This is a genomic window from Streptomyces sp. KL109B, assembly GCF_030766935.1.
Classification (GTDB): domain Bacteria; phylum Actinomycetota; class Actinomycetes; order Streptomycetales; family Streptomycetaceae; genus Streptomyces.
The window spans coordinates 1-54,323 of sequence record NZ_JASERL010000019.1 but is presented as its reverse complement, the minus strand read 5'-3'; the positions used below and the strand labels follow the sequence as shown (position 1 = coordinate 54,323).

The following is a 54,323-nucleotide window of genomic DNA, read 5'->3' as shown; positions in this document are numbered from 1 at the left end:
GCCGCTCGTATGGCTTCGTGCACCGGATGCTGAGCGAATCCGGGGTCACGCTGCGCGGTCGCGGCGGGGCCACGCGAGGCAAGAAGGCCGCGTCGGCCTGACCCTCGTAGGGCTCGCTGGGCTCACTGGCTCCAACTGACCACCCGGTCGGTCCGCTGTCCGGCCGGGTGGTTACTGTGCAGTCACTTACGCATGTGCGTTGCTTACGACTGCGCAGACCCGGAGGTCCAGATGAACCTGCCCGCACCGCTGCTCGACAAGGACGGCGTCCGGCTCACCGTCGACGAGGCGATCGCCACGGTGACCCTGACCAACCCCGACAAGCGCAACGCCCAGAGCCCCGCTCTGTGGCGGGCGCTGGCCGAGGCCGGGCGTGCCCTGCCGGGGTCCGTGCGGGTCGTCGTGGTGCGCGCGGAGGGTAAGTCCTTCTCCGCGGGCCTCGACCGGCAGGCGTTCACGCCCGAGGGCTTCGACGGCGAGCCGTCCTTCATCGACCTGGCGCGCGGCGACGACGCGACCCTGGACGCGACGATCGCCGAATACCAGGACGCGTTCACGTGGCTGCGCCGCAGCGACATCCTGACCGTCGCCGCTGTCCAGGGCCACGCGATCGGCGCCGGTTTCCAGCTCGCCCTCTCCTGCGACCTGCGCGTCGTCGCCGACGACGTGCAGTTCTCCATGCGCGAGACCAGCCTCGGCCTGGTGCCCGACCTGACGGGCACCCACCCCCTCGTCTCCCTCGTCGGCTACGCCCGCGCCCTCGAAATCTGCGTCACGGGTCGCTACGTCCACGCCGACGAGGCCGTCCGGGGCGGCCTCGCCAATGTCTCCGTCCCGGAAGCCGAGCTCGCGGACGCCACCCGCGACCTCGTCGCGGCCCTGGTCGCCGCCCCCCGCGACGCCGTCATCGAAACGAAGACCCTGCTCCAGGGCGCCGCCGGCCGCACCCTCGACGACCAGCGCACCGCCGAACGCGCCGCCCAGGCCCGCCGCCTCCGCGACCTGGCGGGCCTCGGCGACTGATCCCACGAAAGCCCGTCCGGCGAGCCCATGAAAGCCCGTCCGGCGATCCCATGAAAGCCCGTCCGGCGATTGAGGACCGGGGGTCCGGGGGCGGAGCCCCCGGGGATGGGACGGGTAGGGGCGGCGGGGGCGAGCTACGTCGTGAGGTCGGTGACCAGGACCGCGACGGTCGGATTGTTCGGCAGCGCCTTCGCCACGGCCGCCCGAACGGCCCCGGTCACCTCGATCGTCCGGGCGTCCGCCGACACCGCCACCTCGACCCGCACGTGACGCCGGGGAAGAGACGCACCGCCCGGCTGGTCCTCGATGTGGACCGCGCGGCCCAGGCCACCGAGCGCCCCGGTCAGCCGACTCACCCCCGGCACCCCGAGCACGGCCTCGGCGACCCGCTCCGCGTCATCGGAGGAGGCGGCGGAGGACGGAGAAGGAGAGGGCGGCTCGGCGACGGAGCCGGACTCCGCCTCTCCTTTCTCCTCCGCCACCTGATCGGCCTGATCGGCCTCGTCGAGCAGCCCGGTGACCCGGAGGTCCACCTCCGCCACCACAAGCCCCACCCGCTCCGCCGCCTCCACGAGCCCCGCCCTCAGCCGATCGGCGGCAACCGGCAACGGCTCCTCCGCCGTCGCCGCACAGTCCCCCGTGATCCGCAGCGCCCCCGGCGGCAGCGCACTCGGCGGCGCCGGAACCACCGCCTCCGCCGCCTCGTCGGCATCGGCGAGACCGAGCCGCAGCGCACCGAGCCGCACTCCGCGCGCCCCCTGGACCGCACGGCGCAACGCCCCCGCGACCGCCGGTTCCGCGATCCACGCTCCGTCACCGGGCCCACCGAGCGGCAGCAGTCTGCCGAGGCCCAGCTGCGTACGCACTGCCTGTGTCCATCGATCAGCGGTCATTGCCCCAGGCTGCCCCATAGCGGGCGCGCCTTCCTGTTGCTGGACTTAATGTGGGCAAAACAGAGCAGCACCCCACCGAGATCGCACCTCACCGAGGGGACGGCCCCATGAGTGACACCGCGCAGAAGCCGGGCGAGACGCCCGCGTCGGCCGCAGCCAAGACCAACGTGACCAAGCGGGGCGGCGGCGACCCCGCAGGCCGGGGGCGGACCACCATCGCCGACGGCGTCGTAGAGAAGATCGCGGGCCTCGCGGCGCGCGACGTCGAGGGCGTCCACGCCATGGGCAGCGGCATCTCCCGCACGTTCGGCGCGGTGCGCGACCGGGTGCCGGGCGGCACCAAGTCCGTGTCGCGCGGTGTGAAGGCCGAGGTCGGGGAGGTGCAGACGGCGCTCGATCTGGAGATCGTCGTCGAGTACGGAGTGTCGATCGCGGACACCGCGCGCGCCGTACGGGAGAACGTGATCGTCGCCGTCGAGCGCATGACCGGGCTCGAGGTCGTCGAGGTCAACATCGCCGTCAGCGACGTGAAGCTGCCGGACGAGGAGGACGAAGAGCCGGAGTCACGGCTCCAATGACAGCCGTGGGCGTACCTACGGGCTTCCCTAGGAGGAGCACACGATGAATCTGGCCGTGGTCGGCATGATCGCCGGCATGGCCCTCGGGTTCGCCGGATACTTCGGCGGTTTCGGGGCCTTCCTGCTGGTGGCGGCGCTCGGCGCCATCGGTTTCGTCGCGGGCCGGTTCCTGGAAGGGGACCTGGAAGTCGGCGAGTTCTTCCGTTCGCGCGGCGATCGGCGGGGGTGACCGATGGCGGCACAGGTCGCCCCCGCCGAGCGCGGCGCCACCCGGATCGCCGACCGGGTCGTCGCGAAGATCGCAGCGTACGCGGCACGAGAGGCGCTCGACCGGGTCCCCGATGAGGGGACGGCGCCGGACGCCACGGTCACCGTACGGAGCGAAAGCGCGCGGGTCCGGATCAGCCTTGAGCTGGAGTATCCGGCGGACATCGGCGCGCAGTGCGGTGCCGTGCGTCGCCAAGTCTCCCAGCGGGTAAGGGATTTGGCGGGTATGGAGGTGCCCGAGGTGATCGTTCAGGTCGAGCGGCTGCACTCGGTGCACACGGACCGGGGGAGGATCCGATGAGCGAACCCACCCGGCCGATCCCGGTGGTCGAGCGCGACGAGGGTGCCGAGGGCGCCGACGGCGGGCTCGACCAGTCGGCGTCCGCCGCCTCGTACGAACCGCACCCCACGCTGGAGAGCGAGCCGAAGGCGACCCGCTTCTGGTCGGGCCGCCGGGTGCCCGCGGCGCTCGTCGCGCTGGTGATCCTGGCCGCCGCCGGCCTGCTGCTCTACGACGTCTCCGCCGTACGCGCGGGGCGCGATGCCATGTCGTGGCGGCAGACGCTCGCCGACGAACTCGCGACGCGCACCCTCGACGACACCGCCGTCCTCGTCGGCGCGGGCGTCGCGGCGGCGCTCGGCCTGTGGCTGATCGTGCTCGCGGCGACGCCGGGCCTGCGCGCGCTCCTTCCGATGCGGCGCACGCACCCGGACGTCCGCGCGGTGCTGCACCGGGACGCCGCGGCGATGGTGCTGCGCGACCGGGCCATGGAGGTGTCGGGCGTGCAGTCCGTACGGGTCCGTATGAAGCGCTCCAAGGTGGACGTGCGGGCGCTCTCGCACTTCCGTGAACTCGACGACGTACGGGCCGACTTGGACACCACACTCGGCGACGGCATCAAGGAGCTGGGGCTCGGCAGGGCGCCAGGACTCTCGGTGCGCGTGGCGCGGCCGGGGAAGAAGGGGTGAGCGGCGTGCTCAGGACCGTCAACCGGATCGTGCTCGGGCTGCTCGGGCTCGTCCTCGTCATCGGCGGCGGCTCGGTGCTCGCCGTCGGACTCGGCGTGAACCCGCCGTCGTGGTGGATCCACGACGGGCCGAACGACGTGCTGCTCAGCGATGCCGACCGGGCGCGCTGGCACGACGAGGGCTGGTTCTGGCCGACGGTGATCGCCGCGCTCGGCGTCGTCGTGCTGCTCGCCCTGTGGTGGCTCGTGGCCCAGCTGCGGCGCCGCAGGCTGGCGGAGGTGCTGGTCGACACCGGCGACGGCGAGGGGGCGCTGCTGCGGGGCCGGGCCCTGGAGGGCGTGCTCGCCGGCGGCGCCGAGTCCCTGGAGGGAGTCGACCGGGCGGGCGTACGCCTGACCGGCCGCCGCTCCACCCCGCAGGCCCGCGCGACCCTCACCCTCGAACCCCACGCGGTCCCCGACGAGGCGTTGCGGCTGCTGAGCCGCGACTCCCTGAAGAATGCCCGCGACTCGGCGGGCCTGTCGGAACTCCCCACGGAAGTCCGCCTACGAGCCGTCAAACACCGCGCGGAACGCGTGAGTTGAGCCACTCAAGCCCGTCCGGTGATTGAGGACAACGGGGCGAAGCCCCGTGCCCACAGCAGCGACGGAACACACCCACCCGGTCAGAACCCCCGCCGAAACCCCCCGTCGACCGGCAGCATCACACCGGTGAGGTAGGACGCGGCGGGTGAAAGGAAGAACGCCGCGGCCCGCCCGAACTCCTCCGGAGCCCCGTACCGGCGAAGCGGGATACGGGACTCCTGCGCCGCCCGCGCCGCCTCCGGGTCCGCCGCCAACCCGTCCAGTTCGCGCACGCGATCCGTGTCGATGCGGGCCGGGAGCAGCCCGACCACGCGGATGCCGCGCGGCCCCAGCTCGTCCGCGAGGGACTTCGCGAACCCGGCGAGCCCGGGCCGCAGCCCGTTCGAGATGGTCAGCCCGGGGATCGGCTCGTGCACGGAGCCGGACAGCACGAACCCGATGACGCCGCCCTCCTCCAACTGCGCCGCGGCGGCCCGCGCGAGCCGCACCGCCCCGAGGAACACCGACTCGAACGCGGACTCCCACTGCTCGTCCGTGTTGTCGGCGACGAAGCCGGGCGCGGGGCCGCCCACGCTGACCAGAATCCCGTCGAAGCCGCCGAAGTGCTCGCGGGCCGCCGCGATGAGGCGCTCGGCGACGTCCGGATCGGAGTTGTCGGCGGCGACGCCGTACGCGTTCGGGCCGAGCGCGGCCGCCGCCTCCTTGGCCCGCTGCTCGTCGCGCCCGCTGATGACGACCTTCGCGCCGTCGGCGACCAGCTCACGCGCGGCGGCGTTGCCGAGGCCCCGCGTCGCACCGGTGACTACGTAGACACGGTTCTTCAGTCCAAGATCCATGCGCCTATCCTCCTCCTCCCTCGCCCGGCGCGCCGAACAGGGTCTGCGCCGTGCCGACGAGCCCGATGTGGCTGAACGCCTGTGGGAAGTTGCCGAGCTGCCGGCCCGCCACGGGGTCGTACTCCTCGGCGAGCAGCCCCACGTCGTTGCGGAGCGCCACCAGGCGCTCGAACAGCTCGCGTGCCTCCTTCGTACGCCCCGTCATGTGCAGCGCGTCCGCGAGCCAGAACGAGCAGACCAGGAACGCGCCCTCCTGGCCGGGCAGGCCGTCCACCCCGGCCCCGTCGGTGCTGTAGCGGCGCAGGAAACCTTCGTACGACAGCTCGTCGCGGACCGCGTCGACCGTGCCGAGCACGCGCGGGTCGTCCGGCGGCAGAAAGCCGACGCGGGGCAGGAGCAGGAGGGAGGCGTCGAGTTCGGCGGAGCCGTAGGACTGGGTGAATGTGCCGCGCTCGGTGTCGTAGCCGCGCTCGCACACATCGCGGTGCACGGCGTCGCGCAGCTTGCGCAGCCGGTCGATGTCGCCGGGCAGGCGCGGGTCGTCCTCCATGGCGCGTACGGTGCGGTCGGCGGCGACCCACACCATCACCTTCGAGTGCACGAAGTGCCGGCGTGGGCCGCGTACCTCCCACAGCCCCTCGTCGGGCTCGCGCCACGCCTCGTGCAGGAAGTCGAGCAGCGCCAACTGCAGCCGCCAGGCGTGCGGTTGGGGCTTCAGGCCCTCGCGGCGGGCGAGTGCGAGCGAGTCGACGACCTCGCCGTACACATCGAGCTGGAGCTGGTTCACGGCGTTGTTGCCGGTGCGTACGGGGCGGGAGTCGCGGTAGCCGGGCAGCCAGTCGAGCTCCTGCTCGGGAAGGCGGCGTTCGCCCGCGAGGCCGTACATGATCCGCAGCTCGGCGGGGTCGCCCGCGGCGGCCCGCAGCAGCCAGTCGCGCCAGGCCTCGGCCTCGTCGAGATAGCCGGCCGAGAGCAGCGCGCCGAGCGTCAGGGTCGAGTCGCGCAGCCAGCAATACCGGTAGTCCCAGTTCCGTACGCTGCCGATCTCCTCGGGGAGCGAGGTGGTGGGGGCGGCGACGATGCCGCCGGTCGGGGCGAAGGTGAGGGCCTTGAGGGTGAGGAGGGAGCGCAGTACGGCTTCCTTGTGCGGGCCTTCGTAGGTGCAGCGGTCCGCCCACGCCCGCCAGTCCTCCAGGCTGTGGTCGAGGGATTCGTACGGGTCGACGAGTGGTGGGCGTTTCTCGTGGGAGGGGTGCCAGGTCAGGACGAAGGCGACGCTGTCGCCCTCCTCGACCGTGAACTCCGAGTGCGTACCGAAGTCCTCGCCCCATGTGCGGACGTGCGGTCCGCTGCTCTCGTCGCGCAGCCACACCGAGTCGGGGCCCGCGACGGCCACCCGGTGCCCGTCGGCGCGGCGCATCCACGGCACGACGGAGCCGTAGTCGAAGCGGAGGCGGAGCGTGCCGCGCAGGGTGACGCGTCCGCTGAGCCCCTCGACGATGCGGACGACGTCCGGGGCCTTGTCGCGCTGCGGCATGAAGTCGGTGACGCGGACGCGGCCGTCGCCGGTCTCCCACTCGGTGTCGAGGACGAGGGAGCCGGGGCGGTACGCGCGCGTGGCGCGGCTTTCCGTACCCGTAGGGTCTTCGGCGGCTTTGGGGGCGAGTCGCCAGTGGCCGTTCTCCTCGCCGCCGAGCAGCGCGGCGAAACAGGCGGGGGAGTCGAAGCGGGGCAGGCACAGCCAGTCGACCGACCCGTCCCTGCCGACGAGGGCGGCGGTCTGGTGGTCACCGATGAGGGCGTAGTCCTCGATATGTGGGCGCACACGCCATGGGTTCCCCGTCACCGGCCCGAGGCTGCATGGAGATTTCGGACGCCCCCCCGTGGCGGGGGTCCGGTCAGCCGTGGTGGACCCGGTCAGGCGACGGCGGCCGGCGTCTCGGTCTCGGACGCCGCGTCCTCTTCCTTGCGCCGCCGCTCGCGCAGCTCGCGCCGCACCAGCACCACCCAGCCCACGGGCACCGCGGCGGCGAACAGCCACCACTGGATGGCGTACGCGTAGTTCAGCGCGGAGTCCTCCTTGCCGGGGGCGCCGACCAGTTCGGGGGTGGAGCCCTTCGGCTCGGGCGCGGTCTGGGCGACGTAGCCGCCGAGGACCGTCTTTCCGAGCCGCTCGGCCTGTTCCTTGCTGTTGATCAGCATGATCTGCCGGGCGGGCAGGTCCTTGATGTCCTTGATGCCGCTGGCCTCGGTCGTCTCGTTCGGCATCAGGCGGCCGGTGACGGTGGTCTCGCCGCGCGGCGGGGCGGGGACCTTCGGGTACGAGGTCTGGGCTCCGGGCGCCGGGATCCAGCCGCGGTTGACCAGCAGGACCTTGCCGTCCTTCAGGACGAACGGGGTCAGGACGTGGTAGCCGACCTCTTCGTTCGAGTTGACGCGGCGCCGCACGACGACCTCGTCGTCGGTGTCGAAGCGGCCCTTCGCGGTCACCGAGCGGTACCGCTCGTCGCTGGTGACGGTGTGGTCGGGGGACGCCAGGTCCTCCACCGGCACGGGCTTCGCGTTGAGCGCGTCCGTGACCAGCTGGTTCCTCGCGTCACGCTCGTGGTAGCGGTCCATCTGCCAGATGCCGAGGCGGATCATCGTGGGGATGAGGACGAGGGCGACCAGGGTGAGGATGATCCACTGCCGGGTCAGGAGGAAGCGGTACACACCATGACGGTACCCGTCGAGGCTCTGCCCCCGACGGGTGGGTCCCGGCGAGGGCAGAGAACCCCGCGGAGGCGGGGAGCACATGGGCGACTTGTAGCGCCAAGGGGTGTACCGCGGATCAACCCCACAGCGGTGGGGACCAGTACGTGGAATGCCGCGGCCGTGTTCTCAGCGAGGGCGGTGCGGCAGACGTCACGCCGGGTGCTCAGACGTTGTCGACGATGCCCACCTTTCCCTCCGCGCGGGAGCAGTGCGCCCCGCAGAACCAGTGCCCGTCGACCTCGACGCCCTGACCGATGATGCGGCACCGGCAGTGCTCGCAGATCGGCGCCATGCGGTGGATGGCGCAGGAGAAGCAGTCGAAGACGTGCACCGCGCCCTGCGCGTGCACCTCGAAGGACATGCCGTAGTCGTTTCCGCAGACTTCGCAACGTGCCATGCGCCACAGGGTGGGTGCCCGAAGCGGCGGCGGGCGAGGGGGCGCGGGGCGAGTCGCGGCGCGTTCACTCGTCTGCCCCGGGTTCCTTAAGGCTTGCCCGGGTTCCCTAAGGCTTGCCCGGGTTCCCTAAGGCTTGTCGGCCGGGGCCACGTCCTGCAGCAGCTGGCCGAACGCCGCCTCGTCCACGACCGGCGTCCCGAACTGCTTCGCCTTCACGGCCTTCGACGTGTACGAGTCCGGGTCATTGGTCACCAGGAGGCTGGTGAGCCGGGACAGGCTCGTCGCGACATGGAGGCCCGCCTCGACGGCCCGGTCCTCCAGGAGCTCCCGGTCGACCGACGTGTCCCCGGAGAACGCCACCCGCATGCCCTGCTTGAGCGGCGCGCCCGGCTCGTAGCGCCCCGGGTTCGGGTACGGGCAGGCGGGGCGCTTGCGCGAGGGGCGCCAGGTGCCACCGCCGCCTCCCCGATAGGGGGACGAGCTCGGCTGGCGCGGCACCGACTGCTCCGACCACTCGGTGAGCGGGCGGCATTCGAGCAGCGGAAGCCGCACGTTCTCCGCGGCCGCCGTGCGCAGGCTCGGGCGGAACGCCTCCGCGAGCACGCGCGCGTCGTCCAGCGCGTTGTGCGCGTGCTCCTGTACGACGCCGAAGTGCGCCGCGAGGGTCTCCAGCTTGTGGTTGGGCAGCGGCAGGCCCAGCTCCTTGGAGAGCGCGATGGTGCACAGGCGCTGGCGGACGGGGGCGGTGCGCTGTGCGCGCGCGTACTCGCGGGCGATCATCGACCAGTCGAAGACCGCGTTGTGCGCGACCAGGACGCGGTCGTCGAGGCGCGCGGCGAACTCCTCGGCGATGTCCGAGAACAGCGGCGCCGCTCTGAGCACGTCCGTCGTCAGACCGTGGATCCATACGGGGCCGGGGTCGCGCTGCGGGTTGACCAGCGTGTACCAGTGGTCCTCGACATCGCCGCGCGCGTCCAGGCGGTAGACGGCGGCGGAGATGATCCGGTCGTCCCGGGACAGGCCGGTGGTCTCCACGTCGACGACCGCATATCCCTTGGGATACGCGGTCGGCCAGGAGGCTTCGGACGCTGCGGTCGGATGGTCTTCGAGCATGGTCCAAGAGGATACGGGCCGGGACTGACACTCCGGTCGCCGCCTTCCCCGCGTGCCGTGTCGTGGATCACGCGCGGCTCAAGTGGGCGGGCCCAGGAGCGACTTCACCAGGGCACGTACGGAAGTTGTGAAGATGCGCTCCGGATCGGCGGGCGCGGCGAGCGCGCGGGCGAGGGCCGGGTCGTCCTCGGCCGTGTTCGCGGCCCACAGGTCCTCCTCGCGGGGGCGCTGGGCGGGGGCCCGCTCCCGGTTCCGCTCGACGAGGACGTGCCCGACGACCTGGAAGAGGACCACGCGCACGGCCTCCGCGGCGCGCGCCCCGCGCAGGCCGGACGCGTGCACCTCGTGCACGAGCGCCTGTTGCGCGGGCAGGAACATCCGCTCGGTGAGGCCGCGTTCGTGGACCATCGCGATCAGGTGCGGGTGGGCGCGCAGGCGGCGGCGCAGCGTGCGGGCGACGGAGACGGCGCGGTCCTGGGGTGTGGCGCCGCGCGGCCGGAACGCGCCGAGGTCGGCGACGGTGCGCTCCACGAGGGCGTCGAGCAGGGACTCGCGGTTGCCGACGTGCCAGTAGATCGACGTGACGGCCGTGCCGAGTTCGGCCGCGAGCTTGCGCATGGTGAGGGCCTGCGGGCCGTGCTGCTTGACGAGGTCGGCGGCGACGGCGACGACCTCCTCGCGGGTGAGCGGTGCGCGTGCGGTCATTTTCCGCCTCCCCGTCCTTGTCCCGTGCGCATGTCTTTACCCTTCATCGCCGCCGGTGTAACTGTGTTACAGGCGCCTCGCGAACGAACCAACCAACCAACCATCGAACGACCCCCAACACGTCTCGTACGAAGGGTGGTACGACATGGCACGCGTACGGTACGGAGCGCGCAGTGAGGCGGAGATCGCCGCTTCGCGCTCGGCGAGCAGCAAGCTTCCCGACATCTGGTCGACCGGTGTGGTCGCGGTGTGGGAGTCCGATCCGGACGCGGTGGCCGCGGTCCTGCCGCCGCCGCTGAAGCCCACCGGGCGGCCCCTGGTGCGGGCCAACATCAGCAAGGTCGACCTGCCGGGCTACCCCCTGGGCGCGGGTTCGGTGGCGGTCGCCGCCGAGCACGGGGGAGTGGAGGGCTGGTATCCGCTGGTCATGCCGATGACGCACGAGCGGGCGCTGATCGGCGGCCGTGAGGTCTTCGGCGAACCGAAGAAGCTCGGCGAGGTCACGGTGGAGCGCGAAGGGCTCGTCGTGCACGCGGCGCTCGCGCGGCACGGCATCGCGTTCGTGGAGGTGCGCGGCGCCGTCAGCGGCAGTCTGCCGCTCCCCGAGCCTTCGCAGAAGACCGACTTCTACTTCAAGTTCCTTCCAGGAGTGGACGGTTCGGGCTTCGACGCGGATCCGGTCCTCGTGCACTGCCTGCGCAACGAGAAGGTCAGGAAGCTGGAGGAGATCACCGGGGACATCGTCCTGCGGGAGTCCATGTACGACCCGATCGCCGACCTCCCGGTGCGCGAACTGGTGGAGATCACCATCGGCGAGAAGACCACCGACCAGAAGGGCAAGGTCGTCGAGCGGGTCAGCGCCCAGGCCCTGCTCCCGTACATCCACCAGCGCTACGACGATCCGCAGCAGATCCACGACGGACCGCCCGAGGGGAGCGCCTGACATGGAGTTGCGTGCGGGACAGGTCGCCGTCGTCACGGGCGCGGCGAGCGGGATCGGGCTCGCCATGGCGCGGCGGTTCGCGGCGGACGGCCTGAAGGTGGTCCTCGCCGACGTCGAGAAGGCGGCCCTGGAGAGCGCCGCCGAGGAACTGCGCCGGGACGGCGCCACCGTGCACGCGCGCGTGGTCGACGTCGGCGAGCGCGAGCAGGTCATGGACCTGGCCGAGGACACGTACGCGACGTTCGGCGCCTGCCATGTGCTGTGCAACAACGCGGGCGTCGGCTCGGGCGCCGAGGGCCGGATGTGGCAGCACGAGCCGAACGACTGGAAGTGGGCGTTCAACGTCAACGTGTGGGGCGTCTTCCACGGCATCCAGGCCTTCGTGCCGCGCATGATCGAGGGCGGTGAGGCGGGCCACATCGTCAACACGTCCTCCGGGGACGGCGGGATCGCGCCGCTGCCGACGGCGTCCGTGTACGCGGTGACGAAGGCGGCGGTCGTGACGATGACCGAGTCGCTGTACGCGCATCTGAAGGCGGAGCACGCGCGCGTGGGGGCGTCCGTGCTGTTCCCCGGCCCCCACATGTTGCGTACCGGGCTGTGGGAGTCGCACCGCAACCGGCCCGAGCGGTTCGCGAAGGAGCGGCCCCGTAAGACGCCGTACCGCAGCCTCGACCAGTGGGAGGCCGCCATGAAGGAGGCCGGGAAGGAGGTCGAGTTCACGCCTGTGGAGGAGGTGGCCGACTTCGTCGCCGACGGCATCGCGGCCGACCGGTTCTGGATCCTGCCGCCGAGCGAGCACAGCGACAAGCAGATCCGGGCGCGGTCGCGGTCGATGCTGGACCGGGCGAACCCGGCCTACTTGGAGAGCTTCATCCTCGACTAGGGACCGGACACGTGTTCTTGGTGATGACAGCCCCGGCCGCTCTGGGCGACCTGCTTTTCCGGCCGGGGGTCCGGGGGTTGTCCCCCGGGAAATACAGCATTCTCGACTGAGGAGGGATGCACCATGAGCAACCAGGACCCCTACCTGATCATCTCCTCCGACTGCCACGCCGGACTCCCCACCGAGGAGTACCGGCCCTACCTGGACAGCCGGTTCCACCGCGACTTCGACGCGTTCCTCGGCGAGCGCGACAAACGCCGCGAGGAGGCGACCCGGCTCGGCATCCGCAACGACGCGTTCGCCGCCAAGTGGTTCGAGGACAACGAAGAGGGCCTGCGCGGCGGCTGGGACTCCGCGCAGCGCCTCAAGGAGCTCGACGGCGACGGGGTGGCAGCGGAAGTTGTCTTCCCCGACGCGGACGCCGTGGACAGCCAGACGGCGGCGCCCTTCGGCGTCGGCCTCGGCCTCTCCGGCGACCAGGACCCCGAACTCGGCATGGCGGGCGCGCAGGCCCACAACCGCTGGCTCGCCGAGTTCGTGGGCCAGAACCCCGAACGGCACTGCGGCGTCGCCCTGTTGCCGGTCACCGCGGACCCGGACAAGGTCGTCGCCGAGATCCACCGCGCCAAGGAGTCGGGGCTCGGCGCCCTGATGATCCCGTCCATGTGGGTCGACCAGGACCCGTACCACGCGCGCCGCTACGACCCCGTGTGGGCGGCGGCGGCCGAGTGCGAGATGCCCGTGGTGACGCACTCGGGGGCGGCGCCGCGCCACGAGTACGGCGACCATCTGGGCATCTACGTAAGCGAAGTGACGTGGTGGCCGGCCCGGCCCCTGTGGTTCCTGCTGTGGTCGGGCGCCTTCGAGCGGCACCCGGGGCTGAAGTTCGGCGTCGCCGAATCGGGCTGCTGGTGGCTGCCGAACCTGCTGTGGTTCATGGACCGCCTCTACTTGGGCGCGCACGGCGGCAAGAAGCTGTCCCCGTTCGCCGAGCTGAAGCGCTCCCCGGCGGAGTACCTGGACCGGCAGGTCTTCGTGTGCGCCACCAACACCAAGCGCCGCGAGCTCGCCCAGCGCTATGAGATCGGCGTCGACAACATCCTGTGGGGCAGCGACTTCCCGCACCCGGAGGGCACGTGGCCCGACACGCGCGCGTGGTTGCGTAAAACCTTCCACGACATCCCCGTCTCCGAGACCCGGCGGATGCTCGGCCTGTCCGCCGCCGAGGTCTTCGGCTTCGACACCGCCAAGCTGGCGCCCCTCGCGGCCCGCATCGGCCCGACCCCGGCCGACCTCGGCCAGGACGCCGACCAGAGCGCCGTGGAGGCGTCCTGGGCGCGCTCGCGCGAGGTGGGGCGGCACTGGCTGACCGAGAACGACTTCCCGAACATCGGGGTGACGCCATGACCGCACAGGACGAGCGCTACACCGTCATCTCGGCGGACTGCCACGCGGGCGCCGATCTCCTCGACTACAAGCCCTACTTGGCGGCGCGCCACCACGACGCGTTCGACGCGTGGGCGGCCACCTACGTGAACCCCTACGAGGACCTGCTCGCCGACACCGCCGACCGGAACTGGAACTCCGACCGGCGCGTCGAGGAGCTGGAGAAGGACGGCATCGTCGCCGAGGTCGTCTTCCCGAACACCATCCCGCCGTTCTTCCCGTCCGCCTCGCTGATGGCGCCCGCGCCCACCCAGGAGGAGTTCGAGCAGCGCTGGGCGGGCCTGCGCGCCCACAACCGGTGGCTCGCGGACTTCTGCGCCGCCGCCCCGGGGCGCAGGGCGGGCGTCTTCCAGGTCCTCCTCAACGACGTCGACGAGGCCGTCAAGGAGATCCGCTGGGCCGCCGAAGCGGGCCTCAAGGGCGGCCTGCTGCTGCCCGGTACGCCGCCGGGCTCCGGCCTCCCGGAGCTGTACTCGCAGGCGTACGACCCGATCTGGCGGACCTGCGCCGAACTCGGCGTCCCGGTCAACCACCACGCCGGTTCGGCGTCCCCGCCGCTCGGCGAGGAACCGGCCGCCCGCGCGGTCTTCATGGTCGAGACGACGTGGTTCTCGCACCGCGCCCTGTGGCACCTCGTCTTCGGCGGCGCCTTCCGCAAGTACCCGGACCTGAGGCTCGTCCTCACGGAGCAGGGTTCCGGCTGGATCCCCGGCGTCCTGGACATGCTGGACTACTACCACGCGCGTCTCGTACGGGCCGCCACGAAGGCGAACACGGCGGAGGCCAAGTTCGGTGCGGGGCTTGCCGATTCGATGGGCAAGGGGCCCTCCACGGTGTGGCAGGAGAACTGCTACGTAGGCGCGAGTTTCATGCGCCCCCACGAAGTGCCCCTACGGGACCGCATCGGCCTCGACAAGATCATGTGGGGCAGCGACTACCCGCACGACGAGGGCACGTACCCGTACACGCGCGAAGGTCTTCGCATCGCCTACGCGGGCCTTCCGAAGGACGAGGTCGCGGCCATGGTCGGCGGCAACACGGCCCGCGTCTACGGGTTCGACCTCGGCCTCCTCGACCCGATCGCGGCCCGCGTGGGCCCCACGGTCGCGGAGATCGACGAGCCGCTGAAGGAGCCGCCCGCGGACGCGACCAGCCCGGTGTTCGCGCCGGGGGCGTCGGTACGGGTGTGGTGACCCGCCCGGCGGGTGTCTTGTGCGCCGCGTCGACACGGCCGGTGTCATGCTCGCCGCGTGACAGAACCCGGAGCGCAACCACCCACCCATGACGAGTCTCACGGCGGCGCGCTCGGCTCGCGGCTCAACTGGCTGCGCGCCGCCGTCCTCGGCGCCAACGACGGCGTGGTCTCCACCGCGGGCCTCGTCGTCGGCGTCGCGGGCGCCACCGACGACCGCTCCACGCTGCTCACGGCCGGGCTCGCCGGACTGCTCGCCGGATCGATGTCCATGGCGGCGGGCGAGTACGTCTCCGTGTCCACGCAGCGCGACTCCGAGAAGGCCGCCATCGCCATGGAGAAGCGCGAACTGAAGGAGCAGCCGGACGCCGAACTGGAGGAACTCACCGACCTGTTGGAGGATCGCGGGCTCAGCCGCGAGGTGGCCCGCGAAGCCGCCGAGCAGCTCACCGAACGCGACGCCCTGCGCGCCCACGCGCGCGTGGAGCTCGGCATCGACCCCGATGAACTCACCAACCCGTGGCACGCCGCCTGGGCGAGCTTCCTCGCCTTCACGGCGGGCGCCCTGCTGCCGCTGCTCGCCATCGTCCTGCCGCCCTCCGGGTGGCGGCTGCCGGTCACGGTCGGCTCGGTGCTGCTCGCGCTCGCGTTCACCGGATACGGCAGCGCGCGCATGGGCAGCGCGGCGGTGCGGCCCGCGGTGTGGCGCAACGTGGGCGGGGGAGCGCTCGCGATGGCCGTCACGTACGCGGCGGGATCTTTGTTGGGTGCCGCCGGAGTTTGACCTCGTACCGGCGGTAATACTTGTCGGTAACTACCTATAGGCGGGGACCGGTTCGGGCGCTTACGGTGCACGTATGCCGTCCCCGAACCTGCCCGACGCCGTGCTGTGGTCGATCCCGGCCTTCGTGCTGCTGACGATCGTGGAGATCGTCAGTGTGCGCATCCACCCCGATGAGGACGCCGCCGGCTACGAGACCAAGGACGCGGCGACGAGCGTCACCATGGGGCTCGGAAGCCTGGTCTTCGACTTCCTGTGGAAGATTCCGATCGTCGCGATCTACACGGCGGTCTACGAACTGACGCCGCTGCGCGTGCCCGTCCTGTGGTGGACGATCCCGCTGATGCTGCTCGGGCAGGACTTCTTCTACTACTGGTCGCACCGTGGCCACCACGTCATCCGCATCCTGTGGGCCTGCCACGTGGTGCACCACTCCAGCCGCCGCTTCAACCTCACCACTGCGCTGCGCCAGCCCTGGACGAGCCTGACCGTATGGCCCTTCTACGTGCCGCTCATCGCGCTCGGCGTGCACCCGGCGGCGCTCGCGTTCTGCTCGTCGGTCAACCTCGTGTACCAGTTCTGGATCCACACCGAGCGCATCGACAAGTTGTGGCGGCCCTTCGAGTTCGTCTTCAACACGCCCTCCCACCACCGCGTCCACCACGCCTCCCAAGGCGGCTACCTGGACCGGAACTTCGGCGGGATCCTCATCGTCTGGGACCGGCTGTTCGGGTCGTGGGTGGCGGAGGTCGAGCGCCCCGAGTTCGGGCTCACCAAGAACATCAGCACGTACAACCCGCTGCGCGTCGCCACCCACGAGTACGCGGCCATCGCCAAGGATCTGAGGGCGGCGGCCAATTGGCGTGAGCGGGCCGGGAGGGTCTTCCGGGGGCCGGGGTGGCAGCCGGAGCCCGTCGCCGTGCCGAACGCCCCGCAGAAGGTCACGGAGGGGGCCGCGTGAGGCCCTCCGCGACGGTGTGGCGCGCGTTGTTCCTCGGAGCCTGTGCCGCCGACCTCCTCGCCCTGCTCGTGGGCGCGGACGCCGCCCACGTCGTCCTCAAGCCGCTGCTCATGCCGCTGCTCGCGGCCTACGTGTTCGCCCGCCGCGGCCCCCGACTGCTGTGCGCGGCCCTGCTGTTGGGGTGGTGCGGGGACGTGCTGCTGCTGTTCGACCAGGACGCCGCGTTCCTCGCCGGGATGGGCGCCTTCGCCGTCGGACACGTCTGCTACCTGGTGCTGTTCAAGCGGCACGGGGTCACGGAGCGGGGAGTCGAGCGGCACGGGACGGTACGCGCGCGTGGTGCGCTGCTCGGGGCCGCCTACGGCGTCGCGCTCGTCGCCACGGTGGCCGCCCTGTGGCCCGATCTGCCGGCCGACATGCGGGTGCCGGTCGCCGCGTACAGCGTGCTGCTGACCTGTATGGCGTTCGCGTCGTCCCGGCTCGGGCTGGTGGCGGGCGTGGGCGGCGCCCTGTTCCTGCTCTCGGACTCCCTCATCGCCATGGGCGTCGCCGACTGGCCCGCCCTGCCGCGCCCGGACTTCTGGGTGATGGGCACCTACGTAGCGGCGCAGTACCTGATCGCCCGCGGCGCCCTCGGAGTCCGTACCCCTGTCGGCGAGGTGCGGGCCGTCACCAGCGGATCGGCACCGGCAACGCCGTGAGCACCGCCGACACCGCCACCACGACCGCCAGGACCACGACCTCCGCGCGCGCGGGCACGTACGCGCTCGTACGGTCCGGGGCGCGGCGCAGCCGCAGCCGGGCTGCCAGGGCGAGGGCGGCGACGACCGCGACGAGGAGGACCTTCGCGAGCAGCGCGCGTCCGTAGGCCGTCGTCGTCAGTTGGTCGAGGACCGTGCTCGGCGGCATCCGGCGCAGCGTGCTGCACACGCCCGTCGTGGTGATCGCGGCGAGCAGCAGCGCGGCCACGCGCGCGTAGCGGCCCAGCAGCGCCGTGCCCGCTTCGGGAGCGGTCGTGCCCGACTCGGGAGCGGCCGTCCGCCAGGCGCGCGTCGTGCGCAGTACGGAGAGCAGCCCGCCGACCCACAGGGTGGCGCAGGCGACGTGGACCAGGGTGAGCCCCGAGCCGAGCAGGGCGCTGTCCTCGGTCGTCGGATGCGCCCGCAGCGCCTCCGCGACGACCACCGCGGCCAGCGGCAGCAGCGCCGTCCCCGGCCGCCGCGACCGGGCGCACAGCGCCGCGAACAGGAACCCGTTGACCTCCAGGAGCGCGAGCGTGCCGTCCCGCGTCCCGCCCAGGCCCCCGATGTCGAGGGCGGCGACGCTGTGCGGGATCAGGTTCCCCGACGCCACCACGGAAGCGAGCCCCAGCGCGGCCGCGAACCCGCCCCACGCCGCGTACCCCGACCAGGCGCGCGGCGGCTCCCGCAGCGGGTCGACCCTGCGCGCGAGGAACCCGGCGAACACCTCGCCGACCTGCACGCACAATGCCGCGAACACGACCGCGCGAAGGGCCGCGACGACCTCGACGCCGGGCGCCGCGGCCTCACCGGTGCCGTCGAGCGCGGCACGCGGCCCGAGCAGCGGGATCAGCGCGGCCACCGCGACGAGCACGAGCACGGCGGCGGCCCGCCCCGCACCCGGTCCGCGCACGGGGGCGTCGATCCCGACCGGCACGGGCGCCTCGGTGGGCGGCGGTATGGAGCTCACCTCTGGATCTTCACCAGGTGGCGCGGCACCCGGCAAGCGCACACCTACAAGTGGGGCATGAGGCTCCGGACCCCGTAGGGCCGGGTTCGGGTTCGGTGCGGCGCCGGGCTGGTTCACGACTACGTAGGACGCGATTTCGCGGCCTTCCGGTTCACCCCGCCGGCAGCCATTCGGCGACGTCCGTGCCCCAACACATCGGAGGGCGCGCCCAGTTCGCGGGCCCGCCGTCGAACGACAGCGGGGGCAGGGCGTGCCGCAGCCGGCCGATCGGGCTGTCCGCCTCCGTCAGCCAGGCGACCGGATCGCCCCCGTCGTACGGCTCCGTGCGCCCGCTGTGCCCCACCGGCTGCCCGCCCCGCACGAGCCAGGCCGCCGTCTGGGCGAGCGCGAGCCGCAGCACCCGCGAACCGCCGTCCGCCGTCTGCTCGGTGAGCGAGCGCAGCACCGCCGCCGCCAGCAGATAGCCCGTGCCGTGGTCAAGCGCCTGCGCGGGCAGCGTGCCGGGCCGCTCCGGGGAGCCCTCGGTCGCCGCGATGCCCGCCGCCACCTGCACGAGGCTGTCGAAGCCGCGCCGCCCGCCCCACGGCCCGTAGCCGCCCCAGGCCGACAGCGACGCCACCACGAGCCCCGGCCGCCGCTCGACGAGCGCCTCCGGAGCGAGCCCGAACCGGTCGAGCGCGCCGGGCCGGTACCCCGTGATCACCACGTCGGCGCCCGCGAGCAGCTCGTCGAACGTGCGCCGGTCCGCCGCGCCCGTCAGGTCGAGCCGGGTCGAGCGCTTCCCGAACCCGGTGTCGGCGTGCGCGTCAGGGGACTCGGGCAGCTGCGGCGCGTCCACCCGCAGCACGTCGGCGCCGAGCAGCGCCAGGGTGCGCGTCGCGACCGGACCCGCGATGACGCGCGTGAGGTCGAGGACCCGGACCCCCGCCGCGGGCGACAGCACCCCGCGCGACAGGGTGCGCGGCGGCGCCGCGTCGACCCGGTCGAGCGTCAGGAGCGGCCGGGCCGCCACCCGCGCGCCCTGGGGATGCGCCGCCCACTCCTCGGGCGTGCGCAGTGCTACGGCCAGGCCACCGGCCGCGTACACCGTCTCCTCCACCTCGAACGCGGAGCGCTCCGCGAGCAGCGCCGCCACCTCGTCCACGGTCGCCTCCGCGCCGAACCCGAGGGCCGCGCGCAGCCGCGCCTGGTGGTGCGGATAGTTCGCGTGCGTGCGCAGCCAGCCGTCCCGTACCCGCCAGAACCGGGACAGCGGCGCGAAGTTGACCGGTGCGCGCCCGTCGATGAGCAGATGCCGCTCACTGGTGAAAGCGGTGGCCACCGCGCCGTCGTCGACCCGCACCCGTATGTCGCCCACGGCGTGCCTCGCGCGCGTGGCGGCCAGTTCGGCGGCGGCGAGTGAGCAGGCGCCGACGCAGGATCTGGCCAGGTCGACGACGGGCAGCCGGGCGGGCAGCGCGCCCGCGCGCGTGAGGTACGAGATCCGGGCGGGCAGAGCGGGGTCACCGCCGAGCGCCGCCCACGCGGCCTGGGTGTCGACCGGTCCATGGGGCGCATGTGTCATGTCCGCACTATCGCGCAGGGGTTGGCTCCGGCACACGAGCGGCGCACGGAGAGGCCGGGTGGCCTGCGCCACCCGGCCTCTCCTCAACCCACCAGGTTCGTACGGTGTGGGCTAGTTGACGGCCCTCACGGGTTACTTGACGGCCTTCAGGGCGTCGACGATCCCGTACCCGTAGAAGCCGTTGCGCTGCTCGCCGCCCTCGCAGACCGCGTCGACCTTGCCGTCGCCGTCACCGTCGTACGAGGTCGGGCAGACCTCCTCGTCGGCCTGCGCCTTCATGAGGGCCTGCAGCTGCGCCGGAGTGGCCTTCGGATGCGTCGACTTGAGGAGCGCGGCGACGCCCGCGGCGTGCGGCGAGGCCATCGACGTGCCCTGCAGCCAGCCGTACTGGCCGCCCGGCATCGTCGACAGGATGCGCCCGTTCTTCGACGGAGTGTCGGCCGGGATCTGGTACTTGTCCCCGCCGGGCGCCGCGATGTCGATGACGCCGTTGCCGTACGTCGAGTAGTACGCCTTCGCCTTGTTCACGCCCGTCGCGCTGACCGTGACGACGCCCGGCAGCTGCGTCGGGACGTCGAAGCAGCTGTGCGGGTCGATGGTGCGGGTGACCGGCGTCGAGTCGTCGGGGCTGGAGTCGTCCACGATCGCGTCGGAGTCGAGGTCGTGGTTGGAGTTGCCCGCGGACGCCAGGTTCAGCGTGCCCTTCCCACGCGCGTAGAGCTGCGCGCGGTTCACCGCGTCGACGATGGCCCGCTGGTCGGGGTCGTCCATGCAGTTGTAGAGCCACGGGTCCACGTAGTAGCTGTTGTTGGTGACCTCGATGCCGTGGTCGGCCGCGAACACGAAGGCGCACACGACGCTCTCCGGGTAGAACAGCTCGCTGGCCGGGTCGGCCACCTTGATGCCCGCGACCTTCACGCCGGGCGCGACACCGGCGACGCCGACACCGTTGCGCGCGGCGGCGATCTCACCGGCGACGTGCGTGCCGTGGTAGTGGTCCGGGTTCGCGGGCCGCCAGGCGCCCGGCGAGGTGTCCGCCTTGCCGCCCACACAGTTCGCGGACTGCGAGGCGGAGAAGTTCGGGGCGAGGTCCGGGTGGGTGTCGTCGACGCCGGTGTCGATGACGCCGACCGTGACGTTCCGGCTGCCGGGGTTGATCTTCGCGGCCTTGTCGGCGCCCATCGCCCGCAGGTCCCACTGGTCCGCCTCGAGCGGCTCCTGGTCCGAAGTCGCCTTCGCGGCCACGGACTTGGCGTCCGCCGCGGACAGCTTCTGCGCGGCGCCCTCGTCCGTGGTGCCCGCGAGGCTGAGCGGCGCGGTGCGGGTCGCGCCGGCCGTGGCGACGCCCTTCGCGGCGCGTATCTGCTTGCCGAAGTCCGGGTTCGCGGAGTGCACGACGAAGACGCCGATCTTCGCGTACGTGGCGACGACGGAGCCGCCGGCCGCGGATATCGCCTTCGACACCGAGGAGATCGTGCGGGCGTCGGTGCCGCTCGTGTTCACCACGTAGGCGAGCGAGGAGTCCGCGGCGGCCGAACTGGCCGTGACCGCGGGGGAGTCGACCGCGGGGGCGGCGGCCGCGGACGGCAGGAAGCCGAAGGATGCCGTCAGTGCGACACCGATCGGCAGGGCGAGGGCCAGCCGGCGTCTGCCGGGCAGATGAGCCATGGGATCTCCACATCATCCGTCGTTGCTGGAAATGCCCGGGTCACGAGTGGCTGCCGGGCAGGTACATGACGCGTGGTGCGCAGTGAACGTATCCCTCACATCGCAGGTCATCAACGAGTTCCGAAAGAAACAGGGCGAGTTGAACCTCCATGCGGTCGCTCCCGTGCCGTTGTGCAGGAGATCGGGGCGCTCTACCATCGCGACCCGACCCACGTGATCCAGATCACGTCGACGTTCGAGAGACAGCACCCATTCGCGAGGAGAGTCCGTGGCCACCGACGCACCACCACCGCAGAAGGGCAGCCCGGACGACGGGCGCGCACTGCCCTCCACCGAGGAGTTCATCGAGGTGCAGGAGAGCGCGGAGTTCGGTGAACTGCGCCACGCGCACCGCTCGTTCGCGTTCCCGCTGACCATCGCGTTCATCGCCTGGTACCTCGTGTACGTGCTGCTGTCGAACTACGCGGGCGACTTCATGGGCACCAAGCTCTTCGGCAACATCAACGTCGCCCTCGTCCTCGGGCTCGCCCAGTTCCTGACCACGTTCCTCATCGCCTGGTGGTACTCGCGGCACGCCGCCGCGAAGCTCGACCCCAAGGCCGAGGCCATCAAGTCCCGTATGGAGGGCGGCGCATGAGCCCCGTGATGTCACAACTCCCCCTGGCCGCCGCCGGCGACGCCAGCGAGCACCGGCCGCTGATCATCAGCCTGTTCGCGGTGTTCGTCCTCGCGACCCTCGTCATCACCATCTGGGCGGGCCGCCAGACCAAGGACGCCGCCGACTTCTACGCGGGCGGCCGCCAGTTCACCGGCTTCCAGAACGGCCTCGCGGTGTCCGGCGACTACATGTCCGCCGCGTCGTTCCTCGGCATCGCGGGCGCCATCGCCCTCTTCGGCTACGACGGCTTCCTCTACTCGATCGGCTTCCTGGTCGCCTGGCTCGTCGCCCTGCTCCTGGTCGCCGAACCGCTGCGCAACTCCGGCCGCTACACGATGGGCGACGTGCTCGCCTACCGGATGCGCCAGCGCCCGGTGCGCACGGCGGCCGGCGCCTCGACGATCGTCGTCTCGATCTTCTACCTGCTCGCGCAGATGGCGGGCGCGGGCGTCCTCGTCTCGCTGCTGCTCGGCATCACCGACGACGCGGGCAAGATCGGCATCGTCGCCCTCGTCGGCGTCCTGATGATCGTGTACGTCACCATCGGCGGCATGAAGGGCACCACCTGGGTGCAGATGGTCAAGGCGGTCCTGCTGATCGCGGGCGCCATCCTCCTCACCTTCCTGGTGCTGCTGAAGTTCGACTTCAACGTCTCGGACCTGCTCGGCACGGCCGCCGAGAACAGCGGCAAGGGCTCGCCGTTCCTGGAGCCGGGTCTCAAGTACGGCCTCACGTCCACGTCGAAGATCGACTTCATCTCGCTCGGCATCGCGCTCGTCCTCGGCACGGCCGGACTGCCGCACATCCTGATCCGCTTCTACACGGTGCCGACCGCCAAGGCCGCCCGTAAGTCGGTCAACTGGGCCATCGGCATCATCGGCGCCTTCTACCTGATGACGATCGCCCTCGGCTTCGGCGCCGCCGCCCTCATCAAGCCGGACGAGATCATCGCCTCCAATCCGGCGGGCAACACGGCGGCGCCGCTACTGGCACTGCATCTCGGCGGCGTCGACTCCAACTGGGGCGCCATCCTGCTCGCCTCCATCTCGGCGGTCGCCTTCGCCACGATCCTCGCGGTCGTCGCGGGCCTCACCCTCGCCTCGTCCTCCTCGTTCGCGCACGACATCTACGCGAACGTCATCAAGAAGGGCCAGGCCTCCGAGAAGGACGAGATGAAGGCGGCCCGCTGGGCCACCGTCTTCATCGGCATCATCTCGATCGCCCTCGGCGCGCTCGCCCGCGACCTGAACGTGGCGGGCCTGGTGGCCCTCGCCTTCGCGGTCGCGGCCTCCGCGAACCTGCCGACGATCCTGTACTCGCTCTTCTGGAAGCGGTTCAACACCAACGGCGCGCTGTGGTCGATCTACGGCGGCCTGTTCACCGCGGTCTTCCTGGTGCTCTTCTCGCCCGTCGTCTCGGGCAACCCGAAGACCTCGATGTTCAAGGGCGTCGACTTCCACTGGTTCCCGCTGGAGAACCCCGGCATCATCTCGATCCCGGTCGGCTTCCTGCTCGGCATCATCGGCACGTACGTCGCCAAGGAGAAGGCCGACAAGGGCAAGTACGCGGAGCTGGAGGTGCGCTCCCTGACCGGCACAGGGGCCCACTGACCTCGTAGTACGCGCTGTGCCGTGCCCCGCGTCGTAGGGATCTACGACGCGGGGCACGGCACGCTCGTCGGTTCGCGCCCCTGCCGCTGTCAGACCCGTCACGTAGGCTCGGGATCAGTAGGTAAGAAATACGCCGAGGGAGGGGGCCCACGTGCTCATCGACACATACGGCCGAGTGGCAACCGACCTGCGGGTCTCGCTGACCGACCGGTGCAATCTGCGGTGTACGTACTGCATGCCCGAAGAGGGCCTGCAGTGGCTGGCCAAGCCGGACCTGCTGACGGACGACGAGATCGTCCGCCTCATCCGCATCGCCGTCACCGATCTCGGTGTCACGGACGTCCGCTTCACCGGCGGCGAGCCCCTGCTCCGCCCCGGCCTGGTCGGCATCGTCGAGCGGGTCGCCGCCCTGGAGCACCGCCCGAAGATGTCGCTCACGACGAACGGGATCGGGCTGAAGCGCACGGCGGCGGCGCTCAAGGAAGCGGGCCTGGACCGGGTGAACGTCTCGCTGGACACCCTCCGCCCCGACGTCTTCAAGACCCTCACCCGCCGCGACCGCCACAAGGACGTCATCGAGGGCCTCGAAGCCGCGCGCGACGCGGGCCTGACCCCGGTGAAGGTGAACTCGGTCCTGATGCCGGGTCTCAACGAGGACGAGGCCCCCGAGCTGCTCGCCTGGGCCGTCGAGCACGCCTACGAACTGCGCTTCATCGAGCAGATGCCGCTCGACGCCCAGCACGGCTGGAAGCGCGAGGGCATGATCACCGCGGGCGACATCCTGGCCTCGCTGCGTACGCGCTTCGAGCTGACGCCGGAGGGCGAGGGCGAGCGGGGCTCCGCGCCCGCCGAGCGCTGGGTCGTGGACGGGGGACCGCACCGCGTCGGCGTAATCGCCTCCGTGACCCGCCCGTTCTGCCGGGCCTGCGACCGTACGCGCCTCACGGCCGACGGCCAGGTGCGCACGTGCCTGTTCGCCCGCGAGGAGACGGACCTGCGGGCCGCCCTGCGCTCGGACGCGCCGGACGAGGAGGTGGCCCGCATATGGAAGGTCGCCATGTGGGGCAAGAAGGCGGGCTCCGGCCTCGACGACCCGTCGTTCCTGCAGCCGGACCGCCCGATGTCGGCGATCGGCGGCTGACCTACTGGCCGCCGCGGTCGCCCCGGTCGTCGTCGTGCGTCTCCCACTCCGCCAGCGACACGACGTCCTTCAAGAAGCCGCGTACGCCAAGGAACTTGGCCAGGTGCTCGCGGTGCTCGTCGCACGCCAGCCACGTCTTGCGGCGCTCCGGCGTGTGCAGCTTCGGGTTGTTCCACGCGAGTACCCACACCGCGTCGGCGCGACAGCCCTTGGCCGAGCACTGGGGAGTTTCGGGCGACGGTCCGGAGAGGTTCGCGAGGTTCACGCGTCAACCTTAAACGCACCGGAAAACGCCCTGGAAGCGACCGGGAAAAGCCCCGGAGAAAGCCCCGGGAAATGGCGACGCCGAGCAGCCACGGGGGGAGCTGCCCGGCGTCGGTCCGTCGCTCCGACGGGGGATGCGGAGCGCCTACGAAGTATGTCACGGGGTACCCGCTGCCCGGCACCGGAACTACATGATTGATCTGAGCTTTTCTTGAGCTTTGTCGACCGATTGTGTGCCGTGGACGGCCGTCGCTCAGCCCCGGTCCTCCGGCGCGGATTCCGCGGAATCGGCGGACGGGACCGGCGCGATCATGGGGCGTGAGGGCGCGGGCACGAAGGTCGACGGCAGCGAGGGCGCGTTCTCCCGGCCCGCGTTGGCGAAGACCACGGCGACGTAGGGGAGCAGGGCCCCGAGGACGAGCGTCACGATGGCGACGTGCCGCTCCACGTTCCACAGCACTGCCGTGAGGATCACCGAAATGGTGCGGATCGACATCGAGATGATGTACCGGCGCTGCCGGCCGCGAACATCGGCGGCGAGCCCCTGCCGGGCCCCCGTGATCCGGAAAACCTCTGCTCCACCGCTGTCCTTGCGCTTCCGCATCACATTCCACCACCCGCCAGCTCGCCGGACTCTCCCCGGACCGGACCCGACCCACGGTACGCCCGCCATGCGTCGGCTACGAGACCGGGGGCGGGCCTGACCTGGAGCGGTTCCTGCGCCATAGCACGTACGGAGCTGTCCGACATGCGCCGTATGGCGTACGCGGTGACACTGATCGCACGGGCGGCCGATGCGAGTCCCCGCACCGAGGAGAGGCGACGACATGAGCTGGTTGTGGGCGATCATCGTGGGCTTTGTGCTTGGCCTGATCGCTAAGGCGATCCTGCCGGGCAAGCAGCAGATCCCACTGTGGCTGACGACGGTCTTCGGCATCATCGGCAGCGTCCTGGGCAACTGGGCGGCCACCGGTCTCGGCGTCAACGACACCCGGGGCATCGACTGGACCCGGCACCTGTTGCAGCTGATCGGCGCGGTGGTGGTGGTCGCGGTGGGCGACATGGCGTGGGCAGCACTGCGCGGGAACAAGAAGCAGGCGTAGGAACGACGTAGGAGGGCCCCGGAACCGCGCGCGGTTCCGGGGCCCTCCTACGTCGTTCGGCGGGGCGGCAGCCCCTAGGCGGCCTTGACCTCCACCGCGGCGAGGTTCTTCTTGCCGCGCCGCAGCACCAGCCAGCGGCCGTGCAGCAGCTCGTCGGCGCCCGGCACGAAGTCCTCGGCGGCGACCTTCACGTTGTTCACGTAGGCGCCGCCCTCCTTCACCGTGCGGCGCGCGGCCGACTTGCTGGCGACGAGGCCGACCTCGGCGAACAGGTCGACGACCGGGCCGAGTTCGGTCACCTCCGCCTTCGGCAGCTCGGACAGGGCCGCCGCGAGCGTGGCCTCGTCCAGGTCCGCGAGGTTCCCGTCGCCCTGGCCGAACAGCGCCTTCGACGCGGAGATCACGGCGGCCGTCTGGTCGGCGCCGTGCACCAGCGTCGTCAGCTCCTCGGCCAGCGCGCGCTGCGCGGCACGGGCCTGCGGGCGCTCCTCCGTCTGCTTCTCCAGCTCTTCGAGCTCCTCACGGGGCTTGAAGGACAGGATCCGCATGTACGTCGAGATGTCCCGGTCGTCCGTGTTCAGCCAGAACTGGTAGAACGCGTACGGCGTCGTCATCTCGGCGTCGAGCCAGATGGCGCCGCCCTCGGACTTGCCGAACTTGGTGCCGTCCGCCTTCACCATCAGGGGCGTCGCGACGCAGTGCGCCACCGCGTCCGGCTCCAGGCGGTGGATCAGGTCGAGGCCGGCCGTCAGGTTGCCCCACTGGTCCGAGCCGCCCTGCTGGAGCGTGCAGCCGTAGCGCCGGTACAGCTCCAGGAAGTCCATGCCCTGGAGGAGCTGGTAGCTGAACTCCGTGTAGCTGATGCCTTCCTGGGACTCCAGGCGGCGGGCCACGGAGTCCTTGGTCAGCATCTTGTTGACCCGGAAGTGCTTGCCGATGTCCCGCAGGAATTCGATCGCGGACATCCCGGCGGTCCAGTCCAGGTTGTTCACCATCGTCGCCGCGTTCTCGCCCTCGAAGTCGAGGAACGGCTCGATCTGCGAGCGCAGCCGGGCGACCCACAGCTTGATCGTCTGCGGGTCGTTCAGCGTGCGCTCCGCCGTCGGGCGCGGGTCGCCGATCTGGCCCGTGGCCCCGCCGACCAGGGCGAGCGGGCGCAGGCCCGCCTGCTGGAGCCGGCGCATGGTGAGGACCTGCACCAGATGGCCGACGTGCAGGGAGGCGGCGGTCGGGTCGAAGCCGCAATAGAACGTGACCGGACCGTCCGCGAGCGCCTTGCGCAGTGCGTCCTCGTCAGTGGACTGGGCCCACAGGCCACGCCACTTCAGCTCGTCGACGATGTCGGTCACGGTTCTGGTTCTCCTTGAACAGGTGGAACAGGTCTGCTGTAGCCCTGCCAGTCTATGGGCGGCCACTGACAGCGCCGTACGGCGCCGGTGTCACACGCCCTGGCTGACCGAGCTCATGTTGAAGTCCGGCACCCGCAGCGCGGGCATCGCAGCCCTAGTGAACCAGTCGCCCCACTCGCGCGGCAGCGTCTTTTCCGTCCGCCCGGCCTCCGTGGCCCGCCCCAGCAGGCCGACCGGCGACTCGTTGAACCGGAAGTTGTTCACCTCGCCCACGACCTCGCCGTTCTCCACGAGGTACACGCCGTCCCGGGTGAGCCCGGTGAGCAGCAGCGTCGCCGGGTCGACCTCGCGGATGTACCAGAGGCAGGTCAGCAGAAGGCCGCGCTCCGTGCCCGCGACCATGTCGTCCAGGGACTTCTCGCCGCCCCCGTCGAGGATCAGGTTGTCGATGGCCGGGGCCACCGGCAGGCCGGTGAGCGCGGCGCTGTGCCGGGTCGTCGTCAGGTGCTTGAGCTCGCCGTCGCGGATCCAGTCCGTGGCGCCGACCGGCAGCCCGTTGTCGAAGACCGACGAGGCGTCGCTGGAGGCGTGCGCGAGGACGAAAGGGGCCGATCCGAGCCCCGGCTCGTGCGGATCGCTGCGCAGGGTGAGCGGCAGCCCGCTGAGCCGCTCGCCCACGCGCGTACCGCCGCCCGGCCTGGAGAACACGGTCCGGCCCTCGACGGCGTCCCGCGCCCCCGACGACCACATCTGGTAGATCAGCAGGTCCGCCACGGCCGTCGGCGGCAGCAGCGTCTCGTACCGCCCGGCGGGCAGGTCGAGGCGCCGCCGGGCCCACCCGAGCCGCGTCGCGAGCTCGGCGTCCATGGCCGCCGGGTCGACGTCCTTGAAGTCCCGCGTCGAGCGCCCCGCCCACGCGGAGCGCCTGCGCCCGTGCGACTTGGCGTTCAGCTCAAGGGTCCCGTTGGGCTGGTCGTGGCGCAGCCGCAGCCCCGCCGACGTACCGAGATAGCTGCTGGTCAGCTCGTGGTTGGCGAAGCCGTACAGCTCCCGGCCACCGGCACGCGCGCGTGCGAACGCCTCGCCAAGCGCAGGCGCGAAGTCCGCGAACACGGCGGACGAGGTCTCGGCGGGCGCGTCCGTGAAGTCGGGGGAGTGCGGTACGTCGCCGATCAGCGGCTGCGCGTCCTCGGCGGGCCCCGCCGCGGCGGCGGCCTCCTCGGCGGCGCGCACCAGCGGCTCCAGGTCGTCCGCCGTCACGGCCGCCCGGGACACGACGCCGCTCGCCGTGCCCTCCTTGCCGTCTACCGTCGCGACGACGGTGAGGGTGCGCCCGCGCGTCACGCCGTTCGTGGTGAGCGCGTTGCCCGCCCAGCGGAGGTTGGCGGTGGACGTCTCGTCGGCGATGACGACACAGCCGTCGGCCCGCGACAGTTCGAGGGCGCGCTCGACGATCTCGTACGGCTTGGTCCCGGACCTACGGGGGCTCATCGACCCGCCTCCTGCGTCGTGTTGAGGATGTTGACGCCCTTGAAGAGCGCGCTCGGGCAGCCGTGGGACACGGACGCGACCTGGCCCGGCTGCGCCTTTCCGCAGTTGAAGGCGCCGCCGAGGACATACGTCTGCGGGCCGCCGACCGCCGCCATGGAGCCCCAGAAGTCCGTTGTCGTCGCCTGATAGGCGAAGTCCCGCACCTGCCCGGCCAGCCGCCCGCCCCGGATCGCGTACGCGCGCTGCGCCGTGAACTGGAAGTTGTAGCGCTGCATGTCGATGGACCACGACCGGTCGCCCACCAGGTACAGCCCCCGGTCGACCCCCGCGATCAGGTCCTCCGTGCCGAGCCCGCCCGGATCCGGTTGCAGCGACACATTCGCCATCCGCTGTACGGGGACGTGCTCGGGGGAGTCCGCGTACGCGCAGCCGTTGGAGCGCTCGAACCCGGTCAACTTGGCGATCCGCCGGTCGAGTTGATACCCGGCGAGGGTGCCGTCCTTCACCAGGTCCCAGGACTGCGCGGCCACCCCCTCGTCGTCGTAGCCGATGGTGGCGAGCCCGTGCTCGGCGGTGCGGTCACCGGTCACGTTCATGATCTCGGAGCCGTACTTGAGCTTGCCGAGCTGGTCGAAGGTGGCGAAGGAGGTGCCCGCGTACGCGGCCTCGTAGCCGAGCGCGCGGTCGAGTTCGGTGGCGTGCCCGATCGACTCGTGGATGGTCAGCCACAGGTTGGACGGGTCCACCACCAGGTCGTACGCGCCCGCCTTCACGCTCGGCGCGCGCATCTTCTCGGCGAGCAGCTCGGGGATCTCGGCCAGCTCCCGGTCCCAGTCCCAGCCGGTCCCGGTCAGGTACTCCCAGCCGCGCCCCACCGGCGGCGCGATCGTGCGCATGGAGTCGAACTCGCCGCTGGAGTCATCCACGGCGACCGCCGTCAGCTCCGGGTGCAGCCGCACGCGTTGCTGCGTCGTGACGGTCCCGGCCGTGTCCGCGTAGAACTTGTTCTCGTGGACGCAGTACAGCGAGGCGTCCACGTGCGACACCCCCTGCGCCGAGAGCAGCCGCGCACTCCAGTCGGCGAGCAGCCCGGCCCGCTCCTCCTCGGGAACGGTGAACGGATCGATCTCGTACGAGGAGATCCAGGTCCTGTCCGCGTGCACCGGCTCGTCCGCCAGCTCCACTCGCTCGTCCGACCCGGCCGCCTTGATCACCCGCGCGCTCAGCTTGGCCATCGCCACGGCCTGCGCGGCCACCTTCGCCGCACCGTCCATCGTCAGATCGACACCGGAGGCGAACCCCCACGTCCCGCCGTGTACGACGCGCACGGCGTATCCCAGGTCAGTGCTGTCCGACGCCCCCGAAGGCTTGGCGTCCCGCAGCCGCACGGAGGCGCCGCGCACCCGCTCCAGACGGAAGTCCGCGTGCTCGGAGCCCAACGCGCGTGCGCGCGCGAGTGCGGCGTCGGCGAGTGCCCGTAGGGGCAGTGCGAGGAACGACTGATCGATCTCGTGGGCCATGGGCGGCTTCCCCTTCTGTCGCGGCACGGTGCGTGTGAGTGAACCACGACACGTGCCGTCTGTGGGAACCCCACAGAGAGCACCCCTTCGCCCTGTCGCCCCCGGATTCGGCACCCGGTGCCGGAGGCGGATAGGTTCGACGCATACCTCACCGCCGAACGAAAGGGTGATCCGTTGAGCCGCTCGGTTCTCGTCACCGGGGGAAACCGGGGCATCGGCCTCGCCATCGCCCACGCCTTCCTGGAGCAGGGCGACAAGGTGGCCTTCACCTACCGCTCCGGCGAGCCCCCCAAGGAGCTCGTCGACGCCGGCGCCCTCGCCGTCCGCTGCGACATCACGGACGCCCAGCAGGTGGACGACGCCTACAAGGAGATCGAGGAGAAGCACGGCAACGTCGAGGTCCTGGTCGCCAACGCCGGCGTCACCAAGGACCAGCTCCTCATGCGCATGTCCGAGGACGACTTCACGTCCGTCCTCGACACCAACCTCACCGGCACCTTCCGCGTCGTGAAGCGCGCCAACCGCGGCATGCTGCGCGCCAAGAAGGGCCGCGTCGTGCTGATCTCCTCCGTCGTCGGGCTGCTCGGTTCGGCGGGGCAGGCGAACTACGCCGCCTCGAAGGCGGGCCTGGTCGGCTTCGCGCGTTCGCTCGCCCGCGAGCTCGGATCGCGCAACATCACCTTCAACGTCGTCGCCCCCGGTTTCGTGGACACCGACATGACCCAGGCGCTCAGCGACGAGCAGCGCGCGGGCATCGTGTCGCAGGTGCCGCTCGGCCGGTACGCGAAGGTCGAGGAGATCGCCGGCGTGGTGGACTTCCTGGCCTCCGACGCCGCCTCGTACATCACTGGAGCCGTCATCCCGGTTGACGGCGGACTGGGAATGGGTCACTGAACCATGGCTGGAATCCTCGAGGGCAAGAAGATCCTCATCACCGGTGTGCTGATGGAGTCCTCCATCGCCTTCCACACCGCGAAGCTGGCCCAGGAGCAGGGCGCGGAGATCATCCTCACCGCCTGGCCGCGGCCGTCCCTGACGGAGCGCATCGCCAAGAAGCTGCCCGAGCCCGACAAGGTCAAGGTCCTGGAGCTCGACGTCTCGAACGACGAGCACCTCGCCCGCCTCGAGGGCCAGGTCCGCGAGCAGCTCGGTGACCGTCTCGACGGCATCGTGCACTCCATCGGCTTCGCCCCGCAGGACGCCCTCGGCGGCAACTTCCTGAACACGCCGTTCGAGTCCGTCTCCACGGCCATGCACGTCTCCGCCTTCTCCCTGAAGTCGCTGACGATGTCGCTGCTGCCGCTGATGACCGAGGGCGGCTCCGTCGTCGGCCTCACCTTCGACGCGCAGTTCGCCTGGCCGCAGTACGACTGGATGGGCCCGGCCAAGGCCGCCCTGGAGGCCACCAGCCGCTACATGGCGCGCGACCTCGGCAAGCAGAACATCCGCTGCAACCTGATCTCGGCGGGCCCGATCGGCTCCATGGCCGCGAAGTCGATCCCCGGCTTCAGCGAGCTGGCCTCCGTGTGGGACGCCCGCTCCCCGCTGGAGTGGAAGCTCGAGGACCCGGAGCCCGCGGGCCGCGGCATCGTCGCGCTGCTCTCCGACTGGTTCCCGAAGACGACCGGCGAGATCGTGCACGTCGACGGCGGTCTGCACGCGATCGGCGCCTGACAACCGGCTCACTCGTTCGGTCCACCGGCCGGGCGAGCGGTAGGGACCTCCACGCACGCTGGTGCGAGGAGGTCCCTACGTGCGTCTGCGCCCCCGCTTCACCGCTGCCCTCGCCCTGTTGATCTCACTGCCGTACGTCGCCGCGTGCGCCCCGGCCCAGGACGCGACAGCCGGAAAGGGCGGCCACGCGCGCGTGGCCGAGAAGAAGCGGGAGCGTGCCGAGTGCCGGATCGAGGTCGACCGCTTCCTCGTGACCGCCACCTGCCACAACCCGAACCCGACGGTCGACCGCGTCGCCCTGCACATCGAGTGCGCGCAGTGGTGGGACATCGACACGGACTCGCGCCCGAAGCCGGTGTTCCCGGCGGAGACGCTCCGCATGGACGGCCGGTGCTGGAAGAACGTGCAGAGCGCGTGGGTCAGTCACCAGAAGCCGGCGCGGTGAGCCGCCCGGGGCGGCAGTCGAACGGATAGCGCGCCGCCTCCTTGGCGGCGGCCTCGGCGTCGCCGTCCCGGATCGCGTCGACGAGCGTGGCGTGGTCCATGTGGTTCTCGGCGGTCAACCGCTCGCCCACGTCCTCGCGCAGCCAGTCCCGCATCACCTCGCCGAGGTCCGCGTACATCGCCGTCAGTACGTCGTTGTGGGACGCGGCCACCACGGCCAGGTGGAACGTCGCGTCCGCCGTCACGAACGCCTCCGTGTCCCCGGACGCCCAGGCGTCCTCACGCCGTACGAGGAGCGCGTCGAGCTGCTTCAGGTCGCGCTCGGTGCGCCGCGCCGCCGCGAACTTCGCCGCGCTCGACTCCAAGGTGGCGCGCAGCTCGGCGATGTCCTGCGGCGCGGCGTCCGCGAACCGCCGCTGCATGACGCCCGCCAGCTCGCTCGTCGCCACGACGTACGTGCCCGAGCCCTGCCGGATGTCGAGCAGGCCGTTGTGCGCGAGGGCCCGCACCGCCTCCCGCACTGTGTTTCTGGCCACTCCCAGCTGTTCCACGAGTTCGGGCTCCGTCGGGATGCGGGAGCCCACCGGCCACTCGCCGGCGGAGATCTGGGCGCGCAGGGCGGAGATGACCTGCTCGGACAGGGCCGAGCGCTGGGGCGAGGTCAGCGGCATGACGTTCCTTCGTGCGGGCCTTCGTGCGGGCGGAGTCGTACGGTAGCGAATCGGATTGGACAGCCAATCATCCCATGATTCTAAGATGGGTCTCATGGCTAGTGAGGAAACCCCGACGATGGCGCCGCCGAGCGCCGCCCCTGAGACCCCCATGACTCCCATACGCAGCGAGAAGAACGCCCCGCGCGCGTGGGTCATCCGCCTGGTCACGGTCGGCATCGTCCTCGCCGCGATCAACCTGCGGCCCGCCATCACCAGCCTCGGCGCCCTCCTCGAAGAGGTCCGCGACGGGCTCGGGATGAGCGGCAGCGTCGCCGGACTGCTCACCTCCGTGCCGCCGCTCTGCTTCGCGATCTTCGGCGTGATGGCGCCCCGGCTCGCCAAGCGCTTCGGCCCGAGCGCCGTCGTCTGCGCCGGCATGTTCGCCATCGCGGCGGGCCTCGTCATCCGCCCGTTCACCGGCGGCACCGTCGGCTTCCTCGTGGTCAGCGCGCTCGCCCTGATGGGCATCGCCGTCAGCAACGTACTGATGCCGGTCATCGTCAAGCGCTGGTTCCCCGACAAGGTCGGCACCATGACCGGCCTGTACTCGATGGCCCTCGCGCTCGGCACGTCCACCGCGGCCGCCGCCACGGTGCCGCTCACCGAGGCGATGGGCGGAAGCTGGCAGACCGGGCTCGCCGTGTGGGCCGTGCTCGCGATCGCCGCGGCCCTGGTCTGGCTGCCGCTCGTACGCCAGAAGGACCCGTCCGCCACCGCGGCCCCCGTAGAGGCGGCTGCCGCACCCGCCGGTGACGGCCTGCGCATCGCCCGCAGCCGCACCGCCTGGGCCCTCGCCGTCTTCTTCGGCCTCCAGGCCACGGCCGCGTACATCACCATGGGGTGGATGGCGCAGATCTTCCGCGACGCCGGGGTCTCCGCCTCGACCGCGGGCCTGCTGCTCGCCGTCACCATGGCGATGGGCATCCCGCTCGGCTTCGTCATCCCGCGCATGGCCGCCCGGCTGCCCAGCCAGGGCCCGATGGTGATCGCCCTCGGGCTGTGCGGCCTCGCGGGCTACGCGGGCATGTACTTCGCCCCCGCCTCCGGCGCCTGGGCGTGGGCGCTGCTGCTCGGCGTCTCCAACTGCGCGTTCCCGCTGGCGCTCACCATGGTCGGGATGCGGGCCCGCACCGGACCGGGCGTCGCCAAGCTGTCCGCGTTCGCACAGTCCACCGGCTATCTGATCTCGATCCCCGGACCGCTGCTCGTCGGCGTCCTCTACCAGCACAGCGGCGGCTGGGGAGTGCCGATCATCTTCATGGCGGTGCTGATGGTGCCGCAGATCGTGGTGGGCGTCTTCGCGGGCCGGGGTCGCACCGTCGAGGACGAGGCCGCCGGGGCGACACGGGGCGACAAGGCGGCCCCGGCGTCCTGAGGTCCGGGGACAGGTGCGACACTTGGCGCATGTCGCCTGTGCTCGATCCGAATCCCCAGAACGGCCAGAAGAAGCTCCTTCTGGTGCTCGGCGCGATGCTGGCCGTCACCGTCGTCATCGGCATCATCGCCTCCATCGCCGCACCGTGAGCCGCGCCTCCTGAGGAGGGGTGGGGCTAGCCCCCCATCCCCTAGGGGGCCAGTGTCAGGGTGAAGTGGGTGGATCACCGGATGGGTTCGCGGCCCCGGACTCCGTACCGTCGAAGCGGACAGACGGAAACGGACCTCGGAGGCATCCATGTCGGCGCCCACCCACTCCCGGCCCCACCCGGCAGCCACGGGTCGTGTCGACATCCGGCTGCCGTGGTGGGCGATCGTGCTCCCGGCCGTGGCCTTCGTGGCGCTGCTCCTGCTGATCCTGAACCCGGCCGACGCCCAGGCCACCGCGGGCGACCCGAGCCTCGTCCACATATTGGGGCGTGCGAAGGACCTGGTGCTCGGCCAGTGAGTCCGTACGCCGTTCGTCCGCTCCACCAGCGCCCCTGTACGCCGTTCACTCGTGCCGGGTGACCCCGTCAACTCCCTGCGCCCGGCGGCCGGTTTCATGCGAAGCTGGGACGCATGAGCGTCGCAGAACCCCGCAGGATTGTCCTTTTCCGGCATGCCAAGGCGGACTGGCCCCAGGTCTCCGATCACGAGCGGCCGCTCGCCGAGCGAGGGCGCAGGGACGCCCCCGTCGCCGGCCGCAAGCTGGCCGACTCCGGCATCTCCTTCGACCTGGCCCTCTGCTCGACCGCAACGCGCACCCGTGAGACCTGGAAGCTGGCCGTGCACGAGCTTCCGGAGCGACCTCGGACCGTGTACGAGGAGCGGATCTACGAAGCGTCCCCCGGCGAACTGATCGCGGTACTGAACGAGACCCCCGACGACGTGCGGGACGTCGTCCTGATCGGCCACAACCCCGGCGTGCAGGCCCTCTCCGAGATCCTCGCCGGCGAGGCCGAGGGCGATGCCCGGCAGCGGCTGAACCAGCGCGGCTTCCCGACCGCGGCGTTCTCCGTGCTCACGTTCACCGGAGCGTGGAAGGGCCTGGAGCCCGGCACGGCCACGCTCGTCGACTACTGGGCGCCGAGCGAATAACCGGCCATCGCACGACCTGCCACTGAACGTACGACGTGGGGCCCGGTACCGACCGCCGGTACCGGGCCCCACGTCACTCGCATACGTCCGGCCGTCAGGCCTCCAGCGTGTCGGCCGCCTCGACCTCTTCGCGCGTGATGCCCAGCAGATAGAGCACCGTGTCGAGGAACGGCACGTTCACCGCGGTGTGCGCGGCCTCGCGGACGACGGGCTTGGCGTTGAAGGCGACGCCGAGCCCGGCCGCGTTCAGCATGTCCAGGTCGTTCGCGCCGTCGCCGATCGCCACGGTCTGCTCCAGCGGCACCCCCGCCTCGGCGGCGAACCGGCGCAGCAGCCGCGCCTTGCCCGCGCGGTCCACGATCTCGCCGGTGACCCTGCCGGTCAGCTTCCCGCCGACGATCTCCAGCGTGTTGGCCTGCGCGAAGTCGAGCCCGAGCCGCTCCTTCAGGTCGTCCGTGACCTGCGTGAACCCGCCCGAGACGACGCCGACTTGGTAGCCGAGACGCTTCAGCGTACGGATCAGGGTCCTGGCGCCCGGCGTCAGCTGGACCTCGCTGCGCACCTTCTCCACGACCGAGGCGTCGAGCCCCGCGAGCAGCGCCACGCGCGCGTGCAGCGACTGCTCGAAGTCCAACTCGCCGCGCATCGCCGCCGCCGTCACCTCGGCGACCTTGTCCTCGCAGCCCGCGTGCGCCGCGAACAGCTCGATCACCTCGTCCTGGATGAGCGTCGAGTCGACGTCCATCACGACGAGCCGCTGCGCGCGCCGGTGCAGACCGGCGGAGACGACCGCCACGTCCACGCCGAGCTTCGCCGCCTCCAGGGCGAGGACCGTGCGCAGCTCCTCCGTGCCGGTGCCGGACACCGCGAACTCGACGGCGGTCACCGGGTACTTGGCGAGGCGGAAGATGCGGTCGATGTTGCCGCCGGTGCCGGTGATGGAGGCCGCTATCGACGCGGTCGACTCGGCGGTCAGCGGGTGACCGAGGACGGTGACGTGGGAGCGGCCGGTGCCGCGCGGGCGGTTGTCGCCGATGCCGGAGATGATCTCCGCCTGCATCTTCATCGACTCGGCCCAGCTGTGCACGGTCGACCGCAGATCCCCTTCGAGCCCGGCCGACGGCTGGGTCACCAGGGCGCACAGGACGATCCGGCCACGCGTGACGACCTGCTCGATGTCGACGACGTCCAGGGAGTAGGCGGCGAGGGTGTCGAAGAGCCCGGCGGTGATGCCGGGCCGGTCCTTGCCGAAGATCTTGACCAGGAGGGTGGGGACGTCGGCCGGCACGTCCACGGGCTGGGCATCAGCGGTGGGCTGGGGCTGCGAAGCGCTCATGATGGGTCTACGTTATCGGGCCTTTGTACGGACGCCGCAATCAAGGTCACCCACCGCACGCCCACGGGGCTCCGCCCCGACCCCCGCTGCTCAATCGCCGCAGGGGCTCCATATGGCCCTCCCGCGCGGGCATGATCAAGCACTTGCGGCAGGTGAGCCTGCTCGAGACCGGCGGCCGGTGAGCATGATCAAGCTCCCCAGCGAGTGGGCATGCTCGAATTCGGCGGCGGGTGAGCATGATCAAGCTCGGCAGCGGGTGGGCATGCTCAAGCCCGGCGGCGCGCGGGCATAATCAAGCCCGGCGGCGGGTGGGCACGATTAAGCCCCTGCGGCGATTGAGCAGCGGGGTCCGGGGCGGAGCCCCGTGACCGATGCACGGGTGACGGCTACCGGTCCTCGCCCCCCGGAGACGGCGGCGGCGGAGGCGGTGGCGGCGCAGGCCACCCCGTGTCCCCGGACCGGCGCCGCCGCCGAGGCGGTTGCACGGGACTCGCCACCGTGGGCGCCCCCGCCGCCCCGTCGTACGGCGACCGCAGATACGGATTCGTATCGGGATCGGCCGGCCGATACGGCTGACTCGGCCGATACGGCCCCGCGGCCTCACCCGGCGCGCCCGGCGCCGCACCCGCACCCGCACCGGCACCCGCACCCGCACCCGCCAACGCGAGCGGCGCGACCCGCCCACCCGCCGCCCCCGTCCCATACGCCAACAGCGCCCCCAGCACCCCGGCCGCCACACCCCACGCCACCCCGAGCAGCAACGCCATCCCGACCCGCCCGTGCAACTCGATGCCCGCCCCGAACGCGTCGAACCCCAGCACCGACAGCGAGGCCCCCGCCGACACATCGGTCAGCCACACAAGCAGCGGCAGCGCCAGCGCCGTCACACCCCCGAGCCGCAGCCCGCACCGCCCCGCGAACCCCCACACGCCTCCGACCACCGGCGTACGCGCCGCCGCCAACACCCCGGCCAGCAGCATCATCACGGCCGCCGCGACCCCCAACAGCCACACCCTGCCGTCGAGTTCCGCGAGCCGCCCAAGCGTCACCGGCTCGTCGGCCGACACCCGCAACAGCTCGTCGAGCGGATCCGGCAGCAGCTTCGCGAGCGCACCCGTGGCCTTGCCGTCCCAGGGCACGAAGAGGCCGATGGGGATGCCGAGCCAGGTCCCGTTGGGCGCCCCGAGCAGCGCGGCGCCCGCGATCCGCTTCGGATGGTCGTCGCCGACCATCGCGTACACCGCCGCCGCGAGACCCGCGACGACCGCCATCAGCAACACCGCCACCAGCGACGACGCGGCGGGCCGCACGATCCGGTGCAGCGGCGCGAGCGCCCGCGGCAGCGGACTCCGCCGCGACGCGAGCAGCGCGATCACCAGCACCCCCACCACGAACCCCGCACCGCCCAGCAGCGAGGGCACCGTCTCCACGGTGAACCCGACGTCCGCCTTCGCCTTGACCAGGTCGCTGAGCCGATCCGGCAGCAACCCGCCGATCCCGCCCGGCAGTTTGTCCGCGATGCCCTCCGGAATCCCCTTCCCGGCGCCCGGAATCTCGTCGAGCCCCAACTGCGAACCGTTGAGCGTGATGACGTCGTGCCCCGCCCACGCGAGGCCGCCCATCATCGCCACGAACAGCGCCACCACGGCGCCCGCGCGCGCGAGGAGTTCGCGGGGCGCCACCTCAACGCCCGCCGCCCGCAGGGAACGTAGGAAGAACCAGCCCAGCACGAGCGCCCCCACCAGGCCGACGCCCAGCGGCCACACGTCGATCGAGGTGTCCGCCTGCGCGCCCTTGAGGCCGAAGGCCGACACGTCCCCGGACGGCGTCACGCGCCCGCCCGCCCCGAGCGCCACCACGGCCGCCGTCATCGGGCCGAGCGAGGCCACCGTGTCGGCCTCCAGCAAGTGCAGGCCGAGCGCCGCGACTCCGGCCATCGCGATGAACGCCCAGCTCACCGCGGCGACGGCGGACAGCAGCAGATCGCCCACGGGCAATCGCGCGCGTGACTCGGTCTCGTGGCCGCTCGCCGTCACGGACATCAAGGACCCCCCGATCCACCCGCCCTGCCCCTTAGGGGACTTCACCACTCTCCGGGGCCGCATCTACGGCGTCAACGGGGCGGGTGCGAAGGGGAATACGAGAGTCCCGGCGGGGATCGGCGCAAGGCCCGCCTTTCGGTCACGGAGGGCTTCCTGAAATAGTTCCTCACGATGTTCGACATCCCTAGACTCCCCATGACGGGGGCACAACTCGGGGGACAACTCAGTGGGGCATGGAGTGCCTGAACTCGTACTGGAATTGAATGGAAGGACCTGGACGCTCGACCCGTCCAGGCCGTACACCCTGGGACGCGATCCGCAGGGCGACATCGTGCTCGACGACGCCAGGGTGTCCTGGCGTCACGCCACGATCAGCTGGGGCGGCCGCAGTTGGGTCATCGAGGACCACGGCTCCACCAACGGCACCTTTGTGCAGGGGCACCGGATCCACCAGATGGAGATCGGCCCCGGCTCGTCCGTGCACCTCGGAAACTCCACCGACGGCCCGCGGCTCAACGCACAGGGCAGCGCCCGCGCCGCCGCCGTGGCCTCGCCGCACCAGGCGCAGCAGCAGGCCGCCGGCCTCGCGCAACAGCCGCCGCCCCAGCAGTACCAGGCGCAGCCCAGCTGGTCCCAGCAGGCGCCGCGGCAACAGCAGGCACCGCAACAGTGGCAGCAGCAGCCGCAGGCGCAGCAGGTGCCGCGGCAGCAGGGCGCCGGCGGAGTCGCGGGGGCGCCGCCGGTCTACGGCGACCGCAGCCCCACCACGTTCCACCAGCTGGCGCTCGGCCGCGTCATGCGCATCGGCCGCTCCCTGGAGAACGAGCTGGTCGTCTCCGACCTCCAGGTCTCGCGGCTGCACGCCGAGTTCCACGCGTCGCCCGACGGCCGCTTCGAGATCCACGACCTCGGCTCGCACAACGGCACGTACGTCAACGGCCAGCCGATCCCCAAGGGCGGCACGGCGCTGCTCGGCCCCACCGACATCGTGGGCGTGGGCCACTCCACGTTCCGCCTGGTCGGCGACCGGCTCGAGGAGTTCGTCGACACCGGTGACGTCTCCTTCTCTGCGCGCCATCTGACGGTCACCGTCGACGGCGGCAAGCAGATCCTCAAGGACGTCTCCTTCGGCGTCCCCGAGAAGTCGCTGATCGCCGTCATCGGCCCGTCGGGCTCCGGGAAGTCGACGCTGCTCAAGGCGCTCACCGGCTACCGCCCCGCCGACGAGGGCGACGTCCTCTACGACAACCGGAACCTCTACAAGCAGTTCGCCGAGCTGCGCCAGCGCATCGGTCTGGTCCCGCAGGACGACATCCTGCACAAGGAACTCACCGTAAAGAAGGCCCTCAAATACGCCGCCAAGCTCCGCTTCCCCGCGGACACCAGCGAGCAGGAGCGCCAGCAGCGCATCGACGAGGTGCTGCGCGAGCTGAAGCTGGACATCCACAAGGAGAAGAAGGTCACCTCCCTCTCCGGTGGCCAGCGCAAGCGCGTGTCCGTGGCCCTCGAACTGCTCACCAAGCCGTCGCTGATCTTCCTCGACGAGCCGACCTCCGGCCTCGACCCGGGCATGGACCGCGACGTCATGCAGCTCCTGCGCGGACTGTCCGACGACGGCCGCACGGTCCTCGTCGTCACCCACTCCGTGGCGGAACTGGCGCTCTGCGACAAGCTGTTGGTGATGGCCCCGGGCGGCGCCGTCGCCTACTTCGGCCCGCCTGAGGAGGCCCTCAACTTCTTCGGCTACACGACGTGGGCCGACGTGTTCTCGGCGTTCGAGAACTACCGCGACTACGACTGGGCGGGCCGCTGGAAGGGCTCGCAGCACTACCAGATGTACGCGGCCGACATCGACGCCGTCGCCGCGCAGTCGATCCAGGTGCCGCCGCCCGCCGCGATCAAGGCGCCCAAGACGCAGCCCTGGGGCTCCCAGCTGTTCACGCTGATCCGCCGCTACTGCTCGGTGATCGCCTCCGACCGCGGCTTCCTCGGCCTCATGGTGATACTGCCGGCCGTCCTCGGCATCGTCTCGGTGGTCATCCCGGCCGACTTCGGCCTCGGCCCGCCCAAGCCACCGGCCAAGTTCAACGGGGACGCGGGCACCATCATGCTGATCATCGCGGTCGGCATGTGCTTCTCCGCCGCGGCCAACTCCGTACGCGAGTTGATCAAGGAGCGGGTCATCTACGAGCGAGAACGGGCCACCGGCCTGTCCCGCTCCGCGTATCTGATGTCCAAGGTCATCGTGCTCGGCGTGATCACCGCGTTCCAGGGCGTCATCATCTGCGCCATCGGCTTCGCCCCGCGCGAGCTGCCGAAGGAGGGCCTGGTCCTGCCGCCGGCCGCCGAACTGTGCGTCTCGATCATCGCGCTCGGCTTTACGTCGATGATGTTCGGCCTCGTCATCTCCTCGCTGGTGAAGACCTCCGAGAAGACGATGCCGCTGCTCGTCATGTTCGCGATCGTCCAGGTCGTGTTCACCGGCGTGCTCTTCCAGATCTACGGCACCGTGGGCCTCGAACAGTTCGCCTGGCTTATGCCGTCCCGCTGGGCGGTGGGCGCCGCCGGCGCCACCCTGGACCTCGGCCACCTGATGCCGCCGTGGGACCCGAAGAAGCCGAACGACCTCGACCCGCTGTGGGAGCACTCGGTCGCCCAGTGGGGCATCAACCTGACGGTCCTGATCGTCCTCGGCATCGTCTGCGGCTTCGCCGTCGCGCGCCTGCTGCGCCGCCACGAGCCCGAGGTCATGCGCAAGTAACCGACCTCCTACGGGACACACGAAGGGCGGCACCCAATGGGTGCCGCCCTTCGTGCCGTGGGGGTTCAGCGAGTGCCGGACCTGGAGGTCCCAGCTACAGGCATCAGTACGCGCTGTCCACGTTGTCGATGGAGCCGTACTTGTCGGCCGCGTAGTTCGCCGCGGCCACGATGTTGGCGACCGGGTCGGTCAGGCTGTTGGCCGTGCCGTCGACGTGGTACGTGTCGAAGGTCGGCTGGATGACCTGGAGCAGACCCTTGGACGGCGTGCCGTTCTGGGCGTTGACGTCCGTGTTGTTCTGCGCGTTCGGGTCGCCGCCCGACTCACGCATGATGTTGCGGTGCAGGCCGTCGTACGAACCCGGAATGCCCTTCTCCTTCATGATGGCGAGGGATTCCTTGATCCAGCCGTCCAGGTTGTTGGCGTAGGTCGGCTTGGCGGCGGCGGCCTTGGCGGCCTTCTCGGCAGCGGCCTTCTTCGCGGCGGCGGCCTTGGCGGCGGCCTCCGCCTTCTCCTTCGCCTCGGCCTTGGCCTTCGCCTCGGCCTCCTTCTTCTCCTCCGCCTTCTTCTTCGCCTCGGCGGCCTTCTTGGCGGCCTCTTCCTTGGCGTCCTTCTGGGCGGCGGCGGTCTGGTCGGCGACGCTGGAGTGCACGTCCGAGATCTGCTTCGCGCCGGCGTCCGTGGTGAACGCGACCGGAGCGGCGGCGACCGTCGCGTCCTTGGCGGTGGCCTCGGTGTCGTGACCCGGCACCAGCGTCACCGCGAGGGCGGCGGCACCGAGGACCGCGACACCACCGAGCGAGAACTTGTGGGTGCGGGTCAGCTGACTATGGCCGGCGTTGGCGTGCTTGGACATGAGATGGGACCTCTCTAAGAACGGAAGCCACTCGGAGACCCGGGGGATCGGATCGTCGTGTTTAGGACACGAACGCCGGGGGTAGGCCCCCGCGGCGCCGAGCAACGCTGGACATTCTTAGCGGCCGCAAAATGCCGAGGCAAAGGTGTGACGTACGAAGCCGGGTAGTGGACCGGGGGTGTACGAAAAGGGACAGGAAGCCGATGTCCGACTTCCTGTCCCCGCACGGCCTCGGGACTTAAGTCCCTTACTTATCCACTAGGGACGTTCGTACGTGACGTGGGCCCTATGCGCGGCGTCACAACCACCCCCTCCCGAACTCACGCGCAGTTGCCATTGCAATGCGTTGCGTGAGGCCTCTCCTCCGGGAGGATGAGGTGCACGTCCCCGAACTCGTGCCACAGGTAGCGCCCCCGCAGCGCCGCCTCGTACGCGCGGTCCACCGCGGCCCGCCCCGCCACCGCCTCCAGCATCAGCAGATGCGAGGCCTCCGGCTCGTGCAGCCCGGTGAGCAGCCCGTCCACCACCCGCACCCCGCGCTCCGGCGTCACGACGAGCTCCGTCCAGCCGCGCGCCGCTCGCACGACCCCGTCGACCCCGACGGCGGACTCCACGGCCCGTACGGCGGTCGTCCCCACCGCGATCACGTTCTGCCCGGCGGCCCGCGCGGCATTGATCAGCCGGGCCGACGCCTCGGGCACCTCGAAACGCTCCGCATAAGGAGGCTCGTGCGACTCCGCGGACGCCACCCCCGTATGCAGCGTGATCGGCGCGAACTGCACACCCCGGCTCACCAGCCGCGACACCACCGCCTCCGTGAAGGGCCGCGCCGCACTCGGCATCTCGGCACTGCCCGCCCCGTCGGCGTACGGCAGCGCGAACACGGTCTGGTAGGCGGCCAGCGGCTGATCCCGCTCCGTATAGGCGTAGCGGATCGCCCGCCCGTACCGCCCGAGCACCGCGGCCAGGTCCCCGCTCGCCCGCACCCACCACAGCCGCTCGCCCCCGGCCACCAGCGGCTCCTCATATACGAGGCGTACGCCGCCGGGGAGGACGACCACCGACCCCGCAGGGCCCCCGGCGCGCGGCCGCGTCGTGCCCCTCCCGTCCGGCTCCCGCAGCTCCACCGCCCAGCGCCCGTCGTCGCCGCGCGTCGACACATGCACGACCACGCGCGCGTGGCCGAGCGTCCCGTCCACGGCGGCCGCCAACGTAGGAGACGTATTGACGACGAGCAGATCCCCGGCCCGCAGCACGGACGGCAGCTCGGTGAAGCGGTGGTGCGCGACCTCGGTGCCGTGCGACACCAGGAGGCGCACGGACGCTCTGTCCCGGCCCGGCCCCCGCTCCTCCGCCGGGACCCGCGCCGACAGCTCCTCCGGTACCCGCAGCGCCACCGTCATCACGCCTCCAGGAGGGACGGAGCCGAGTAGCGCCCGCTCGCGGGCCGCCGCTCCAGCAGGTCCAGGAAGGCAGGGACCACGTCCTCGGGACGCGGCACCTCGCTGAGATCCTCGTCCGGCTCGGCCGCCGCCAGCATGTCCGTGCGCATCCCGCCCGGATCGACCGCCCACACCCGCAACCCCGGCTCCTCCACAGCGAGCACCGCCGACAGATGGTCGAGCGCAGCTTTCGTCGCCCCGTAGCCGCCCCAGGTGGCGTACGCCTCCGTGGCCGCGTCCGAACTCATGCTGATCACCGCACCGGCCGGCGCCGCACGCAGCAGCGGCAACGCCTCCTGGAGCAGGCCAAGCGGCGCCACCACATTGACCTCAAGGGCGGCACGGAAGTCGTCGAGCGAGTGCGCGTCGAGCGGCACCAAGGGCTCCGCGCCCAGCACGCTCGCGTTGTTCACCACCAGATCGAGCCCGCCCAACTCCCGGGCCGCCGCGATCAGTTGCACCCGATGCCCGCCGTCCGCGACATCCCCCGGCACGGCCGTCACCGCCCCACCGTGCTTGCGCAGCTCCTGCGCCACCGTCTCCAGCGGCCCGGCCTTGCGCGCGTCGAGCACCAGATCCCAGCCCCGCTCGGCCAGCGCCGCGGCCAGCGCCCTGCCGAACCCCCGCGAGGCCCCCGTGATGATCGCTACCGTCATGACAACCGTCCCCTTGATTACGTCCGAGTACGTCATCCGTTGTGCGTCGTGCCCTCAACGTAGGAACCCGGCCCCGCCCCGCACCTCGTCCGCGAGCAGCAACAAGGCAAGGCCCTTCGCCCTACGCCGACCGACCTAGGCGAACGGCTCCCGCGGTCCGATCCGGCTGTCACACCCCGCCGGTACGGTGAGGTCATGAGTCACCGTCCACGGACCGGCCTGGCCGCGGTGAGCGCCGCGCTCCTGGCCATGAGCAGGCACCTCGAGGTGCGCGACGTCCTCAAGACGATCGTCGCCTCGGCCCGCGAGCTGCTCGACGCCGAGTACGCGGCGCTCGGCGTGCCCGACGACCACGGGGGCTTCGCCCAGTTCGTCGTCGACGGCGTCAGCGAGGAGCAGTGGAAGGCCATCGGCCCGCTGCCGCGCCAGCACGGCATCCTCGCCGCGATGCTCCGCGACGCGAAGACCGAGCGCCTCGCCGACGTCCGGGAGGACCCCCGCTTCGAGGGCTGGCCCTCCGCCCACCCGGACATGTCGGACTTCCTCGGCCTGCCCATCAAGGACGGCGAGGAGACCATCGGCGCCCTCTTCCTCGCCAACAAGAACTGCCCGAAGCCACAAGGCGGTTGCGGCTTCACCCAGGACGACGAGGAACTGCTCGGCATCCTCGCCCAGCACGCCGCCATCGCCCTCACCAACGCCCGCCTGTACGAGCGCAGTCGCGAGCTCACCATCGCCGAGGAGCGCTCCCGCATCGCCCACGAACTGCACGACGCGGTGAGCCAGAAGCTCTTCTCGCTGCGCCTGACCGCACAGGCCGCCGCGACTCTGATGGACCGTGACCCGGCGCGCGCCAAGGACGAGTTGGGGCACGTCGCGGAGCTCGCCGCGGAGGCCGTCGACGAACTGCGCGCCGCCGTCGTCGAGTTGCGCCCCGCCGCCCTCGACGAGGACGGCCTGGTGGCCACCCTGCGCACCCAGATCCAGGTCCTCGACCGGGCCCACGCCGCGCACGTCACCTTCACCACCAGCGGCATCAAGGCGCTCCCCGCCGCCCAGGAGGAGGCGCTGCTGCGCGTCGCCCAAGAGGCGCTGCACAACGCGCTGCGGCACTCCGGGGCCGAGAAGGTCCGGGTCACGCTCGACAAGCGCGGCCAGGGCGCCGTCCTGCGCGTCACCGACGACGGGGCGGGCTTCGACCCGAAGGCGATCCGCAGCGCGGGCCGCCACCTGGGCCTCGTCTCCATGCGCGACCGGTCGAGCGGCGTCGGCGGCAGACTCACAGTGGAATCGGAGCCCGGCAAGGGCACCACGATCGAGATGGAGGTCCCCGGTGGCTGACCCAATCAAGGTGCTCCTTGTCGACGACCACCAGGTGGTCCGCCGGGGCCTGCGCACCTTCCTCGAAGTGCAGGGCGACATCGAGGTCGTCGGCGAGGCCGCGGACGGCGCCGAAGGAGTCGCCCGCGCCGAGGAGTTGAAGCCCGACGTCGTCCTCATGGACGTCAAGATGCCGGTCATGGACGGCGTCGACGCGCTGCGCCGACTCCGCGAACTCGGCAACCCAGCCAAGGTGTTGATCGTCACCAGCTTCACCGAACAGCGCACCGTCGTGCCCGCCCTGCGCGCGGGCGCCGCCGGCTACGTCTACAAGGACGTGGACCCGGACGCCCTGGCCGGCGCCATCCGCTCCGTGCACGCGGGCCACATCCTGCTGCAACCCGAAGTGGCGGGCGCGCTGCTCACCCAGGAGGAGACCAACAACGGGCAGGGGAGAGGCGGTTCACTCACCGAGCGCGAGCGCGAGGTGCTCGGCCTGATCGCCGACGGCCGCTCGAACCGGGAGATCGCCCGCGCCCTCGTCCTCTCCGAGAAGACGGTGAAGACCCACGTCTCGAACATCCTGATGAAGCTCGACCTGGCGGACCGCACCCAGGCGGCGCTGTGGGCCGTACGGCACGGGGTCACCGGATGAGGACGCGACGTCACGGGCCGGTCGGCGCGCGCGGGCGCACCGCCGGAGCGGCAATACGGAGCGTTCCGCTCCGTACCGGAATTCATACCGTCGTGTAGTTGTCCCCCGTACGGCGCATCCCTTCGGGTGGCGCGGCGTTCTCCAGAGCGTGCTGCGGCTGCCTGCCGCGGCGATCGCTAGGAGGATCCAGAAGTGAAGAACCTGAAGAAGGCCGCTGCCGTCACCGTCGTGGCCGGTGGCCTGGTCGCCGCCGGTGCCGGACTCGCTTCCGCCCACAACGGGGCGGAGGCGGGCGGCTCGGCCACGAACTCGCCGGGCGTCGGCTCCGGCAACCTGGTCCAGGCTCCGGTCCACGTTCCGGTGAACGCCGTGGGCAACACCGCCAACGTGATCGGCGTGCTGAACCCGGCGTTCGCGAACGACGGCTTCAACGGCTGACGCCTGTGGGGGTGCGTAGGCGGCGCACGGACTGGGCGCACGGACTGATGGGCTGTCAATTCCCGTGTTCGATAGCGCCATTGGCCGAATCGTCGGCCTATTGATCCAATCGGGCGGATCGAGAGTCCGCCCCGTGTCCGCCGCGCGCCCCAGGCGTTTCTCAGCGTGCGACCCCGCGGCTGGGGTCGGAACGCAATATCTGGAGGAACGCTTCTCATGAACATCGCCAAGAAGGCCGCCCTGGCCGTCTCCATCGCCGGTCTCGCCGCGGGTGCCTCCGCCGGTGCGGCCTTCGCCGACTCCGACGCCAACGGCTCCGCCGTGAGCTCGCCGGGCGTCGGCTCGGGCAACTCCGTCGAGGTTCCGGTCCACGTTCCGGTCAACGCCTCCGGCAACAGCGCCAACGTGATCGGCCTGCTGAACCCGGCGTTCGGCAACTCGGCGTCGAACGGCTGACGTTCACTGCCGCCGAGGCACGAAAGGCCCCCACGGACACGGTCCGCGGGGGCCTTTCCCATCCCAGGGCCCTGTTCCCCGGGCCTTGTTCCCCAGGCACTGTTCCTCGGGCCCCGTACCCCGGCGTCACTGGCCGCGTTCCCGGCCCCGCTCCCGGTCCTCCACGAACGCGTTGTACGCGGCCACCTGCGCGCGCCGCGCCGTCCGCTCCACCGGCCGCAGCGCGAGCGCCCGCGCCCCCATCTCCGAAGCGCTCACCGCGCCCCCGTGCCCACTGTCGTACGCGACCGAGATCAGCAGCCCCACCCGCTGCGCCAGCTCGAGCACCCGCACCGCCCGCCCCGGATACCCCGGCGCCAGCGCCTCCCGCCCCCGCTCGGCCCGCGCCCGGTACGCGTCCACGGCGGCCTCGGACACCGGCCCCGACCCGGCCACGTCGAGCCGCGTCAGCACCTCCGTCGCCTCCCGCAGCGCCTCCGCCAGCTCCCGCTCGGCCTCGCCGAGGGAGGGCACATCCGCCGGCGGCGCCTCGCGCACCGGAAGGCAGTGCCACATCACCGAGACGTGGACGTCGCCCTCGGGCCCCACCTCGTACACCTCCGGCACGAGCCCCAGCGCGGCGCCGTGACAGACCACCGCCTCCTCGGCCTCCAGGGCCCGCGCGTTGAACTCCGGCGGACCGCTCAGACCCAGCGGATGGCCCGGCGCGGGCAGCGCCACCCGCAGCCCGCCGACGCCGAGCGCCCGCAGCCGGCCCAGCGCGAGCGTCAGGCCGACCGGCCCGTCCTCGCCCGGCAGCCCCGCCACGCGGTGCGACGCGTCCTCGCCGACGATCGCGAGCGCCGCGTCATCGGGTGCGACAAATCCGCCAAGAAGGGCATTTCCCCAGGCCGCGAGGAGGCCGGAGCGTGGTTCAGTGAGCATGCGCCCCACCTTAGAAGCCCGCAAAGCCACCAAAAGCCAGACCGATGGAAAGGTCCGTGGGGGCGGTGGCGTAGGTTTTCCTTGGGGGCCGCGCCGAGCAGGAACTATGCGAAGGCCTGACGGACGCCGCGAACAGACGAGACTGCAATGGGAGACAACGCGCTCATGAGCGATGTACTGGAGCTGGAGGACGTATCCGTGGTCCGCGAGGGCCGGGCTCTGGTGGACCAGGTCTCCTGGTCGGTGAAGGAGGGGGAGCGCTGGGTCATCCTCGGACCCAACGGCGCCGGCAAGACCACCCTCCTGAACCTCGCCTCGAGCTACCTCTTCCCGAGCAGCGGCACCGCCACCATCCTCGGCGAGACCCTCGGCAAGCCCGGCACCGACGTCTTCGAGCTGCGTCCGCGCGTCGGCATGGCCGGCATCGCCCTCGCCGACAAGCTGCCCAAGCGCCAGACCGTCCTGCAGACCGTGCTCACCGCCGCGTACGGCATGACGGCCGGCTGGCAGGAGGAGTACGAGGACGTGGACGAGCAGCGCGCCCGCGCGTTCCTCGACCGCCTCGGCATGAGCGAGTACCTGGACCGCAGGTTCGGGACGCTCTCCGAAGGAGAGCGCAAGCGCACGCTGATCGCCCGCGCCCTGATGACCGACCCCGAGCTGCTGCTCCTCGACGAGCCCGCCGCCGGGCTCGACCTCGGCGGCCGCGAGGACCTGGTGCGCCGCCTCGGCCGCCTCGCCCGGGACCCGATCGCCCCCTCGATGATCATGGTCACGCACCACGTCGAGGAGATCGCCCCCGGCTTCACGCACGTCCTCATGATCCGCCAGGGCAGGATCCTCGCCGCGGGCCCGATCGAGCTGGAGCTCACCTCCCGCAACCTCTCCAAGTGCTTCGGCCTCCCGCTGGTCGTCGAGGAGAACAACGGCCGCTGGACCGCCACCGGCCTGCCCCTGAGCTGAGGCTCCGCACGCCCCCGCGCGGGCCGGACGGCCCCTGTCCGCGCGGGAGTTGCCGATCTACCATGGCCGTGTGGCAGACATCGACGCATGGGTGTGGTGGCTGATCGGGGCGGCCGCACTCGGAATCCCGCTCGTCATCACCGCCATGCCCGAACTGGGCATGCTCGCCGTCGGAGCCGTCGCGGGCGCCGTCACGGCCGGCATGGGCGGCGGTGTCATCCTCCAGGTCCTCGTCTTCGCGGTCGTCTCCTGCGCGCTCATCCTGGTCGTACGCCCCGTGGCCGCGCGGCACCGCGCCCAGCAACCCCAACTGGCCACCGGCGTCGAGGCGTTGAAGGGCCAGCAGGCCGTCGTCGTCGAGCGCGTCGACGGCCGGGGCGGCCGCGTCAAGATCGGCGGCGAGATCTGGTCCGCCCGCACCCTCGACCCGGACGCGGCGTTCGACAAGGACCACGAGGTCGACGTCGTCGACATCAAGGGCGCCACGGCGATCGTCATGTAACCCCGAAGCGGCCCCTGATGTGGCCCGAACCAGCCCCGTCACGTGGGCAGTTCTGACAGACTCGACGCGCAAGGCTCATGATCTTCCGGCGCTGGGACGCCGGGACCACGACATGACGTACGAGACGGCACGAACGGTACGAGGGGCACGGGAGACTCGATGTCAGCGATCATCATCGTCCTGATCATTCTGGTGGTGTTGGTCTTCATCGCGCTGATCAAGACCATCCAGGTCATCCCGCAGGCCAGCGCCGCCATCGTCGAGCGCTTCGGCCGCTACACACGCACGCTGAACGCGGGACTGAACATCGTCGTCCCGTTCATCGACTCGATCCGCAACCGCATCGACCTCCGTGAGCAGGTCGTCCCGTTCCCGCCGCAGCCGGTGATCACCCAGGACAACCTGGTCGTCAACATCGACACCGTCATCTACTACCAGGTGACCGACGCGCGGGCCGCCACCTACGAAGTCGCCAGCTACATCCAGGCCATCGAACAGCTCACCGTCACCACGCTCCGCAACATCATCGGTGGCATGGACCTGGAGCGGACCCTGACCTCCCGCGAGGAGATCAACGCGGCGCTGCGCGGCGTCCTCGACGAGGCCACCGGCAAGTGGGGCATCCGCGTCAACCGCGTCGAGCTCAAGGCCATCGAGCCGCCCACCTCCATCCAGGACTCGATGGAGAAGCAGATGCGCGCCGACCGAGACAAGCGCGCCGCGATCCTCACCGCCGAAGGCATTCGCCAGTCCCAGATCCTCACGGCCGAGGGTGAGAAGCAGTCCGCGATCCTCAAGGCCGAAGGTGAGGCCAAGGCAGCCGCCCTGCGCGCCGAGGGCGAGGCCCAGGCCATCCGTACGGTCTTCGAGTCCATCCACGCCGGAGACCCGGACCAGAAGCTGCTCTCGTACCAGTACCTCCAGATGCTCCCGAAGATCGCCGAGGGCGATGCCAACAAGCTCTGGATCGTCCCCAGCGAGATCGGCGACGCCCTGAAGGGCCTCTCGGGCGCGTTCGGCAACTTCGGCTCACCGGGCGGCAGCGACGCGAAGACACCGCCGGTGATGCCGACGCCGCCGCAGCCGCGCCGCGAACAGCCGCCGATCGACTGACAGCGCACAGTGCGGGGCCCGCCGACTTCACAGTCGGCGGGCCCCGCACTTTTATGCGTATGTGCTTACGCGGCCGTGGTCGCCAGCCACTCCGGCAACTCGGTCCGCCCACCCGCACCGAGCGACAGCAGCATCGCGTCGGCCGGCGTCGGCTCGAACGGCTGCCGCAGCAACGGCATCCCCGCCTGCTCGGGCGTCCGGTTCGCCTTGCGGTGATTGTCCGCGGCGCAGGACGCGACCGTGTTCAACCACGAGTCCGCGCCACCCTGCGACCTCGGCACCACGTGGTCCACGGTCGTCGCCCGCCTGCCGCAGTACGCGCACCGGTGCTGGTCCCGTACGAGCACACCCCGCCTGGACCACGGAGCGCGTCTTCGGAACGGCACCCGGACGTACCTGCACAGTCTGATCACCCGGGGCACCGGGATATCGACCTCGGCACCGCGCATGCGCAGCTCGGGGTGGGACTGCTCGACGACGGCCTTGTCCTGCAGTACCAGCACGACGGCTCGATTCAGCGTGACCGTCGAGAGCGGCTCGAAGCTCGCGTTCAACACCAATGTGTCCCGCACTCTGCCCACCTCCCGTTACGCACCGGATCACCCCTCGGCGTCCGTGCGTCAACTCTGGCCGGACCTGCCGAGATGGACAACGCATTAACTGTGGCCCCACGCAAAAAATGCCCGCCCCTGATCAATTCCATGACCAGAGGCGGGCAAACGTTCAGTGAACGCAGGGGAGTGGTTCAGCCCTCGGCGGGCGCCCCGTACTCGGCGATGACCTGGGCGCGCGCGATCGTGTGGAAGCGCAGGTTGAACCCGACGAAGGCGGGGGTGGCATCCGAGTCCGGGCCGAGCTTCTCCTGATCCACCGCGTACACGGTGAACACATAACGGTGCGCGGGGTCCCCGGGAGGCGGCGCGGCGCCCCCGAACTCCTTCGTCCCGTAGTCGTTGCGCACCTGCACGGCACCCTCGGGAAGCCCCTCGAACTTGCCGCTGCCGGCGCCCACCGGCAGCTCCGTCACCGAGGCCGGGATGTCGAACACGCTCCAGTGCCAGAACCCGCTGCCGGTCGGCGCGTCCGGGTCGAAGCACGACACGGCGAAGCTCTTGGTCTCCGCCGGGAAACCCTCCCAACGCAGGTGCGGCGACGTGTTCCCGGCCGCGTACACCTGCGCGTCGTCCAGCGTCCCACCCGGCTCGAAGTCCTGGCTCACGACGGTGAACGACGGCACCTGCGGATGAAACTCATGAGGAAGCGAAGCCCTCTTGGGCTGCTCGGTCACAACGACACCTCCTGGATCTGTCTACGGAATCACTGGTTCCACACTAGAACCAGTTCCTCTTGCCGCCGACCTCGGACAGCCACTGGTGCAGATACGCCGACCAGTCCGTGCCCTGGAAGTCGTGGTGCCCGACGACGAACGACCGGAACGTGTCGCTGCCCTCGCTGAACACCCCCGGCTTCTTGTCCATCTCCAGTACGACGTCCATCTCCCGGTCGTCGGCGACGAAGCTCAACTCGACCTGGTTGAGCCCCCGGTACTGCTGCGGCGGGTGGAACTCGATCTCCTGGTAGAACGGCAGCTTCTGCCGGGTCCCCCGGATGTGCCCCCGCTCCATGTCCGCGTTCTTGAAGCGGAAACCGAGCCGGATGAAGGCGTCGAGGAGCGCCTGCTGCGACGGCAGCGGGTGCACATTGATCGGGTCGAGGTCGCCGGAGTCCACGGCCCGGGCGATCTCCAGCTCGGTGGTCACCCCGATGTTCATGCCGCGCAGCTGCTGCCCGTCGATCGTCGTGACCGGCGTCTCCCACGGGATCTCAAGGCCGAACGGCACGGCGTGCACGGCCTCGGCCTTCAGCGGGAAGGCACCTCCGAGCCGCACCTTGGTGAACTCGATGTTCTGCTTCGTCTCCTGGTCGTTGCCCTCGACCTCGACCCGCGCCTGCAGACCGACGGAAAGCCCCTCGATCTCCTGGTCGACCGACCCGCCCTGGATCCGCACCTCGCCCTGAACGACACCACCGGGCACGACATTGACCTCGGTGAGCACCGTCTCCACGGACGCTCCGCCCGCACCCAGACTCGCCAACAGCCGCTTGAACCCCATGACTCGATCTCCTCCGTATACGTACGCGCTCCACGCGCACGCGATCTCTTGACGACTGACGACACCACTGCTGCTCGTGCTGTTACTGCTGAAACGCGGGATGCCCGCGCCCGGTTCCGCGCGTTCCCACGCCGCCCACTCCACTACCCTCGGACGGCATGATCGCGGCCCCTGACCGTACGCCCCTCGCGCGTGAGTTCTTCGACCGACCCGTCCTGGAAGTCGCCCCCGACCTCCTGGGACGCACACTGGTCCGCCAGACCCCGGACGGTCCGATCGAACTCCGCCTCACAGAGGTGGAGGCCTACGACGGCGCCAACGACCCCGGCTCACACGCCTACAGAGGTCGCACGGCCCGCAACAGCGTGATGTTCGGTCCGCCCGGGCACGTGTACGTCTACTTCACGTACGGCATGTGGCACTGCATGAACCTGGTCTGCGGAGAAGAGGGCAGGGCGAGCGCGGTGCTGCTGCGCGCCGGCGAGATCACCGAAGGCGCCGAACTGGCCCGCAAACGTCGACTATCGGCCCGCCATGACAAGGAACTGGCCAAAGGTCCGGCACGCTTGGCAACGGCCCTCGGCGTGGACCGCTCCCTGAACGGCACCGACGCCTGCGCCGCCACCGACTCCCCGCTGACGGTCCTTCACGGCACCCCCGTACCCACCGACCAGGTACGCAACGGCCCACGAACCGGAGTCTCCGGCGAGGGCGGCGTCCACCCGTGGCGCTTCTGGTCCGCCAACGACCCAACAGTCAGCCCTTATCGGGCCCATACCCCGCGCCGCCGCTCAACTTGACGCGCCCCAACGGGATCCGTAATGTGGCCCGAGCCGCTGAAACCGGAACAGGCTCTCAGCCGACCACCGGAAGCGGCCAAACCACTAGTTACGACTTCCCTCGGCGGGGTCTCTTCGGCGTGCTCGCATGCCGAAATCCGAACTCGCTGAACTCGATTATGAGTTACCGAGAGAATCGGTTAACGTAGTGGACA

59 protein-coding genes (1 of these 59 running past the window's edge) are annotated in these 54,323 nt (G+C 71.1%); 34 read left to right on the top strand and 25 right to left on the bottom strand.

Features of this window, described 5'->3' with window-relative positions; genetic code table 11:
• Positions 1 to 101, top strand: the final stretch of a protein-coding gene (locus RBJ65_RS41135; RefSeq protein ID WP_006123601.1) for a helix-turn-helix domain-containing protein. It extends 121 nt beyond the left edge of the window; the window shows 101 of its 222 coding nt (coding positions 122-222); the start codon falls outside the window, past its left edge; its stop codon occupies positions 99 to 101.
• 130 nt (positions 102 to 231) lie between these two features.
• Positions 232 to 1,023, top strand: coding sequence for an enoyl-CoA hydratase/isomerase family protein (locus RBJ65_RS41130; protein WP_306322464.1), 792 nt, complete (start codon positions 232 to 234; stop codon positions 1,021 to 1,023).
• Between the two features lie 134 nt (positions 1,024 to 1,157).
• Here the strand turns inward: RBJ65_RS41130 and RBJ65_RS41120 are convergent, their stop codons facing one another.
• Positions 1,158 to 1,916 carry a nucleopolyhedrovirus P10 family protein gene (locus RBJ65_RS41120; protein WP_306322463.1) on the bottom strand — a complete coding sequence of 253 codons (759 nt, stop codon included), beginning with the start codon at positions 1,914 to 1,916 and terminating at the stop codon, positions 1,158 to 1,160.
• Between the two features lie 107 nt (positions 1,917 to 2,023).
• On the opposite strand from RBJ65_RS41120, the gene RBJ65_RS41115 reads away from it, so the two are divergent.
• From RBJ65_RS41115 to amaP, 5 genes are read left to right on the top strand one after another with little or no spacing between them, the layout of a single operon-like run.
• Positions 2,024 to 2,494 carry an Asp23/Gls24 family envelope stress response protein gene (locus RBJ65_RS41115; protein WP_306322462.1) on the top strand — a complete coding sequence of 157 codons (471 nt, stop codon included), beginning with the start codon at positions 2,024 to 2,026 and terminating at the stop codon, positions 2,492 to 2,494.
• Positions 2,495 to 2,537: 43 nt separating this feature from the next.
• Positions 2,538 to 2,723: a hypothetical protein gene (locus RBJ65_RS41110; RefSeq protein ID WP_266721070.1), complete on the top strand. Its 186-nt coding sequence runs from the start codon at positions 2,538 to 2,540 to the stop codon at positions 2,721 to 2,723.
• 3 nt (positions 2,724 to 2,726) lie between these two features.
• Complete coding sequence (locus RBJ65_RS41105; RefSeq protein ID WP_306322461.1) at positions 2,727 to 3,062, top strand: hypothetical protein; 336 nt, start codon at positions 2,727 to 2,729, stop codon at positions 3,060 to 3,062.
• On the top strand, positions 3,059 to 3,730 hold the full coding sequence (locus RBJ65_RS41100; protein WP_306322460.1) for a DUF6286 domain-containing protein: 672 nt from the start codon (positions 3,059 to 3,061) through the stop codon (positions 3,728 to 3,730). Before RBJ65_RS41105 ends, RBJ65_RS41100 begins: the two co-directional genes overlap by 4 nt.
• Positions 3,727 to 4,314 (top strand): alkaline shock response membrane anchor protein AmaP, encoded by a 588-nt coding sequence (gene amaP / locus RBJ65_RS41095; protein WP_306322459.1) that lies wholly within the window; start codon positions 3,727 to 3,729, stop codon positions 4,312 to 4,314. Before RBJ65_RS41100 ends, amaP begins: the two co-directional genes overlap by 4 nt.
• Positions 4,315 to 4,394: 80 nt before the next feature.
• Here the strand turns inward: amaP and RBJ65_RS41090 are convergent, their stop codons facing one another.
• The 6 genes from RBJ65_RS41090 to RBJ65_RS41065 all read right to left on the bottom strand — a co-directional run bounded on the left by RBJ65_RS41090 (position 4,395) and on the right by RBJ65_RS41065 (position 10,119).
• Positions 4,395 to 5,150 (bottom strand): SDR family oxidoreductase, encoded by a 756-nt coding sequence (locus RBJ65_RS41090; RefSeq protein WP_306322458.1) that lies wholly within the window; start codon positions 5,148 to 5,150, stop codon positions 4,395 to 4,397.
• Between the two features lie 4 nt (positions 5,151 to 5,154).
• Positions 5,155 to 6,975, bottom strand: coding sequence for a glycoside hydrolase family 15 protein (locus tag RBJ65_RS41085; RefSeq protein ID WP_306322457.1), 1,821 nt, complete (start codon positions 6,973 to 6,975; stop codon positions 5,155 to 5,157).
• 92 nt (positions 6,976 to 7,067) lie between these two features.
• A complete protein-coding gene (locus RBJ65_RS41080) occupies positions 7,068 to 7,862 on the bottom strand; it encodes an SURF1 family protein (protein WP_306322456.1) in 795 nt (264 codons plus the stop codon).
• A gap of 205 nt (positions 7,863 to 8,067) precedes the next feature.
• Positions 8,068 to 8,301, bottom strand: coding sequence for a hypothetical protein (locus RBJ65_RS41075; RefSeq protein WP_266721084.1), 234 nt, complete (start codon positions 8,299 to 8,301; stop codon positions 8,068 to 8,070).
• 126 nt (positions 8,302 to 8,427) lie between these two features.
• Positions 8,428 to 9,414, bottom strand: coding sequence for a DEDDh family exonuclease (locus tag RBJ65_RS41070; protein ID WP_306322455.1), 987 nt, complete (start codon positions 9,412 to 9,414; stop codon positions 8,428 to 8,430).
• A 78-nt stretch (positions 9,415 to 9,492) separates the two neighbouring features.
• Complete coding sequence (locus RBJ65_RS41065) at positions 9,493 to 10,119, bottom strand: TetR/AcrR family transcriptional regulator (RefSeq protein WP_306322454.1); 627 nt, start codon at positions 10,117 to 10,119, stop codon at positions 9,493 to 9,495.
• Positions 10,120 to 10,264: 145 nt separating this feature from the next.
• On the opposite strand from RBJ65_RS41065, the gene RBJ65_RS41060 reads away from it, so the two are divergent.
• From RBJ65_RS41060 to RBJ65_RS41030, 7 genes are all read left to right on the top strand, one after another.
• Positions 10,265 to 11,062 (top strand): acetoacetate decarboxylase family protein, encoded by a 798-nt coding sequence (locus RBJ65_RS41060; RefSeq protein WP_306322453.1) that lies wholly within the window; start codon positions 10,265 to 10,267, stop codon positions 11,060 to 11,062.
• Position 11,063: 1 nt separating this feature from the next.
• Positions 11,064 to 11,948: an SDR family NAD(P)-dependent oxidoreductase gene (locus RBJ65_RS41055; RefSeq protein ID WP_306322452.1), complete on the top strand. Its 885-nt coding sequence runs from the start codon at positions 11,064 to 11,066 to the stop codon at positions 11,946 to 11,948.
• A gap of 123 nt (positions 11,949 to 12,071) precedes the next feature.
• Positions 12,072 to 13,355: an amidohydrolase family protein gene (locus RBJ65_RS41050; protein WP_306322451.1), complete on the top strand. Its 1,284-nt coding sequence runs from the start codon at positions 12,072 to 12,074 to the stop codon at positions 13,353 to 13,355.
• On the top strand, positions 13,352 to 14,587 hold the full coding sequence (locus tag RBJ65_RS41045; RefSeq protein WP_306322450.1) for an amidohydrolase family protein: 1,236 nt from the start codon (positions 13,352 to 13,354) through the stop codon (positions 14,585 to 14,587). Before RBJ65_RS41050 ends, RBJ65_RS41045 begins: the two co-directional genes overlap by 4 nt.
• A 57-nt stretch (positions 14,588 to 14,644) precedes the next feature.
• Positions 14,645 to 15,370: a VIT family protein gene (locus RBJ65_RS41040; protein WP_306322449.1), complete on the top strand. Its 726-nt coding sequence runs from the start codon at positions 14,645 to 14,647 to the stop codon at positions 15,368 to 15,370.
• Between the two features lie 73 nt (positions 15,371 to 15,443).
• Positions 15,444 to 16,328: a sterol desaturase family protein gene (locus tag RBJ65_RS41035; RefSeq protein ID WP_306322448.1), complete on the top strand. Its 885-nt coding sequence runs from the start codon at positions 15,444 to 15,446 to the stop codon at positions 16,326 to 16,328.
• Positions 16,325 to 17,029, top strand: coding sequence for a lysoplasmalogenase (locus RBJ65_RS41030; RefSeq protein ID WP_306322447.1), 705 nt, complete (start codon positions 16,325 to 16,327; stop codon positions 17,027 to 17,029). The genes RBJ65_RS41035 and RBJ65_RS41030 overlap by 4 nt, the downstream gene beginning before the upstream one ends.
• Here the strand turns inward: RBJ65_RS41030 and RBJ65_RS41025 are convergent.
• The 3 genes from RBJ65_RS41025 to RBJ65_RS41015 all read right to left on the bottom strand — a co-directional run bounded on the left by RBJ65_RS41025 (position 16,998) and on the right by RBJ65_RS41015 (position 21,270).
• Positions 16,998 to 18,038 (bottom strand): CopD family protein, encoded by a 1,041-nt coding sequence (locus tag RBJ65_RS41025; RefSeq protein ID WP_372341405.1) that lies wholly within the window; start codon positions 18,036 to 18,038, stop codon positions 16,998 to 17,000. The two genes, RBJ65_RS41030 and RBJ65_RS41025, sit on opposite strands and share 32 nt — an antisense overlap.
• Before the next feature lie 151 nt (positions 18,039 to 18,189).
• Positions 18,190 to 19,602: a CoA transferase gene (locus tag RBJ65_RS41020; RefSeq protein ID WP_306322446.1), complete on the bottom strand. Its 1,413-nt coding sequence runs from the start codon at positions 19,600 to 19,602 to the stop codon at positions 18,190 to 18,192.
• A gap of 132 nt (positions 19,603 to 19,734) precedes the next feature.
• Entirely contained in the window at positions 19,735 to 21,270 is a 1,536-nt protein-coding gene (locus RBJ65_RS41015; RefSeq protein ID WP_306322445.1) for a S8 family serine peptidase, read from the bottom strand.
• Between the two features lie 268 nt (positions 21,271 to 21,538).
• Between RBJ65_RS41015 and RBJ65_RS41010 the strand changes: the two genes are divergently transcribed.
• The 3 genes from RBJ65_RS41010 (at position 21,539) to moaA (ending at position 24,679) form a co-directional block, all read left to right on the top strand.
• A complete protein-coding gene (locus RBJ65_RS41010; RefSeq protein ID WP_306322444.1) occupies positions 21,539 to 21,907 on the top strand; it encodes a DUF485 domain-containing protein in 369 nt (122 codons plus the stop codon).
• Positions 21,904 to 23,538, top strand: coding sequence for a cation acetate symporter (locus tag RBJ65_RS41005; protein ID WP_306322443.1), 1,635 nt, complete (start codon positions 21,904 to 21,906; stop codon positions 23,536 to 23,538). The genes RBJ65_RS41010 and RBJ65_RS41005 overlap by 4 nt, the downstream gene beginning before the upstream one ends.
• A gap of 151 nt (positions 23,539 to 23,689) precedes the next feature.
• Positions 23,690 to 24,679 (top strand): GTP 3',8-cyclase MoaA, encoded by a 990-nt coding sequence (gene moaA / locus RBJ65_RS41000; protein WP_306322442.1) that lies wholly within the window; start codon positions 23,690 to 23,692, stop codon positions 24,677 to 24,679.
• Between the two features lies 1 nt (position 24,680).
• Here moaA and RBJ65_RS40995 read toward each other — a convergent pair whose 3' ends face one another.
• Positions 24,681 to 24,944 carry a hypothetical protein gene (locus RBJ65_RS40995; RefSeq protein WP_306322441.1) on the bottom strand — a complete coding sequence of 88 codons (264 nt, stop codon included), beginning with the start codon at positions 24,942 to 24,944 and terminating at the stop codon, positions 24,681 to 24,683.
• A gap of 252 nt (positions 24,945 to 25,196) precedes the next feature.
• Positions 25,197 to 25,547, bottom strand: a complete 351-nt coding sequence (locus tag RBJ65_RS40990; protein WP_372341404.1) for a DUF3099 domain-containing protein — start codon at positions 25,545 to 25,547, stop codon at positions 25,197 to 25,199.
• 223 nt (positions 25,548 to 25,770) lie between these two features.
• Between RBJ65_RS40990 and RBJ65_RS40985 the strand changes: the two genes are divergently transcribed.
• The gene (locus tag RBJ65_RS40985; protein ID WP_306322439.1) at positions 25,771 to 26,046 is read left to right on the top strand and encodes a GlsB/YeaQ/YmgE family stress response membrane protein; all 276 of its coding nucleotides are present in this window, start codon (positions 25,771 to 25,773) and stop codon (positions 26,044 to 26,046) included.
• A gap of 74 nt (positions 26,047 to 26,120) precedes the next feature.
• Here the strand turns inward: RBJ65_RS40985 and tyrS are convergent, their stop codons facing one another.
• The 3 genes from tyrS to RBJ65_RS40970 form a co-directional block, all read right to left on the bottom strand.
• Positions 26,121 to 27,395 (bottom strand): tyrosine--tRNA ligase, encoded by a 1,275-nt coding sequence (gene tyrS / locus RBJ65_RS40980; protein WP_306322438.1) that lies wholly within the window; start codon positions 27,393 to 27,395, stop codon positions 26,121 to 26,123.
• Positions 27,396 to 27,485: 90 nt separating this feature from the next.
• Positions 27,486 to 28,886, bottom strand: a complete 1,401-nt coding sequence (locus RBJ65_RS40975; protein WP_306322437.1) for a metallopeptidase TldD-related protein — start codon at positions 28,884 to 28,886, stop codon at positions 27,486 to 27,488.
• Positions 28,883 to 30,406, bottom strand: a complete 1,524-nt coding sequence (locus RBJ65_RS40970) for a TldD/PmbA family protein (protein ID WP_306322436.1) — start codon at positions 30,404 to 30,406, stop codon at positions 28,883 to 28,885. Before RBJ65_RS40970 ends, RBJ65_RS40975 begins: the two co-directional genes overlap by 4 nt.
• A gap of 174 nt (positions 30,407 to 30,580) precedes the next feature.
• Between RBJ65_RS40970 and fabG the strand changes: the two genes are divergently transcribed.
• The 3 genes from fabG to RBJ65_RS40955 all read left to right on the top strand — a co-directional run bounded on the left by fabG (position 30,581) and on the right by RBJ65_RS40955 (position 32,525).
• The gene (gene fabG / locus RBJ65_RS40965) at positions 30,581 to 31,300 is read left to right on the top strand and encodes a 3-oxoacyl-[acyl-carrier-protein] reductase (RefSeq protein WP_306322435.1); all 720 of its coding nucleotides are present in this window, start codon (positions 30,581 to 30,583) and stop codon (positions 31,298 to 31,300) included.
• A gap of 3 nt (positions 31,301 to 31,303) precedes the next feature.
• A complete protein-coding gene (fabI, locus tag RBJ65_RS40960; RefSeq protein WP_306322434.1) occupies positions 31,304 to 32,080 on the top strand; it encodes an enoyl-ACP reductase FabI in 777 nt (258 codons plus the stop codon).
• A 79-nt stretch (positions 32,081 to 32,159) separates the two neighbouring features.
• Entirely contained in the window at positions 32,160 to 32,525 is a 366-nt protein-coding gene (locus tag RBJ65_RS40955) for a hypothetical protein (RefSeq protein ID WP_306322433.1), read from the top strand.
• Here RBJ65_RS40955 and RBJ65_RS40950 read toward each other — a convergent pair.
• On the bottom strand, positions 32,500 to 33,195 hold the full coding sequence (locus RBJ65_RS40950) for a FadR/GntR family transcriptional regulator (RefSeq protein ID WP_306322432.1): 696 nt from the start codon (positions 33,193 to 33,195) through the stop codon (positions 32,500 to 32,502). The genes RBJ65_RS40955 and RBJ65_RS40950 overlap by 26 nt on opposite strands.
• Before the next feature lie 94 nt (positions 33,196 to 33,289).
• Between RBJ65_RS40950 and RBJ65_RS40945 the strand changes: the two genes are divergently transcribed.
• The 4 genes from RBJ65_RS40945 to RBJ65_RS40930 all read left to right on the top strand — a co-directional run bounded on the left by RBJ65_RS40945 (position 33,290) and on the right by RBJ65_RS40930 (position 35,751).
• Positions 33,290 to 34,612 carry a CynX/NimT family MFS transporter gene (locus tag RBJ65_RS40945; protein ID WP_372341403.1) on the top strand — a complete coding sequence of 441 codons (1,323 nt, stop codon included), beginning with the start codon at positions 33,290 to 33,292 and terminating at the stop codon, positions 34,610 to 34,612.
• A 38-nt stretch (positions 34,613 to 34,650) separates the two neighbouring features.
• Positions 34,651 to 34,761, top strand: coding sequence for an SGM_5486 family transporter-associated protein (locus RBJ65_RS40940; RefSeq protein WP_306322525.1), 111 nt, complete (start codon positions 34,651 to 34,653; stop codon positions 34,759 to 34,761).
• A 148-nt stretch (positions 34,762 to 34,909) separates the two neighbouring features.
• Positions 34,910 to 35,119 (top strand): hypothetical protein, encoded by a 210-nt coding sequence (locus RBJ65_RS40935; RefSeq protein ID WP_306322431.1) that lies wholly within the window; start codon positions 34,910 to 34,912, stop codon positions 35,117 to 35,119.
• Between the two features lie 113 nt (positions 35,120 to 35,232).
• Complete coding sequence (locus RBJ65_RS40930) at positions 35,233 to 35,751, top strand: histidine phosphatase family protein (protein WP_306322430.1); 519 nt, start codon at positions 35,233 to 35,235, stop codon at positions 35,749 to 35,751.
• A gap of 94 nt (positions 35,752 to 35,845) precedes the next feature.
• Here the strand turns inward: RBJ65_RS40930 and serB are convergent, their stop codons facing one another.
• Together serB and RBJ65_RS40920 are read right to left on the bottom strand one after the other, a co-directional pair.
• Positions 35,846 to 37,087: a phosphoserine phosphatase SerB gene (gene serB / locus RBJ65_RS40925; protein ID WP_306322429.1), complete on the bottom strand. Its 1,242-nt coding sequence runs from the start codon at positions 37,085 to 37,087 to the stop codon at positions 35,846 to 35,848.
• Between the two features lie 386 nt (positions 37,088 to 37,473).
• Positions 37,474 to 39,129, bottom strand: a complete 1,656-nt coding sequence (locus RBJ65_RS40920) for a streptophobe family protein (protein WP_306322428.1) — start codon at positions 39,127 to 39,129, stop codon at positions 37,474 to 37,476.
• A gap of 238 nt (positions 39,130 to 39,367) precedes the next feature.
• Between RBJ65_RS40920 and RBJ65_RS40915 the strand changes: the two genes are divergently transcribed.
• Positions 39,368 to 41,890, top strand: coding sequence for an FHA domain-containing protein (locus tag RBJ65_RS40915; RefSeq protein ID WP_306322427.1), 2,523 nt, complete (start codon positions 39,368 to 39,370; stop codon positions 41,888 to 41,890).
• Between the two features lie 103 nt (positions 41,891 to 41,993).
• Here RBJ65_RS40915 and RBJ65_RS40910 read toward each other — a convergent pair whose 3' ends face one another.
• From RBJ65_RS40910 to RBJ65_RS40900, 3 genes are all read right to left on the bottom strand, one after another.
• Positions 41,994 to 42,746 carry a transglycosylase SLT domain-containing protein gene (locus RBJ65_RS40910; protein WP_306322426.1) on the bottom strand — a complete coding sequence of 251 codons (753 nt, stop codon included), beginning with the start codon at positions 42,744 to 42,746 and terminating at the stop codon, positions 41,994 to 41,996.
• Between the two features lie 320 nt (positions 42,747 to 43,066).
• The gene (locus RBJ65_RS40905) at positions 43,067 to 44,149 is read right to left on the bottom strand and encodes an S-adenosylmethionine:tRNA ribosyltransferase-isomerase (RefSeq protein ID WP_306322425.1); all 1,083 of its coding nucleotides are present in this window, start codon (positions 44,147 to 44,149) and stop codon (positions 43,067 to 43,069) included.
• Positions 44,149 to 44,844, bottom strand: a complete 696-nt coding sequence (locus tag RBJ65_RS40900) for an SDR family oxidoreductase (protein ID WP_306322424.1) — start codon at positions 44,842 to 44,844, stop codon at positions 44,149 to 44,151. The genes RBJ65_RS40905 and RBJ65_RS40900 overlap by 1 nt, the downstream gene beginning before the upstream one ends.
• A gap of 195 nt (positions 44,845 to 45,039) precedes the next feature.
• Here RBJ65_RS40900 and RBJ65_RS40895 point away from each other — a divergent pair, with 195 nt between their 5' ends.
• The 4 genes from RBJ65_RS40895 to RBJ65_RS40880 all read left to right on the top strand — a co-directional run bounded on the left by RBJ65_RS40895 (position 45,040) and on the right by RBJ65_RS40880 (position 47,713).
• Positions 45,040 to 46,185, top strand: a complete 1,146-nt coding sequence (locus RBJ65_RS40895) for a GAF domain-containing sensor histidine kinase (protein ID WP_306322423.1) — start codon at positions 45,040 to 45,042, stop codon at positions 46,183 to 46,185.
• Positions 46,178 to 46,819, top strand: coding sequence for a response regulator transcription factor (locus RBJ65_RS40890; RefSeq protein WP_306322422.1), 642 nt, complete (start codon positions 46,178 to 46,180; stop codon positions 46,817 to 46,819). The genes RBJ65_RS40895 and RBJ65_RS40890 overlap by 8 nt, the downstream gene beginning before the upstream one ends.
• 192 nt (positions 46,820 to 47,011) lie before the next feature.
• Positions 47,012 to 47,257 (top strand): chaplin, encoded by a 246-nt coding sequence (locus RBJ65_RS40885; protein ID WP_306322421.1) that lies wholly within the window; start codon positions 47,012 to 47,014, stop codon positions 47,255 to 47,257.
• 216 nt (positions 47,258 to 47,473) lie between these two features.
• Positions 47,474 to 47,713 carry a chaplin gene (locus RBJ65_RS40880; protein WP_306322420.1) on the top strand — a complete coding sequence of 80 codons (240 nt, stop codon included), beginning with the start codon at positions 47,474 to 47,476 and terminating at the stop codon, positions 47,711 to 47,713.
• Between the two features lie 126 nt (positions 47,714 to 47,839).
• Here RBJ65_RS40880 and RBJ65_RS40875 read toward each other — a convergent pair whose 3' ends face one another.
• A complete protein-coding gene (locus RBJ65_RS40875) occupies positions 47,840 to 48,637 on the bottom strand; it encodes a hypothetical protein (protein ID WP_306322419.1) in 798 nt (265 codons plus the stop codon).
• A 165-nt stretch (positions 48,638 to 48,802) separates the two neighbouring features.
• Between RBJ65_RS40875 and RBJ65_RS40870 the strand changes: the two genes are divergently transcribed.
• The 3 genes from RBJ65_RS40870 (at position 48,803) to RBJ65_RS40860 (ending at position 51,215) form a co-directional block, all read left to right on the top strand.
• Positions 48,803 to 49,600 carry an ABC transporter ATP-binding protein gene (locus tag RBJ65_RS40870; RefSeq protein ID WP_306322418.1) on the top strand — a complete coding sequence of 266 codons (798 nt, stop codon included), beginning with the start codon at positions 48,803 to 48,805 and terminating at the stop codon, positions 49,598 to 49,600.
• 70 nt (positions 49,601 to 49,670) lie between these two features.
• Entirely contained in the window at positions 49,671 to 50,102 is a 432-nt protein-coding gene (locus RBJ65_RS40865; RefSeq protein ID WP_306322417.1) for an NfeD family protein, read from the top strand.
• 159 nt (positions 50,103 to 50,261) lie between these two features.
• Positions 50,262 to 51,215, top strand: a complete 954-nt coding sequence (locus RBJ65_RS40860; protein WP_306322416.1) for an SPFH domain-containing protein — start codon at positions 50,262 to 50,264, stop codon at positions 51,213 to 51,215.
• 65 nt (positions 51,216 to 51,280) lie between these two features.
• Here the strand turns inward: RBJ65_RS40860 and RBJ65_RS40855 are convergent, their stop codons facing one another.
• The 3 genes from RBJ65_RS40855 to RBJ65_RS40845 all read right to left on the bottom strand — a co-directional run bounded on the left by RBJ65_RS40855 (position 51,281) and on the right by RBJ65_RS40845 (position 53,329).
• Positions 51,281 to 51,787 carry an HNH endonuclease gene (locus RBJ65_RS40855; protein WP_306322415.1) on the bottom strand — a complete coding sequence of 169 codons (507 nt, stop codon included), beginning with the start codon at positions 51,785 to 51,787 and terminating at the stop codon, positions 51,281 to 51,283.
• Positions 51,788 to 51,960: 173 nt separating this feature from the next.
• The gene (locus RBJ65_RS40850; protein ID WP_306322414.1) at positions 51,961 to 52,503 is read right to left on the bottom strand and encodes a YbhB/YbcL family Raf kinase inhibitor-like protein; all 543 of its coding nucleotides are present in this window, start codon (positions 52,501 to 52,503) and stop codon (positions 51,961 to 51,963) included.
• A 43-nt stretch (positions 52,504 to 52,546) separates the two neighbouring features.
• On the bottom strand, positions 52,547 to 53,329 hold the full coding sequence (locus RBJ65_RS40845; protein ID WP_306322413.1) for a sporulation protein: 783 nt from the start codon (positions 53,327 to 53,329) through the stop codon (positions 52,547 to 52,549).
• A gap of 158 nt (positions 53,330 to 53,487) precedes the next feature.
• Between RBJ65_RS40845 and RBJ65_RS40840 the strand changes: the two genes are divergently transcribed.
• Positions 53,488 to 54,129, top strand: coding sequence for a DNA-3-methyladenine glycosylase (locus tag RBJ65_RS40840; protein ID WP_306322412.1), 642 nt, complete (start codon positions 53,488 to 53,490; stop codon positions 54,127 to 54,129).
• Positions 54,130 to 54,323 lie beyond the last annotated feature (194 nt).

Excerpts from the sequence above, each read along its gene's own strand:
- RBJ65_RS41130 (WP_306322464.1), top strand. The coding sequence starts at position 232 with ATGAACCTGCCCGCACCGCTGCTCGACAAGGACGGCGTCCGGCTCACC.
- RBJ65_RS41120 (WP_306322463.1), bottom strand. The coding sequence starts at position 1,916 with ATGACCGCTGATCGATGGACACAGGCAGTGCGTACGCAGCTGGGCCTC.
- RBJ65_RS41115 (WP_306322462.1), top strand. The coding sequence starts at position 2,024 with ATGAGTGACACCGCGCAGAAGCCGGGCGAGACGCCCGCGTCGGCCGCA.
- RBJ65_RS41110 (WP_266721070.1), top strand. The coding sequence starts at position 2,538 with ATGAATCTGGCCGTGGTCGGCATGATCGCCGGCATGGCCCTCGGGTTC.
- RBJ65_RS41105 (WP_306322461.1), top strand. The coding sequence starts at position 2,727 with ATGGCGGCACAGGTCGCCCCCGCCGAGCGCGGCGCCACCCGGATCGCC.
- RBJ65_RS41100 (WP_306322460.1), top strand. The coding sequence starts at position 3,059 with ATGAGCGAACCCACCCGGCCGATCCCGGTGGTCGAGCGCGACGAGGGT.
- RBJ65_RS41090 (WP_306322458.1), bottom strand. The coding sequence starts at position 5,150 with ATGGATCTTGGACTGAAGAACCGTGTCTACGTAGTCACCGGTGCGACG.
- RBJ65_RS41075 (WP_266721084.1), bottom strand. The coding sequence starts at position 8,301 with ATGGCACGTTGCGAAGTCTGCGGAAACGACTACGGCATGTCCTTCGAG.
- RBJ65_RS41070 (WP_306322455.1), bottom strand. The coding sequence starts at position 9,414 with ATGCTCGAAGACCATCCGACCGCAGCGTCCGAAGCCTCCTGGCCGACC.
- RBJ65_RS41065 (WP_306322454.1), bottom strand. The coding sequence starts at position 10,119 with ATGACCGCACGCGCACCGCTCACCCGCGAGGAGGTCGTCGCCGTCGCC.
- RBJ65_RS41060 (WP_306322453.1), top strand. The coding sequence starts at position 10,265 with ATGGCACGCGTACGGTACGGAGCGCGCAGTGAGGCGGAGATCGCCGCT.
- RBJ65_RS41055 (WP_306322452.1), top strand. The coding sequence starts at position 11,064 with ATGGAGTTGCGTGCGGGACAGGTCGCCGTCGTCACGGGCGCGGCGAGC.
- RBJ65_RS41050 (WP_306322451.1), top strand. The coding sequence starts at position 12,072 with ATGAGCAACCAGGACCCCTACCTGATCATCTCCTCCGACTGCCACGCC.
- RBJ65_RS41045 (WP_306322450.1), top strand. The coding sequence starts at position 13,352 with ATGACCGCACAGGACGAGCGCTACACCGTCATCTCGGCGGACTGCCAC.
- RBJ65_RS41035 (WP_306322448.1), top strand. The coding sequence starts at position 15,444 with ATGCCGTCCCCGAACCTGCCCGACGCCGTGCTGTGGTCGATCCCGGCC.
- RBJ65_RS41020 (WP_306322446.1), bottom strand. The coding sequence starts at position 19,602 with ATGACACATGCGCCCCATGGACCGGTCGACACCCAGGCCGCGTGGGCG.
- RBJ65_RS41015 (WP_306322445.1), bottom strand. The coding sequence starts at position 21,270 with ATGGCTCATCTGCCCGGCAGACGCCGGCTGGCCCTCGCCCTGCCGATC.
- RBJ65_RS41005 (WP_306322443.1), top strand. The coding sequence starts at position 21,904 with ATGAGCCCCGTGATGTCACAACTCCCCCTGGCCGCCGCCGGCGACGCC.
- RBJ65_RS40990 (WP_372341404.1), bottom strand. The coding sequence starts at position 25,547 with ATGCGGAAGCGCAAGGACAGCGGTGGAGCAGAGGTTTTCCGGATCACG.
- RBJ65_RS40985 (WP_306322439.1), top strand. The coding sequence starts at position 25,771 with ATGAGCTGGTTGTGGGCGATCATCGTGGGCTTTGTGCTTGGCCTGATC.
- RBJ65_RS40975 (WP_306322437.1), bottom strand. The coding sequence starts at position 28,886 with ATGAGCCCCCGTAGGTCCGGGACCAAGCCGTACGAGATCGTCGAGCGC.
- RBJ65_RS40970 (WP_306322436.1), bottom strand. The coding sequence starts at position 30,406 with ATGGCCCACGAGATCGATCAGTCGTTCCTCGCACTGCCCCTACGGGCA.
- fabI (WP_306322434.1), top strand. The coding sequence starts at position 31,304 with ATGGCTGGAATCCTCGAGGGCAAGAAGATCCTCATCACCGGTGTGCTG.
- RBJ65_RS40950 (WP_306322432.1), bottom strand. The coding sequence starts at position 33,195 with ATGCCGCTGACCTCGCCCCAGCGCTCGGCCCTGTCCGAGCAGGTCATC.
- RBJ65_RS40945 (WP_372341403.1), top strand. The coding sequence starts at position 33,290 with ATGGCTAGTGAGGAAACCCCGACGATGGCGCCGCCGAGCGCCGCCCCT.
- RBJ65_RS40935 (WP_306322431.1), top strand. The coding sequence starts at position 34,910 with ATGTCGGCGCCCACCCACTCCCGGCCCCACCCGGCAGCCACGGGTCGT.
- RBJ65_RS40930 (WP_306322430.1), top strand. The coding sequence starts at position 35,233 with ATGAGCGTCGCAGAACCCCGCAGGATTGTCCTTTTCCGGCATGCCAAG.
- serB (WP_306322429.1), bottom strand. The coding sequence starts at position 37,087 with ATGAGCGCTTCGCAGCCCCAGCCCACCGCTGATGCCCAGCCCGTGGAC.
- RBJ65_RS40920 (WP_306322428.1), bottom strand. The coding sequence starts at position 39,129 with ATGTCCGTGACGGCGAGCGGCCACGAGACCGAGTCACGCGCGCGATTG.
- RBJ65_RS40910 (WP_306322426.1), bottom strand. The coding sequence starts at position 42,746 with ATGTCCAAGCACGCCAACGCCGGCCATAGTCAGCTGACCCGCACCCAC.
- RBJ65_RS40905 (WP_306322425.1), bottom strand. The coding sequence starts at position 44,149 with ATGACGGTGGCGCTGCGGGTACCGGAGGAGCTGTCGGCGCGGGTCCCG.
- RBJ65_RS40900 (WP_306322424.1), bottom strand. The coding sequence starts at position 44,844 with ATGACGGTAGCGATCATCACGGGGGCCTCGCGGGGGTTCGGCAGGGCG.
- RBJ65_RS40895 (WP_306322423.1), top strand. The coding sequence starts at position 45,040 with ATGAGTCACCGTCCACGGACCGGCCTGGCCGCGGTGAGCGCCGCGCTC.
- RBJ65_RS40880 (WP_306322420.1), top strand. The coding sequence starts at position 47,474 with ATGAACATCGCCAAGAAGGCCGCCCTGGCCGTCTCCATCGCCGGTCTC.
- RBJ65_RS40875 (WP_306322419.1), bottom strand. The coding sequence starts at position 48,637 with ATGCTCACTGAACCACGCTCCGGCCTCCTCGCGGCCTGGGGAAATGCC.
- RBJ65_RS40870 (WP_306322418.1), top strand. The coding sequence starts at position 48,803 with ATGAGCGATGTACTGGAGCTGGAGGACGTATCCGTGGTCCGCGAGGGC.
- RBJ65_RS40860 (WP_306322416.1), top strand. The coding sequence starts at position 50,262 with ATGTCAGCGATCATCATCGTCCTGATCATTCTGGTGGTGTTGGTCTTC.
- RBJ65_RS40845 (WP_306322413.1), bottom strand. The coding sequence starts at position 53,329 with ATGGGGTTCAAGCGGCTGTTGGCGAGTCTGGGTGCGGGCGGAGCGTCC.
- RBJ65_RS40840 (WP_306322412.1), top strand. The coding sequence starts at position 53,488 with ATGATCGCGGCCCCTGACCGTACGCCCCTCGCGCGTGAGTTCTTCGAC.